General features: G+C 63.4%; 56 protein-coding genes, 1 tRNA gene and 1 riboswitch (2 of these 58 only partly in view). Of the genes, 40 read left to right on the top strand and 17 right to left on the bottom strand.

The window, feature by feature from the left end; genetic code table 11:
* The 5 genes in view from AC1RRT_RS19060 to AC1RRT_RS19040 are tightly spaced (at most 41 nt apart) and all read left to right on the top strand, a layout consistent with a single transcriptional unit that may run on beyond the window.
* Positions 1-745 carry the 3' portion of an NAD-dependent epimerase/dehydratase family protein gene (locus AC1RRT_RS19060; protein WP_493015469.1) on the top strand. It extends 317 nt beyond the left edge of the window, so 745 of the gene's 1,062 nt are visible here — the last part of the coding sequence; the start codon falls outside the window, past its left edge; it ends in the stop codon at positions 743-745.
* Complete coding sequence (locus AC1RRT_RS19055) at positions 732-1,550, top strand: GNAT family N-acetyltransferase (protein ID WP_493015468.1); 819 nt, start codon at positions 732-734, stop codon at positions 1,548-1,550. The genes AC1RRT_RS19060 and AC1RRT_RS19055 overlap by 14 nt, the downstream gene beginning before the upstream one ends.
* Before the next feature lie 27 nt (positions 1,551-1,577).
* Positions 1,578-2,639 (top strand): dihydrodipicolinate synthase family protein, encoded by a 1,062-nt coding sequence (locus AC1RRT_RS19050; protein ID WP_493015467.1) that lies wholly within the window; start codon positions 1,578-1,580, stop codon positions 2,637-2,639.
* Positions 2,636-3,406, top strand: a complete 771-nt coding sequence (locus tag AC1RRT_RS19045) for an ABC transporter ATP-binding protein (protein WP_493015466.1) — start codon at positions 2,636-2,638, stop codon at positions 3,404-3,406. The genes AC1RRT_RS19050 and AC1RRT_RS19045 overlap by 4 nt, the downstream gene beginning before the upstream one ends.
* 41 nt (positions 3,407-3,447) lie before the next feature.
* Positions 3,448-3,723, top strand: a complete 276-nt coding sequence (locus AC1RRT_RS19040) for a GNAT family N-acetyltransferase (RefSeq protein WP_493015465.1) — start codon at positions 3,448-3,450, stop codon at positions 3,721-3,723.
* 1 nt (position 3,724) lies between these two features.
* Here the strand turns inward: AC1RRT_RS19040 and ruvX are convergent, their stop codons facing one another.
* A complete protein-coding gene (ruvX, locus tag AC1RRT_RS19035) occupies positions 3,725-4,243 on the bottom strand; it encodes a Holliday junction resolvase RuvX (RefSeq protein WP_493015464.1) in 519 nt (172 codons plus the stop codon).
* Between the two features lie 67 nt (positions 4,244-4,310).
* On the opposite strand from ruvX, the gene gatC reads away from it, so the two are divergent.
* The 5 genes from gatC to AC1RRT_RS19010 all read left to right on the top strand — a co-directional run bounded on the left by gatC (position 4,311) and on the right by AC1RRT_RS19010 (position 9,834).
* Entirely contained in the window at positions 4,311-4,598 is a 288-nt protein-coding gene (gene gatC / locus AC1RRT_RS19030) for an Asp-tRNA(Asn)/Glu-tRNA(Gln) amidotransferase subunit GatC (protein WP_493015463.1), read from the top strand.
* A complete protein-coding gene (gene gatA, locus AC1RRT_RS19025; protein ID WP_493015462.1) occupies positions 4,598-6,076 on the top strand; it encodes an Asp-tRNA(Asn)/Glu-tRNA(Gln) amidotransferase subunit GatA in 1,479 nt (492 codons plus the stop codon). Before gatC ends, gatA begins: the two co-directional genes overlap by 1 nt.
* A gap of 1 nt (position 6,077) precedes the next feature.
* On the top strand, positions 6,078-7,538 hold the full coding sequence (gene gatB / locus AC1RRT_RS19020; protein ID WP_493015461.1) for an Asp-tRNA(Asn)/Glu-tRNA(Gln) amidotransferase subunit GatB: 1,461 nt from the start codon (positions 6,078-6,080) through the stop codon (positions 7,536-7,538).
* A gap of 133 nt (positions 7,539-7,671) precedes the next feature.
* Complete coding sequence (locus AC1RRT_RS19015; protein WP_493015460.1) at positions 7,672-8,271, top strand: DUF6655 family protein; 600 nt, start codon at positions 7,672-7,674, stop codon at positions 8,269-8,271.
* 96 nt (positions 8,272-8,367) lie between these two features.
* Positions 8,368-9,834 (top strand): hypothetical protein, encoded by a 1,467-nt coding sequence (locus tag AC1RRT_RS19010; protein WP_493015459.1) that lies wholly within the window; start codon positions 8,368-8,370, stop codon positions 9,832-9,834.
* A gap of 5 nt (positions 9,835-9,839) precedes the next feature.
* Here AC1RRT_RS19010 and AC1RRT_RS19005 read toward each other — a convergent pair whose 3' ends face one another.
* Together AC1RRT_RS19005 and AC1RRT_RS19000 are read right to left on the bottom strand one after the other, a co-directional pair.
* Positions 9,840-10,370 carry a chromate transporter gene (locus tag AC1RRT_RS19005; protein ID WP_493015458.1) on the bottom strand — a complete coding sequence of 177 codons (531 nt, stop codon included), beginning with the start codon at positions 10,368-10,370 and terminating at the stop codon, positions 9,840-9,842.
* Positions 10,371-10,372: 2 nt separating this feature from the next.
* The gene (locus AC1RRT_RS19000; RefSeq protein WP_493015457.1) at positions 10,373-10,942 is read right to left on the bottom strand and encodes a chromate transporter; all 570 of its coding nucleotides are present in this window, start codon (positions 10,940-10,942) and stop codon (positions 10,373-10,375) included.
* 216 nt (positions 10,943-11,158) lie between these two features.
* On the opposite strand from AC1RRT_RS19000, the gene AC1RRT_RS18995 reads away from it, so the two are divergent.
* Positions 11,159-12,628: a hypothetical protein gene (locus AC1RRT_RS18995; protein ID WP_493015456.1), complete on the top strand. Its 1,470-nt coding sequence runs from the start codon at positions 11,159-11,161 to the stop codon at positions 12,626-12,628.
* A gap of 69 nt (positions 12,629-12,697) precedes the next feature.
* Here the strand turns inward: AC1RRT_RS18995 and AC1RRT_RS18990 are convergent, their stop codons facing one another.
* Positions 12,698-13,144 carry a CBS domain-containing protein gene (locus tag AC1RRT_RS18990; RefSeq protein WP_493015455.1) on the bottom strand — a complete coding sequence of 149 codons (447 nt, stop codon included), beginning with the start codon at positions 13,142-13,144 and terminating at the stop codon, positions 12,698-12,700.
* 206 nt (positions 13,145-13,350) lie between these two features.
* Here AC1RRT_RS18990 and AC1RRT_RS18985 point away from each other — a divergent pair, with 206 nt between their 5' ends.
* A complete protein-coding gene (locus tag AC1RRT_RS18985) occupies positions 13,351-13,746 on the top strand; it encodes a hypothetical protein (protein WP_493015454.1) in 396 nt (131 codons plus the stop codon).
* Here AC1RRT_RS18985 and AC1RRT_RS18980 read toward each other — a convergent pair whose 3' ends face one another.
* Positions 13,747-15,060: a flagellar hook-basal body complex protein gene (locus tag AC1RRT_RS18980; RefSeq protein ID WP_493015453.1), complete on the bottom strand. Its 1,314-nt coding sequence runs from the start codon at positions 15,058-15,060 to the stop codon at positions 13,747-13,749.
* A 199-nt stretch (positions 15,061-15,259) separates the two neighbouring features.
* Here AC1RRT_RS18980 and AC1RRT_RS18975 point away from each other — a divergent pair, with 199 nt between their 5' ends.
* From AC1RRT_RS18975 to AC1RRT_RS18955, 5 genes are read left to right on the top strand one after another with little or no spacing between them, the layout of a single operon-like run.
* Positions 15,260-17,506 (top strand): PAS domain-containing sensor histidine kinase, encoded by a 2,247-nt coding sequence (locus AC1RRT_RS18975; protein ID WP_493015452.1) that lies wholly within the window; start codon positions 15,260-15,262, stop codon positions 17,504-17,506.
* Between the two features lie 30 nt (positions 17,507-17,536).
* Positions 17,537-18,433 carry a protein-methionine-sulfoxide reductase heme-binding subunit MsrQ gene (locus AC1RRT_RS18970; RefSeq protein ID WP_493015451.1) on the top strand — a complete coding sequence of 299 codons (897 nt, stop codon included), beginning with the start codon at positions 17,537-17,539 and terminating at the stop codon, positions 18,431-18,433.
* Between the two features lie 15 nt (positions 18,434-18,448).
* On the top strand, positions 18,449-19,369 hold the full coding sequence (locus AC1RRT_RS18965; protein WP_493015450.1) for an NAD(P)-dependent oxidoreductase: 921 nt from the start codon (positions 18,449-18,451) through the stop codon (positions 19,367-19,369).
* A 1-nt stretch (position 19,370) separates the two neighbouring features.
* Positions 19,371-20,822 carry an N-acyl-D-amino-acid deacylase family protein gene (locus AC1RRT_RS18960; RefSeq protein WP_493015449.1) on the top strand — a complete coding sequence of 484 codons (1,452 nt, stop codon included), beginning with the start codon at positions 19,371-19,373 and terminating at the stop codon, positions 20,820-20,822.
* 53 nt (positions 20,823-20,875) lie between these two features.
* Positions 20,876-21,910 carry a hypothetical protein gene (locus tag AC1RRT_RS18955; protein WP_493015448.1) on the top strand — a complete coding sequence of 345 codons (1,035 nt, stop codon included), beginning with the start codon at positions 20,876-20,878 and terminating at the stop codon, positions 21,908-21,910.
* On the opposite strand, the gene AC1RRT_RS18950 is transcribed toward AC1RRT_RS18955, so the two are convergent.
* The gene (locus tag AC1RRT_RS18950) at positions 21,907-22,896 is read right to left on the bottom strand and encodes a Bug family tripartite tricarboxylate transporter substrate binding protein (RefSeq protein WP_493015447.1); all 990 of its coding nucleotides are present in this window, start codon (positions 22,894-22,896) and stop codon (positions 21,907-21,909) included. The two genes, AC1RRT_RS18955 and AC1RRT_RS18950, sit on opposite strands and share 4 nt — an antisense overlap.
* Positions 22,897-23,133: 237 nt before the next feature.
* On the opposite strand from AC1RRT_RS18950, the gene AC1RRT_RS18945 reads away from it, so the two are divergent.
* From AC1RRT_RS18945 to AC1RRT_RS18900, 10 genes are all read left to right on the top strand, one after another.
* Positions 23,134-24,381 carry a GAF domain-containing sensor histidine kinase gene (locus tag AC1RRT_RS18945; protein ID WP_493015446.1) on the top strand — a complete coding sequence of 416 codons (1,248 nt, stop codon included), beginning with the start codon at positions 23,134-23,136 and terminating at the stop codon, positions 24,379-24,381.
* A gap of 205 nt (positions 24,382-24,586) precedes the next feature.
* The gene (locus tag AC1RRT_RS18940; RefSeq protein ID WP_493015445.1) at positions 24,587-26,653 is read left to right on the top strand and encodes an ATP-binding protein; all 2,067 of its coding nucleotides are present in this window, start codon (positions 24,587-24,589) and stop codon (positions 26,651-26,653) included.
* 107 nt (positions 26,654-26,760) lie between these two features.
* The gene (locus AC1RRT_RS18935) at positions 26,761-26,976 is read left to right on the top strand and encodes a hypothetical protein (protein ID WP_493015444.1); all 216 of its coding nucleotides are present in this window, start codon (positions 26,761-26,763) and stop codon (positions 26,974-26,976) included.
* Positions 26,977-27,097: 121 nt separating this feature from the next.
* On the top strand, positions 27,098-27,589 hold the full coding sequence (locus AC1RRT_RS18930; RefSeq protein ID WP_493015443.1) for a hypothetical protein: 492 nt from the start codon (positions 27,098-27,100) through the stop codon (positions 27,587-27,589).
* 271 nt (positions 27,590-27,860) lie between these two features.
* Positions 27,861-28,565, top strand: a complete 705-nt coding sequence (locus tag AC1RRT_RS18925; protein WP_493015441.1) for a glutathione binding-like protein — start codon at positions 27,861-27,863, stop codon at positions 28,563-28,565.
* 118 nt (positions 28,566-28,683) lie between these two features.
* On the top strand, positions 28,684-29,124 hold the full coding sequence (locus tag AC1RRT_RS18920) for a GNAT family N-acetyltransferase (RefSeq protein WP_493015440.1): 441 nt from the start codon (positions 28,684-28,686) through the stop codon (positions 29,122-29,124).
* On the top strand, positions 29,121-29,747 hold the full coding sequence (locus tag AC1RRT_RS18915) for a glutathione binding-like protein (protein ID WP_493015439.1): 627 nt from the start codon (positions 29,121-29,123) through the stop codon (positions 29,745-29,747). The genes AC1RRT_RS18920 and AC1RRT_RS18915 overlap by 4 nt, the downstream gene beginning before the upstream one ends.
* Before the next feature lie 2 nt (positions 29,748-29,749).
* Positions 29,750-30,271, top strand: coding sequence for a YbaK/EbsC family protein (locus AC1RRT_RS18910; RefSeq protein WP_493015438.1), 522 nt, complete (start codon positions 29,750-29,752; stop codon positions 30,269-30,271).
* 70 nt (positions 30,272-30,341) lie between these two features.
* Positions 30,342-30,434: transfer RNA gene (locus AC1RRT_RS18905), tRNA-Ser, on the top strand.
* Between the two features lie 241 nt (positions 30,435-30,675).
* Positions 30,676-32,724, top strand: coding sequence for a B12-binding domain-containing radical SAM protein (locus tag AC1RRT_RS18900; protein WP_493015437.1), 2,049 nt, complete (start codon positions 30,676-30,678; stop codon positions 32,722-32,724).
* A 71-nt stretch (positions 32,725-32,795) separates the two neighbouring features.
* Here AC1RRT_RS18900 and AC1RRT_RS18895 read toward each other — a convergent pair whose 3' ends face one another.
* On the bottom strand, positions 32,796-34,322 hold the full coding sequence (locus AC1RRT_RS18895) for a methyltransferase regulatory domain-containing protein (protein ID WP_493015436.1): 1,527 nt from the start codon (positions 34,320-34,322) through the stop codon (positions 32,796-32,798).
* Positions 34,323-34,513: 191 nt separating this feature from the next.
* Here AC1RRT_RS18895 and AC1RRT_RS18890 point away from each other — a divergent pair, with 191 nt between their 5' ends.
* From AC1RRT_RS18890 to AC1RRT_RS18860, 7 genes are all read left to right on the top strand, one after another.
* Entirely contained in the window at positions 34,514-35,905 is a 1,392-nt protein-coding gene (locus AC1RRT_RS18890) for a multicopper oxidase family protein (RefSeq protein ID WP_493015435.1), read from the top strand.
* A gap of 101 nt (positions 35,906-36,006) precedes the next feature.
* Positions 36,007-37,488 (top strand): DegQ family serine endoprotease, encoded by a 1,482-nt coding sequence (locus AC1RRT_RS18885; protein ID WP_493015434.1) that lies wholly within the window; start codon positions 36,007-36,009, stop codon positions 37,486-37,488.
* A 64-nt stretch (positions 37,489-37,552) separates the two neighbouring features.
* Complete coding sequence (locus tag AC1RRT_RS18880; protein WP_493015433.1) at positions 37,553-38,233, top strand: response regulator transcription factor; 681 nt, start codon at positions 37,553-37,555, stop codon at positions 38,231-38,233.
* Entirely contained in the window at positions 38,226-39,587 is a 1,362-nt protein-coding gene (locus tag AC1RRT_RS18875) for a sensor histidine kinase (RefSeq protein WP_493015432.1), read from the top strand. The genes AC1RRT_RS18880 and AC1RRT_RS18875 overlap by 8 nt, the downstream gene beginning before the upstream one ends.
* Positions 39,588-39,599: 12 nt before the next feature.
* Positions 39,600-40,244, top strand: coding sequence for a nitrile hydratase subunit alpha (nthA, locus tag AC1RRT_RS18870; RefSeq protein ID WP_493015431.1), 645 nt, complete (start codon positions 39,600-39,602; stop codon positions 40,242-40,244).
* Positions 40,241-40,903 carry a nitrile hydratase subunit beta gene (gene nthB, locus AC1RRT_RS18865; protein WP_493015430.1) on the top strand — a complete coding sequence of 221 codons (663 nt, stop codon included), beginning with the start codon at positions 40,241-40,243 and terminating at the stop codon, positions 40,901-40,903. Before nthA ends, nthB begins: the two co-directional genes overlap by 4 nt.
* Positions 40,900-41,256 (top strand): nitrile hydratase accessory protein, encoded by a 357-nt coding sequence (locus AC1RRT_RS18860; protein WP_493015429.1) that lies wholly within the window; start codon positions 40,900-40,902, stop codon positions 41,254-41,256. Before nthB ends, AC1RRT_RS18860 begins: the two co-directional genes overlap by 4 nt.
* On the opposite strand, the gene AC1RRT_RS18855 is transcribed toward AC1RRT_RS18860, so the two are convergent.
* Positions 41,243-41,893: a TetR/AcrR family transcriptional regulator gene (locus AC1RRT_RS18855; protein ID WP_493015428.1), complete on the bottom strand. Its 651-nt coding sequence runs from the start codon at positions 41,891-41,893 to the stop codon at positions 41,243-41,245. The two genes, AC1RRT_RS18860 and AC1RRT_RS18855, sit on opposite strands and share 14 nt — an antisense overlap.
* A 90-nt stretch (positions 41,894-41,983) precedes the next feature.
* Here AC1RRT_RS18855 and AC1RRT_RS18850 point away from each other — a divergent pair, with 90 nt between their 5' ends.
* Both AC1RRT_RS18850 and AC1RRT_RS18845 read left to right on the top strand, forming a co-directional pair.
* Complete coding sequence (locus AC1RRT_RS18850) at positions 41,984-42,772, top strand: NAD(P)-dependent oxidoreductase (RefSeq protein ID WP_493015427.1); 789 nt, start codon at positions 41,984-41,986, stop codon at positions 42,770-42,772.
* 25 nt (positions 42,773-42,797) lie between these two features.
* On the top strand, positions 42,798-43,682 hold the full coding sequence (locus tag AC1RRT_RS18845) for a c-type cytochrome (protein WP_493015426.1): 885 nt from the start codon (positions 42,798-42,800) through the stop codon (positions 43,680-43,682).
* Here AC1RRT_RS18845 and AC1RRT_RS18840 read toward each other — a convergent pair whose 3' ends face one another.
* From AC1RRT_RS18840 to AC1RRT_RS18820, 5 genes are all read right to left on the bottom strand, one after another.
* Positions 43,683-44,738 (bottom strand): Ldh family oxidoreductase, encoded by a 1,056-nt coding sequence (locus tag AC1RRT_RS18840; protein WP_493015425.1) that lies wholly within the window; start codon positions 44,736-44,738, stop codon positions 43,683-43,685. It abuts the gene before it with no gap.
* Between the two features lie 80 nt (positions 44,739-44,818).
* Positions 44,819-45,616 (bottom strand): FAD binding domain-containing protein, encoded by a 798-nt coding sequence (locus AC1RRT_RS18835; RefSeq protein ID WP_493015424.1) that lies wholly within the window; start codon positions 45,614-45,616, stop codon positions 44,819-44,821.
* Between the two features lie 22 nt (positions 45,617-45,638).
* Complete coding sequence (locus AC1RRT_RS18830) at positions 45,639-48,011, bottom strand: xanthine dehydrogenase family protein molybdopterin-binding subunit (protein ID WP_493015423.1); 2,373 nt, start codon at positions 48,009-48,011, stop codon at positions 45,639-45,641.
* Between the two features lie 5 nt (positions 48,012-48,016).
* Positions 48,017-48,487, bottom strand: a complete 471-nt coding sequence (locus AC1RRT_RS18825) for a (2Fe-2S)-binding protein (RefSeq protein WP_493015422.1) — start codon at positions 48,485-48,487, stop codon at positions 48,017-48,019.
* A 108-nt stretch (positions 48,488-48,595) separates the two neighbouring features.
* Complete coding sequence (locus AC1RRT_RS18820; protein WP_493015421.1) at positions 48,596-49,216, bottom strand: SRPBCC family protein; 621 nt, start codon at positions 49,214-49,216, stop codon at positions 48,596-48,598.
* Between the two features lie 194 nt (positions 49,217-49,410).
* On the opposite strand from AC1RRT_RS18820, the gene AC1RRT_RS18815 reads away from it, so the two are divergent.
* Positions 49,411-50,091: a hypothetical protein gene (locus AC1RRT_RS18815; RefSeq protein WP_493015420.1), complete on the top strand. Its 681-nt coding sequence runs from the start codon at positions 49,411-49,413 to the stop codon at positions 50,089-50,091.
* Positions 50,092-50,213: 122 nt separating this feature from the next.
* Positions 50,214-50,858: a cold-shock protein gene (locus AC1RRT_RS18810; protein WP_493015419.1), complete on the top strand. Its 645-nt coding sequence runs from the start codon at positions 50,214-50,216 to the stop codon at positions 50,856-50,858.
* Between the two features lie 59 nt (positions 50,859-50,917).
* On the opposite strand, the gene AC1RRT_RS18805 is transcribed toward AC1RRT_RS18810, so the two are convergent.
* The 4 genes from AC1RRT_RS18805 to AC1RRT_RS18790 form a co-directional block, all read right to left on the bottom strand.
* Complete coding sequence (locus AC1RRT_RS18805) at positions 50,918-51,403, bottom strand: PAS domain-containing protein (protein WP_493015418.1); 486 nt, start codon at positions 51,401-51,403, stop codon at positions 50,918-50,920.
* Positions 51,404-51,545: 142 nt separating this feature from the next.
* Positions 51,546-52,487, bottom strand: coding sequence for an ABC transporter substrate-binding protein (locus AC1RRT_RS18800; RefSeq protein WP_493015417.1), 942 nt, complete (start codon positions 52,485-52,487; stop codon positions 51,546-51,548).
* A complete protein-coding gene (locus tag AC1RRT_RS18795; RefSeq protein WP_493015416.1) occupies positions 52,484-53,272 on the bottom strand; it encodes an ABC transporter permease in 789 nt (262 codons plus the stop codon). The genes AC1RRT_RS18800 and AC1RRT_RS18795 overlap by 4 nt, the downstream gene beginning before the upstream one ends.
* Positions 53,269-54,000, bottom strand: a complete 732-nt coding sequence (locus AC1RRT_RS18790) for an ABC transporter ATP-binding protein (protein WP_493015415.1) — start codon at positions 53,998-54,000, stop codon at positions 53,269-53,271. The genes AC1RRT_RS18795 and AC1RRT_RS18790 overlap by 4 nt, the downstream gene beginning before the upstream one ends.
* A riboswitch (TPP riboswitch) is annotated at positions 53,993-54,100 on the bottom strand. (Overlaps the previous gene by 8 nt.)
* A gap of 61 nt (positions 54,101-54,161) precedes the next feature.
* Between AC1RRT_RS18790 and AC1RRT_RS18785 the strand changes: the two genes are divergently transcribed.
* The gene (locus AC1RRT_RS18785) at positions 54,162-55,280 is read left to right on the top strand and encodes an acetoin utilization protein AcuC (protein ID WP_493015414.1); all 1,119 of its coding nucleotides are present in this window, start codon (positions 54,162-54,164) and stop codon (positions 55,278-55,280) included.
* On the top strand, positions 55,277-55,734 hold the 5' portion of the coding sequence (locus AC1RRT_RS18780; RefSeq protein WP_493015413.1) for a DUF192 domain-containing protein. The gene runs 22 nt beyond the window's last position; 458 of the gene's 480 nt are visible here — the first part of the coding sequence; it begins with the start codon at positions 55,277-55,279; its stop codon lies off the right edge, out of view. The genes AC1RRT_RS18785 and AC1RRT_RS18780 overlap by 4 nt, the downstream gene beginning before the upstream one ends.

The following is a 55,734-nucleotide window of genomic DNA, read 5'->3' as shown; positions in this document are numbered from 1 at the left end:
CATCGCCAAACTGCCGGTGGCGGCCAATGTCATCTTCATGGCCGGGCGCAAGTTCGGCGCCAGTGGCAACCAGGCGCTGACCTGGGCGATGAATGCCCATGTGCCGGCGCTGGTCGCCGAGCATTTCCGGGCCGCGCGCATCGTCGCGTTCTCGACTGGCTGCGTTTATCCCTTCGTGCCCGTCGACAGCCAGGGCGCCACCGAAGACATGCCGCCCAATCCACCCGGTGAATACGCGATGTCCTGCATCGGCCGCGAACGCATGTTCGAGCATTTCTCGCAGGTCCACAAAACGCCCGGCCGGCTGTTCCGCCTGAACTACGCCATCGATGCGCGCTACGGCGTGCTGCATGACATCGCGCGCCTTGTGCTGAATGGCGAGCCGGTCGATGTCACCATGGGCCATGTCAACGTGATCTGGCAAGGCGACGCCAACGCGCAGGCTTTGCGCTGCCTGAAGGCAGCCACCGTGCCGACCTCGCCGTTGAATGTGACTGGTCCTGAGACCATCGCCGTGCGCTGGCTGGCCGAGAGCTTTGCCCAGCGTTTTGGCAAGAAGGCCGTGATCACCGGCCAGGAAGCGCCGACGGCCTGGCTGAACAACGCCGCCGAAGCCGCGCGGCTGTTTGGTTATCCGCGCATTCCGCTGGCCAGCATGATGGACTGGATCGCCGACTGGGTGTCGCGCAGCGGCCGCAGCCTGGGCAAGCCGACGCATTTCGAGGTGCGCGATGGCGCCTATTAAGACGCTCGATATTGATCGTCTTGAGGCATCCGCCATTCCGGCGGCGCTTGGCTTGTCGGCCGAGGCCGGCTGGAACCAGACCGAGGCCGACTGGCGCATCTTCTTGGACCAGGGCCGCGTCTTCGCCATTCGCAATACAGACGGCAATCCCGTCGCCACCGCCGCGATCCTGCCCTATGGCGGCTTCGCCTGGATCAGCATGGTGCTGGTGACGGCCAGCCATCGCCAGCAGGGGCTGGGCAGCCGGCTGCTGAAGCATTGCATCGCAGAGCTGCAGCGCGCCGGCCGCACGCCGTATCTCGACGCCACGCCGGCCGGTGAGCGGGTCTATCTGCCGCTCGGTTTCCGCCCGGTCTTCGGCATCACGCGCTGGCAAGGGCAGGGCAGCCTGAAGGACGGTCTGGTGACGGCCGTCGATCTCGATGCCTGCCTGCGCCTCGACACAGACTCTTTCGGCGCCGAACGCGATGTGCTGCTGCGCTCGTTCACGGATCGCATGCCGGTGCTGGCGCTGCGCAAGGGCGAAGGCTTCGTGGTCGGGCGCAACGGCCGGCTCGCCACTCAGATCGGGCCGCTGAGCGCAGCCAATGAACCGGATGCGCTGCAACTGATGACGGCCGCGCTCGATCGCACCGTCGGTCCGGTTTTCCTGGATGTACCGGACCGCTGGACGCTGCTCAGTGCCGAGCTTCAGCGCCGCGGCTTCTCGGTGCAACGCAATTTCCGCCGCATGGCGCTGGGCAGCACCGCGCCCAATGGCGATCCGTCGCGCAGCTTTGTCATTGCCGGCCCGGAATTCGGCTAGACGCAATTCGGAATAAGAGGACAGATCATGGGTTTGCATCATTCCAAGCTTCCGGCCGATGTTCTCGCCAGCCTGCGCAAGGGCACGGTGATCCCGGCGCATCCGCTGGCGCTGGACGCCAACCGCGATTTCGACCGCAAGCGCCAGCGCGTGCTGACGCGCTATTACGTTGATGCCGGTGTCGGCGGCCTGGCTGTCGGCGTGCACACCACGCAGTTCGCCATCCGCGATGTCGGACTCTACGAGCCTGTGCTGTCGGCCGCCATGGAAGACGCGAAAGCCTGGACGGATCGCCCGCTGGTCATGGTCGGCGGCCTGGCCGGCAAGACGGCGCAAGCCGTGAAGGAAGCGCAGACCGCCGTGAAGCTTGGCTACCATGCCGGTCTTCTCAGCCTCGCCGCCATGAAGGATGCCGGCGTCGACGCGATCATCGCCCATTGCGAGGCGGTGGCTGCCGAAATCCCGCTGGTCGGGTTCTATTTACAGCCGGCGGTTGGCGGCGTGGCGCTGGATGCCGAGTTCTGGCGGCGCTTCGCCTCCATCGATAACGTCATCGCCATCAAGGTCGCGCCCTTCCACCGCTATCGCACGCTGGATGTGATGCGCGGCGTGGCGGCGGCGCGGGCCGAAAAACGCATCTCGCTCTATACTGGCAATGATGACCATATCGTCCTCGACCTCACCATTCCCTTCACGGTGAAGCGTGGCGACGAGACCGTAAACCTGCGCTTTGTCGGCGGCCTGCTCGGCCACTGGTCGGTCTGGACCCAGCAGGCGGTCAAGCTGCTGGAAAAGGCCCATGCCGCCGTGGCGAGCGGCAGCGTCTCGCCTGAGCTGCTCGGCCTCGATGCCCGCGTCACCGACTGCAACGCGGCCTTCTTCGACGTGGCCAACGACTTCCACGGCTGCATCGCCGGCTGCCATGAAATCCTGCGCCGTCAGGGACTGCTCGAGGGCATCTGGTGCCTCGATCCGAAGGAAGGCCTCAGCCCCGGTCAGGCCGCATTGCTGGATCGCGTCAGCACGGAACATGCCGATCTGTCCGACGATGCCTTCGTGAGGGCCAATCTGGCGCGGTGGCTGGCATGACGGCCGTAGCTCCTCTTATTCACCTCCAGAACGTCCGCAAGACCTATCGCGGCCGTGGCAAGGATTTCATCGCGGTCTCCGATGTCACCTTCGATGTGGAGGAGGGCGATCTGGTCTCGCTGGTCGGGCCGTCGGGCTGCGGCAAGACGACCGTGCTGAAGATTCTGGCCGACCTGCATCACGCTGATGACGGCGGCACGGTCGAGATCGGTGGCGGCACGCCCTTCACGCCCGGCCGCGATGTCGGCATGGTGTTCCAGCAGGCGCTGCTGCTGAAATGGCGCACCATCCTCGACAACGTGCTGCTGCCGGCCGATATCCTCGGCCTGCCGCGCAAGGCCGCGAAGGAGCGGGCGCGCGGCCTGCTGGCCATGGTCGGCCTGGCCGGCTTTGAAAGCAAATACCCCTACGAGCTGTCGGGCGGCATGCAGCAGCGCGCCGCCATCGCCCGCGCCCTGGTGCATGACCCCAAGCTGATCCTGATGGACGAGCCCTTCGGTGCACTGGACGCGTTGACGCGCGAGAAGATGAACCTGGAGATGCTGCGCATCTGGCAGGAAAGCCGCAAGACCATCATCTTCGTGACGCACAGCATCCAGGAAGCGGTCTTCCTCGGCTCGCGTTGCGCGGTGCTGACGGCCGGTCCGGCCCGCATGGCGGACTGCTTCACCATCGACCTGCCATTCCCGCGCACCCTCGACATGAAGACCTCGGAAGCCTTCGGCACCTATACCAAGCGGATCTACCGCCTGCTGGGCATGGAATAGACCCGGCTTGAAATTTCCGCTGGCCGTATCACATTGGTGGTATGGAAAACGCCGTCCATGATAATCCCGCCCACAGCCGCTTCGAACTCGATGTCGATGGCCAGACCGTCTTCGCGAACTACCGCTGGCAGGGTGACGTTCTCGCCATCACGCATGTCGAAGCGCCGGTCGCCTTGCGCGGCACCGGCGCGGCCGGCCGCTTCATGCAGGGTCTGATGGAGCAGATGCGACAACAGCAACAAAAAGTGCTGCCGCTCTGTGGCTATGCCAGCGCCTGGCTGCGCCGTCATCGCGAATTCAGCGATCTGGTCGTCTGACTCAGACCGGCTGCTGCCGGACCCAGTCCAGATAGGATTGCAGGATGTAGCTGGCGGCCAGCTTGTCGACCAGTTCGGCGCGGCGCGCCCGGCTCAGGTCGGCTTCCTCGGTCATCATCCGCTGCACGGCAACCGTGCTCAGGCGCTCATCCCACAGCGCGACGGGCACCGGGATCTGCAGCGAGATGTTGCGGGCGAAGGCGCGGGTGGCCTGGCAGCGTGGCCCTTCGGTGCCGTCCATGTTGACCGGCAGGCCCAGTACCAGGGCGCCGACATTCTCCTTGGCGGCGATTTTGACCAGCTCGGCGGCGTCCTGGGTGAATTTTTTCCGGGCCAGCGTCAGGTAGGGGCTGGCGATATGATGGCCGGTATCCGACAGCGCCAGGCCGATGGTCTTGGTGCCCAGATCGAGCCCGAGGTAGCGGCGGCCGGATTCCAGGCGGATGGGGCCGTCGGCGGGCCGGAACGGGGCCGGTTTCTGGCTGGTTTCAACTGGGGGTGCAGGGTTGCCGGTGGACATGCCGGATGATACTTTCCGCCGCCATTTCAAGGGGATTCTCCCCGGTACTATAGCGAACGGACCGCGCATGTCATTGGATAGAGCAGCCGTGGCGAAGATCGCCAAGCTGGCCCGCCTCAAGATGGACCCTGACCGTGCCGAGGCCATGGCCTCGGAGCTGAACCAGATTCTGTCCTTCGTGGAAGAGTTGCAGGCGGTCCCGACCGACAACGTCACCCCGATGACCTCGGTGACGCCGATGAAGCTGCGCCATCGTGAGGATGTCGTCACCGATGGCGGCCAGCCGGAAGCTGTGCTGAAGAACGCGCCGCAGCGCCAGGGCGATTTCTACACCGTGCCGAAGGTGGTGGAATAATGACCATCGACCCGAGCGCGCTCACCATTGCCGATGCCCTGGACGGGCTGGCCAAGAAGCAGTTCACCTCCGCCGAACTGACGGAAGCCTGTATCGCTGGCATGCAGGCGGCCAAGTCGCTGAACGCCATGATCACCGAAACGCCCGACAAGGCGCGCGAGATGGCCAAGGCGGCCGATGCACGCCGTGCCAAGGGCGAGGCCGGCCTGCTGGAGGGCATTCCGCTCGCCATCAAGGACCTGTTCGCCACCAAGGGCGTGTTGACCACCGCGGCCAGTCATATCCTCGACGGCTTCCACCCGGAATATGAATCCACCGCCACCGCCAACCTGTGGAACGCGGGCGCGGTGATGCTGGGCAAGCTCAACCTCGACGAATTCGCCATGGGTTCGTCGAACGAGACCAGCTATTACGGCCCGGTCGTGAATCCCTGGCGTGGCCCGGACGGCACCAAGCTCGTGCCCGGCGGTTCGTCGGGCGGGTCGGCCGCCGCCGTCTCCGCCGGCTTTGCTTTGGGCGCCACCGGCACCGATACCGGCGGTTCGATCCGTCAGCCGGCCGCGCTCTGCGGCATCACCGGCATCAAGCCGACCTATGGCCGTGTCTCGCGCTGGGGCATAGTCGCTTTCGCCTCCTCGCTGGACCAGGCCGGGCCGATGACGCGCACGGTGCGTGATAGCGCGCTGATGCTGCAGGCCATGGCCGGCTTCGACCCGAAGGACAGCACCTCGGTCGATCGCCCGGTGCCGGACTATGCCGCCAATCTGGAAGGCGGCGTGAAGGGCATGCGCATCGGTATCCCGCGCGAATACCGCATGGACGGCATGAACCCGGAAATCATTGCGCTCTGGGAGCAAGGCAAGCAGTGGCTGAAAGATGCCGGCGCCGAGATCATGGATATCAGCCTGCCGCACACCCATTACGCGCTGGCGACTTATTACATCGTTGCTCCGGCGGAAGCCTCGTCGAACCTCGCCCGCTATGACGGTGTGCGCTTCGGCCTGCGCGTGCCGGGCAAGGACCTGACCGAGATGTACGAGAATACCCGCGGCGAAGGCTTCGGCCGCGAGGTACAGCGCCGCATCATGATTGGCACCTATGTCCTGTCGGCTGGCTATTATGACGCTTATTACACCAAGGCGCAGAAGGTGCGGACGCTGATCCAGAAGGACTTCGACCAGGCCTTCCAGCGCGTCGATGCGATCCTGACGCCGACCGCGCCGAATGCGGCTTTCGCGATCGGCTCCAAGTCGAACGATCCGGTGACCATGTACCTGAACGACGTGTTCACCGTGCCGACCAGCCTTGCCGGTCTGCCGGGCATGTCGCTGCCCGCCGGCCTGAACAGCGAAGGCCTGCCGCTCGGCCTGCAGCTCATCGGCAAGCCCTTCGAGGAGGCGCAGTTGCTGCGCGTCGGCCGCACGCTCGAGAAGGCCGCCAATTTCACCGCCAAGCCCACTGCATGGTGGAGGTCCTAACATGGCTGAGAAAGATTATATCCAGGGCGCCACGGGTGCGTGGGAGATCGTGATCGGCATGGAAGTCCATGCCCAGGTCTCGTCCAAGTCCAAGCTGTTCTCCGGCGCCGACACCACCTTTGGCGCCGAGCCGAACCATCAGGTCAGCCTCGTCGATGCGGCGATGCCTGGCATGCTGCCGGTGATCAACAAGTATTGCGTTGAGCAGGCGGTGCGCACCGGGCTGGGCCTGAGGGCGCAGATCAACCTGCATTCGGTGTTCGACCGCAAGAACTACTTCTACGCCGATCTGCCGCAGGGCTATCAGATCAGCCAGTACCTGCAGCCGATCGTCGGCAAGGGCGTGCTGTTGCTCGACATGCCCGACGGCTCGACCCGCGAGATCGGCATCACGCGCCTGCATCTGGAACAGGATGCGGGCAAGAGCCTGCATGACCAGAGCCCGCGCGAGAGCTTCATCGACCTGAACCGCTCCGGCGTCGCGCTGATGGAAATCGTCTCCGAGCCCGACATGCGGAATTCGGAAGAGGCCGGCCTCTATCTGAAGAAGCTGCGCACCATTGTGCGCTATCTCGGCACCTGCGACGGCAACATGGACGAAGGCTCGATGCGCGCCGACGTCAATGTCTCCGTGCGCAAACCGGGCGGCCCGCTGGGCACGCGCTGCGAGATCAAGAACGTCAATTCCGTGCGCTTCGTGCAGCAGGCCATCGAATACGAAGCCCGCCGCCAGATCGAAATTCTGGAAGACGGCGGCAAGATCGATCAGGAAACCCGCCTGTTCGATACCGGCAAGGGTGTGACGCGGTCGATGCGCTCCAAGGAAGAAGCGCATGACTATCGCTACTTCCCCGACCCCGACCTGCTGCCGCTGGAATTCGAGCAGAGCTGGGTCGATGGCATCAAGGCCACGCTGCCCGAACTGCCCGACGAGAAGAAGGCGCGTTTCATCGAGAAGCTGGGTCTCAGCCCCTATGACGCCTCCGTGCTGGTGGCCGAGAAGGAGTCGGCCGACTTCTACGAGAAGGTGGCCAAGGGCCGCGACGGCAAGCTCTGCGCCAACTGGGTGATCGGCGATTACTTCGGCATGCTCAACAAGTCGGGCCAGTCGATGCAAGATTTCACCATCACGGCTGAGAAACTGGGCGGGCTGATCGACCTGATCGCCGACAACACCATCTCGACCCGCCTGGCCAAGGATGTCTTCGCCCTCATGGTGGAAAGCGGCAAGGATGCCGCCACCATCGTGGAAGAGAAGGGCATGAAGCAGGTCACCGATACCGGCGCGATCGAGAAGGTGATCGACGAGGTGATGGCGGCCAATGCCGACAAGGTGGCGGAGTATCGCTCGGGCAAGGACAAGCTGTTCGGCTTCTTCGTCGGTCAGACCATGAAGCTCTCGGGCGGCAAGGCTAACCCGGCAGCGGTGAACGAACTGCTGAAGAAGAAGCTGGCGGGGTAAAGCCCGTGATCAAGCTGTGAGCACAAAGCTGGGCGGGGCCGGGGTCGATTGACCCCGGCCTTTTTTCTGACAGTTTTGCGGGATTATTCGCGATCTGCGTCGTTGAGGCTATGCCCCCAGACGAGGAGTCCCGATGATCCGGCCCGCCATTCTCTCCGCCGCCGCCCTGCTGCTGGTCCTGACCGGCTGTACCTCGCGCCGTGAAACCGATCCGCAGCGCTCGGCCAGCGAACAGCTGCTGTTCTCGACGGCATCGGACCGCGCCGCCGACAAGCTGACCTTCAACATGCAGCCCGGCACCAAGGTCTTCATCGACACAGCCTATGTCGAGGGCACCGACAGCAAATACCTGATCAGCGCGCTGCGCGACCGGGTGGCGCGCAAGGGCGGCGACCTGATGGACGACAAGGGCAAGGCCGATCTCATCATCGAGCCGCGCCTGGGCGCACTGTCGGTCGATCGCGACCGCACGCTGTTCGGCCTGCCAGCGATCCCGGTGCCGCTGGTCGGTGTCGAGGTCCCCGAGATCGCGATCTTCAAGCGCAGCTACCAGCAGGGCGTGGTCAAGCTGGCGGCGACCACCTACGACCCCAAGACCGGCCTGATGGTGCAGTCGCTCGATCCGGTCTACGCCTTCTCCAACCGCAAGGACTGGGTCTTCCTGATCTTCTTCTCCTGGAGCAGCACCGACCTGATGCCGGAGGAGGAGAAGAAGGACTGGATCGGCGACTAAAGGTAGAGCCGGGGCTGACGGGCCGGTAACGTAACCGGTTTTCAACGTTACCCGCACAAATTCCGCATGGCATGGCTGGCGCAGGAGACTGCCTCCATGCGCGATCAGGATACATTCTGCCTCGTCGAAACCGACCTGTTCCGCGGGCCAGCGCGCGACCTCGTGTTCCGGTTGATGCGGCCGTATCTGGAGCAGGAAACCGCCACCGCCACCGAACTGATGTTCAACCGTGGCCGCCAGCGCAGCCTGGCCAATGACGGCAACCGCCTGGCCGATGCGGTGCAGCGCGTCGCCATGCTGCAGGCGCAGCAGACACGCCAGCCGGTGCTCGACCGCCGTCGCGAACTCACTGCGATGACCAATCAGGCGATCCGCCTGATCGACAGCCTGACGCGTCAGACGCCGTCCGATTTCGTTCTGACCGGCAGCGATCTGAGTCGACTGTGCCACGAGACGCAGGATCGCGGCTTCATCCGCACCGCCATCATCGTCGCTGCCAGTCTGGCCGAGCGCGGTGACTGGATCGGCAAGATCGAGCTTTGCCTTGACCTGCTGGAAAGTGGCGCCGAGGACGAGATGGCTGGACTGCTGGCGCAGACGCTGGCCGAGCTGCTGCGGTTGGAACCGGCCGGCAGCGCCTTCGGTTTCACCAGCACACCGCGCAGCGTGATCGATGCCTGCCTTACCATGGCCGACCCGGATGCGCCGGAGGTCCAGCCGCTGCAGACCCGCCTGCGCGGCTGTGTTCAGGCCAATGCGGCGGGTGACCTCACCGACGCGCTCTGCGACCGGATCTCCGAGGCGCTGGACCAACCCGGTGCGCTGGCGACGGAGAGCGATTTTTCAGAATGGTCCTATCTGCTCGAGGCCAAGCGGCGCATCGCCAGCTTGGCCGGCCTGGCTGAAGACCCAGTGCTGGCGCAGGCGCTGGCGCGACGCTTTCTGCGCCTGGCCCAGGCCGAGCAGCTCAACCGCACTCTGGCGGAGATTCCGGCCTTCGGCAAAAAAGTGCTGTATCTGGCGCAGCTCTATCCCGAGGTGCAGGACGGTCCGGCCCGCCGCGACCTTCTGGCGGCGCTGACCTTCTATCTTGAACACCGCGATTTCAGCACCCAGTTCGCTGAACCGGGCACCAGCGTCGAGCAGATGTTTGCCCAAGCTCAGGTGATCGAGGAGGTTCTGCAGAATCCCGAGTTGCCCGAGCATCGCCGCGACCGGTTTCGCGGCAGCATCCTGAAGCAGTATATGGAGATCAAGAAGCTGGCCGAGCGCCGCCGCGATCCGCGCGTCATGGGTGGGCCCAACGATGCCGTTTGCCTTGGCGGTCAGCGCGTAACGTTGCGCAATTGGAGCACTCTCGGCATCCTGTTCGGACCAGCAGCTGGTGAGTTCAAGCCGGGCGATACCGTTGATCTTGCGGTCGAAGTGCATAACGAGGGCATCGACATTCGCTTTGAGGCCTCCGCTGATATCATCCGCGCCACCGACGGCATCATCGCCGCGCGCTATTACTGCAGTGACAACGAGGCCGAACAGCGCATTCGTAGCTATTTCTCGCGCTGAGCCAACTACAGACTGCTCAGCACGCCGAGCAGCCCGGCGGCGCCCAGGCACCACAGCGGATTGAATCGCGTGAAGACCGTCACCAGTGTGGTCGCGGCAGTCAGGGCCAGCATCGGCCAGTTGCCGCCCTGGTCCTGCGCCAGCACGGTACCTGAAGCCAGCACCAGCCCGGCGCTGACCGGCGTCAGTGCCACGGCGGCACGGCTGCGCCAGGGCGAGAAGCGAAAGCGTTGCCACAGTCGCCCGGCCACGAAGGTTAGCACCGAAGAAGGCAGGCAAAGCGCCAGCGGCGCCAGCAGTGCACCGGCATAGCCGGCCACGCGCCAGCCGAAGATTGCCACCACCATGATGTTCGGTCCTGGCGCGGTTTGCGCCAGCGCAAACATCTGGACGAATTCCGCATCGGTGAACCAGCGGGCGATGTCGACGAACTGGCGGTGCATTTCCGGCCATACGGAATTGCCGCCGCCTATGGAGACCAACGACAACCCGGCCAGCGTGGTGAGAAGGAAGAGCAGAGGATTGTCATCCTGCATAGCTATAGCTTCTTCATCCAGGCCAGCAGCAGCGCCAGCGGCACCAGCAGCAGCACCAACGGCGGCAGCGGCCAGCGCAGCAGTCCGATGCCGATGAAGGCGATGGCTGCCAGGGCATAACAGGCCGGCCTGCGCGGCAGCCGCCAGAGCAGCCGCAGGCCCAGTCCAAGGACAAGCCCTGCCGCCGCGGCGCTCATATGTCCCAGCGTCCCGACCACGACGGCGACATGGCTGTAGGCGAGATAAAGGATTTCCAGTGTCACCACGATGCCGATCGGCACCAGCGTCAGGCCTGCGACCGCGACGATTGCGCCGCGTAGACCAAAGAAGCGATCACCGAGGAAGACCGCGAGATTGACGATGTTGGGGCCGGGCAGCACATGGCACAGACTGAGCGCCTGGGCGAAGTCGTCCTCGTCGAGCCATTGCCGGCGCAGAACCAGGATTCGGTGCGCCCAAACGAAAGCGCCGCCGAAGCTGCAGAGCGCGATCTCGAGGAAGCCGAGGAACAGCGCGGTCAGGCTGCCCGGCGGCGTCGGGACCTGTGCGGGGGTGGCGGCAGCGACTGGCATGCCTGTGCATTAGACCCGTCGGGCGCACGCGCCAATGGAAAAGGCTTCCGGGCGGCTGCAGAAAATCTCAAGCCGGTCAATCAGCGTGCGCTTGTGTTTTGAGGAATTCAAAGCAGGCTTGGGTAGCATTTACAATTGCAACAGGGGTGATGGTTGCGCGGGGGGCGGGTGCGGGCTAATCCAGCATCACCACTTCGTGAAATTTGCCGAAAACCAATGTTTTGTGAAACCGAAGCCGAGACTTATGCCGACCCGGCGCGCGAGCTGATCTTTCAGGTCGCGCGGGCGTATCTCGAGCGCGGCGGTCTCACGGCGACCGAGCTGGTGTTCAGCCCGGCGCAGCATCAGGTGCTGCTCAACGACGGCGCGCGCTTTCAGGAGCTGGCCCAGCGCATCGCCCTGCTGCAGGGCCAACATACCAAACGTCCGGTTGCCGAGCGCATGAAGGAACTGACCGCCATGGCCGAGGCGGCCATGAAGCGGGTCGAGAAGCAGGCGGCCGCCTTGCCGCCGGGCATCACCTTCCCGCAGGCGCTGCAAGCCGGGCTGTTCAACGGCAAGACTCTGAACGAATGGGTGCTGGGTGGCGTGGTGCTGGCCAGCCTGCTGGCCGCCAATGCCGACTGGCAGGTGCGCGCCGGTCTCTGCCTCGATCTGATCGAGAGCGATATCGGCAGTGAAGCCCATACGATGGCGGACCAGACGCTGTCGGAAATCCTGCGCCTCAAGCCTGCCGCGACGGCGCTGTTCGGCGATGCCAACCGACGCCGCATGATCGAACTCTGCCTGTGGCTGGGCGGCGCCGAGGGGCAGCCGCGCGATGTGCCTGCGGCGCTGATCCGCCTGCGCACCGGTCTGGCCAGCGGCAGCCTCGAACGTTGCCAGGCCGCCGTGCGCGAGCGCCTGGCCGAGATGCTGGGCGGCACGCTGCCGCTGTATAATCACGACGTTTATGACGAGTGGACGGCGCTGCTTCGTCTGAAAGAGCGCATCACCGCGCTGCCGATGCTGGCGGTGGACGAGAATGTCGCTGCCGCGCTGACGCGCCGCTTCACGCGCTTCGCCAATCCCGAGTTGCTGAATCCACTGATCGGCCGCGATGCCGAACTGTCGCGCAAGCTGCTGACCTTGCTGCGGCTTTATCGGGAGATCGAGGAGGGCAATGCCCGCTTCGAGCTGCAGGGCATCATCAGCCATTACATGGAGCATCGAGAGTTCAAGACGCAGTTCATTGGTGCATTGTCCAGCAAGGACGATTTCGCCATGCTCTCGGCCGAGATTTCCAAAGCGCTGATGCAGGCCGATATCCCGGAGCCGCGCAAGTCGCGGCTGCTCGAACAATATCGCAGTCAGCTCGCCACCGTGGTCAAGCCCAGCGGCCAGCGCATTGCCCAGCGCGGCGTGGGAACGGCCAAGGATGCGGTGATCGTGCGTGCCCTGCGCATGCCGCTGAAAAACTGGAGTCCGGTCGGCATTCTGTTCGGACCCTGTCCGGCCACGCTGCTGGACAAGATCGCCGTGGGTGAAAAGCTGCGTATCAGCGTCGAGATCCGCGGCGCTCTACTGAGTATGGATTTCACCGCCGATGCAGAAGTGATGCGCGTGGCTGACGGCATCATCGCGGCGCGCTATGTCTGCAGCGATGCCACCGTCAACCAGCGCATCCAGAATTACTTCACGCCCTGACTTAACTCTATCTGATCCGATCCATCCGGACTGCCCCGACCCGGTGAAGGGTTAGAGCAGGATCAGGTTTCAGCGTATGCCGGATATGCTCTGGCCATGCGCGCCGCCGGGTTCGGAAACCTTGCGCAGCGTCTCCACAGAGTGGCGCGGCTGCGCCTCGGTGGCGACATCGGCCAGCGACACGATGCCGACCAGGCGCTTTTGCCGGTTTACCACCGGCAGGCGGCGAACCTGGATATCGCCCATGTTCTTGGCGACATGGGCCAGGTCTTCATCCTCGAAACAGTATTTCACATCCTTGGTCATCACGCTGCTCACCTTGGTGTCGGGATCGCACCCGCGGCCGACGCCGCGGATGGCGATATCGCGATCGGTGATCATGCCTACCAGCCGGTCGTCTTCGCCCACCGGCAGGCTGCCGATATCCATCTCGGCCATGATCTGGGCCGCGTCGGCAATGGTCTGGTTGGGGGAGGCGATCCGCACTTCCCGGCTCATGGCTTCATTCACGCGCATTGTGTCCTCCATGTACGCCTATCAGGTGCGACAGTTTTGGCGCCGCCGGTGACATGTGGGAGCGGAGCATATATGCGCAACCGTGGCCGTGGGGAATGCCATGGCATGGTCACAGGAGCGCTGCAGATGGATATTCACGGGGTGTCTTTTTGCGCGGAATCAGCGCGAAAACCTGTGCTAGGCTTCGTCCGGATTCGGAGCACTGCATGAACCTGATGGAAGCCACCATATTCGCGATCCTGATCAGCACGCCGGCTGTCGACCAGCCGCCGCCCAATCAGCCACCGGGCTTTTCCTGCCGCCTGACGGATGATCCGAAGCAGGCGCTGTGCAGCAATGATCTGGTGATCAAGGAGTTCGACGACGGGACGCTGGAATTCGGCTCGAAATACACGGTGAAGAAGGGGCGCCGCCGCGAGCTGATCTTCTCCAACGGTGTCACATCCTATTTCGACAGCTTTGGCTGGCTGCAGTTTTCCAACGGCTATGCGGTGCGCCGCATGGAGGGCGACATCTTCAAGATGGCGCAACCCAACAAGGGCCGCGACCTGACCTGCCGCTATACGATCCCGAACAAGCAGACCCGCTGCGTTTTGGGCTGATCAACGCTTCATGTCGATGGCTTTGGACCACATCTGGTCGGCCGTCGTGATCACCTGGCTGTTCATGCCATAGGCCTGCTGCGCCACGATCAGCTTGGTCATCTGCTCGGCGATATCCACGGTCGACTGTTCCAGGGCGCCGGCGGTGATCTTGCCCACGCCGGTGAGCCCGGTCGGATCGCCGGGAATGCCAAAGACGACGTTGCCGGAAGTGGTGCGGCCGCTGGCCAGGTAGGCGGTGCCGTCGACGCGGTCGAGGCGGTCGACTTCAGGGAAATTTCCGAGCAGCAACTGGCCGCCCAGACGGCTGCGTCCGTTGGTGTAGTTATAGACGATGCCGCCATCCTCATCGAAGGTGACGTAGTCGAATTCACCGCCTGGCCGGCCGTTCTGAGTGAGGACCTGGTTCGAGGCCTCGGTGCTTTCGCTGGTGAACTGGGTCAGGCTGCTGGTGGCGCTGACATCGAAGCCGCCGCCGAACTCGCCCAGGTTCAGGGCGATGGTCTGGGCGCCGCTGCCGTAATCCACGGACAGCGTCGCGCTGGCGGCGCCGGCGGTGGTCAGCGCCAAGTTGGTGTCGGCCGTGGTCATGGTGGCCAACGTGCTGTTCGTGAAGGTTATGGCGATCGGGCCAAAGGACGCGGGCGTGCCGCCTTCGGTATTGATGGTCAGGTTCCAGGCATTGGTGCCGGTCTTGTTCCAGACCATCTGGAAATTGCGCTCTTCGCTGGCTGAATCGATGACGCCGATACCGTCGGTGATCTGTTTGCCGGGCAGGGCCTTGCCGGGCAGATTGATGATGTAGTCGACGCTGCTGGTCGGGATCGCCGGAATGTCGCTCTGGTCGACGACGAAATCGGCCGGTGTGGTGCCGCCCACGGCGGCCGCGCGCAGATAATAGCCGGCCGAGTTGACCAGGCGATTGGAACTGTCGAGGTGAAAATCGCCCAGGCGCGTGAAGTAATTGGCGGTTTCAAAGCCGCTTGGCGTGCCGTCATCGTTGAGGCCGGTCGGCTTGGCGACCGGGATGAAGCCATTGCCGGTCACCGCAATGGACGACAGGCTGGTGTCGCTGATCAGCGTGCCCTGTTTGCGGTTGCCGAAATCGGCCCGCGCCAGCACGCCCATGTTGCGGTTGGAATCGATGACCGGGCTGTCGCCGGCCACCTTGTTGAACACCAGATCTGAAAAGTAGGTGTTGACGGTCTTGTAGCCGATGGTCGTCGAGTTCGCGACGTTATCCGAAATATGGCCGATCGCTGTCGCCTGGGCACTGATGCCCATGACTCCGGTGTTGAAGGCGTTGAACGACATGGCGGGACCCTCCTGGTCCAGATGGATTCTCTCACCGCCTTAGAAGCAAAGCCCGTGCCGAACTGCTAAATCCCGCTATCTATCTGAAAACACTGGGGGTAAGCTGAGGGGGAAGCCGCCGGGACTAGGCAAGAATTGCCGGCTGGCTTTCCGGTGCCGACCATGGTGGTCATAATGTGCCGGGGGTCGATCTGCGCTGATGCTGCACACGCCATTCTCATCACTGCTGCAAACACCGGACGAGCGGCGGATTTTCCACTGGACCGGTGAATTTCGGGACCGGCGGGCCGAACGCCTGTTCCGTGAACAGCAGCGCGAGTCCGTCCGGCACATGCTGCAAGCCTGCGGCATCGCTGGCACCACCGTCTTCGTTCTGGTGGCCGCCCGCGATTATCTGGTGGCAGGGCCGACCCAGATATTCCTGCAGCTTCTGGCCGTGCGCGTGGCGGCCCTGGTGACTGGCATAGGATATCAGATCATGGTCCGGCGGGCCGCGAGCTGCGCCCAGCTGGATGTCATCGGCGGGGTCGGCATGGCCTGGCTCACCACGCTGACCTTCATGACCTGGTTCATCAGCCCGCCGACCACGCTCAATTCCGGCCCGCTGTCCTTCGCCTATTTGCTGGTCTTCTTCCTGCTGATGCCGATCGCGTCCGGCGCGGTGATCCTGAATGCCGCGTACCTGTCCATTGGTACGATGCTGATGGGGATTACATGGCTGAATATGCGGCTAGAAGGAATCATCATCCTCACGCTGTTCCTGCTCGCCGGTAATGGCCTCGGCTTCGTCGGCATGCGCCAGTTCAAACTGGAGCGCCGACGCAACTACATGGCGTCGGAAGAGGCGCGACGGGTTACCGAGGCGCTGACACTGGCGCGGCTGGAGGGGCGGCGGCGCAACGAATATCAGGCCTGGGCGCTGGACGCGCTGCAGGTCGGTGTCATCCTGTTCCATCCGGGTGGCGTGATTCACACCATCAACCGCCGTGCGGCCGAACTGCTGGCCCTGCCGCCCGGCATGATCAATCCGGGCGACAGCCATGAGCTGCTGATCCGCTTCATGATCGACCGTCGCGATTTTGGCGACCTGGAAATCAGCGATGTGAAATATCATATCGATCGCCTGCTGCGCGGCGCCGGCCAGTGGGCCGCGATCCGCCATGCCAGCACGGGCAATGTGCTGGAATTCACCCTGAACCGGCTGCCCGACCGTTCTGTGGCGGTCACCATCAGCGACGCGTCCGAGCGTTATGCGCTGCATCGCCGCCTGCGCCATGCCGTGGAGGTGGCCGGTGACGGTTTCGCCATCTATGACGCCAGCGACCGCATCTCGATCTGCTCCAGCCGGTTTGCCGCGCTCTATGGCCTGTCGGCCGAACAGGCGGTCGGAAAATCCTTCCAGGAGCTGGTCGAGCGTAGCGTTCAGCAGAAGATCTTCGTGCATGACGAACGTGAATCCGGCAATACCGACAGCGTCAGCCCGGCACGCCGACATATCCCTGAGCGGATGATCGAAATCCGCACGGTGGCAGGCGAATGGTTCCTGGTGCATGAACGCCTGACGCCATCGGGCGATCTGGTGGTGGTGCGTACCAACATCACGGCGCGCCGTCGCATGGAAGACGAGTTGCGCCGTGCCAAGGAAGAGGCCGAACGCGCACTGGCCGAATTGCGCGGCGCCCAGGCCAGCCTGATCCTGGCCGAGAAGATGGCATCGCTGGGTTCGCTGGTGGCGGGCATGAGTCACGAGATTTCCACGCCGCTGGGCATCGGCGTCTCGGCCGCCTCGCATCTGTCCGAGGAAGTCGACCAGCTCACCGCGCGCTTCAAGGATGACCAGCTCAAGCGCAGTGACATGGAGGATTTTCTCGAGACCGCCACGGAAGCGACGCGCATCATGCAGGGCAACCTGACCCGCGCCGCCCGGCTGATCCAGGCCTTCAAGCAGGTGTCGGCAGACCAGACCACCGACGAGCTGCGCGATTTCGACATCGGCGAATATCTGCAGGAGATCATGCTCAGTCTGGCGCCCGCGCTGCGCCATACGCCGCACAAGGTTGTGATCCAGGGTGGCGAGAACCTGATGATCCGCAACCGGCCGGGCGCGCTGGGTCAGATCGTCACCAACCTGGTGATGAACGCGCTGCAGCACGGCTTCGAGGGACGCGAGCAGCCTGGCCTGCTGGAAATCCAGATCAGTAAGCCGCGCGAAGGGCGCATCGTCGTGGATTTCCGCGACAACGGAAATGGTATCGCGGCCGAGGACCTGCCGCGGGTCTTCGATCCCTTCTTCACCACCCGGCGCGGCACCGGCGGCACCGGCCTTGGGTTGCATATCGTTTACAATCTCGTCAGCCAGGTGCTGGGCGGAACCATTGCGGTGTCCAGCCGACTGGGCGAGGGCAGCCGCTTCACGATAAGTTTCCCGCAGGATGCTGCACCCTGAGCTATATCACCGACCATGACTGATCGCAGTTTGGACCGTCCCGCTCCCGTCTTCGCCACCGCCCGTGCGTCCGTTTCGTCCTGGAAGCGGGGCTGGCCCTGGCAGGACAAGGGCGGGCGCTTCGTTCCCTTCAAGGCCGTGGTTCTCGCTGCGCTGTTTCTGCCGGCGCTCTGGCTGTTGTGGCGAACCGGCAGCAGCGATCTCGGGCCGCGCCCGATCACCGAACTCACCCTGCAGACCGGCACCTGGGGCATCCGCATCCTGCTGGTCGGGCTCAGCATCACGCCGATGCGCCAGCTCACGCGCTGGAACCGCATGGCCATGCTCCGCCGCATGACCGGTGTCGCTGCCGCGCTATATCTGCTCACGCATTTCATCCTGTTCATGGCCAACCTGGCCTTCGACCTCAACCGCATCGTGCTTGAGATCGCCAAGGCCAATTACCTGATCATCGGACTGGTCGGCCTGATCATGCTGATGCTCCTGCTGGCCACCTCGACCGACGGCATGCTGCGCCGGCTCGGCGGCCGCCGCTGGCAGTTGCTGCATTATCTGGTCTTCCCGGCCGCGTCGCTCGGGCTGTGGCATTATTTCCTGCAGGTGAAGGCCGATATCTTCCAGCCGCTGCTGCTGATCGGCTTCCTGACCTGGCTGCTGGGCTATCGGCTTTGGCGCAAATTTAGGCCGCAGGGCGCCGCGCTGGCGCTCTGGGCCGTGGCTGTCCTCGGTCTGGTTGCGAGCCTGCTGACCGTGGCGGGGGAGGCAGCCTACTTCGGGTGGAAAGCCGGTGTGGCCTTCGTGCCTCGCGTGCTTGAAGCCAATCTGTCGATCGAGATGGGGCTGCGGCCCGGGATATGGGTTTTCGTCTGCGCCGCGGGGGTGACACTGGCCGCCGCCGCCGCCACAATACGGGCTCGTCGAACCTGAAAAAGCGAGTGTCCCGTGCGTGCTGTCTTCGTCGATGCCAACGCCACCCTTGGTGATCTGGCCGAAAGCCTGCGTCTTCCCACCGACCCCGCCGTCACCGTCAATCGCCAGCCCGATGTGAAGCCGGCCGAACTGCCCGCCGTGATCGGCGATGCCGCGGTGATCTGGGTCGACCACACCGCTCTCCCCACCGAGATCGCCAAGCAGTGCAAGGCGCTGAAGCACGTGGTGTTCCTGGGCACCGGGGCGCGCAGCTACATGAATATCGAGGAGCTGGCCGATCTCGGCATCCAGGTCCATCTGATCAAGGGTTACGGCGACACCGCCGTGGCCGAATGCGCGTTTGCGCTGATGTGGGCCTCGGCCAAGGGCTTCGCCCGCATGGACGGCCAGATGCGCGCCGGCAACTGGCTGCGGCTGGATGGCAAGCAGCTCACCGGCAAGACCGTTGGCCTGATCGGCTATGGCGGCATCGCGGCCGAGATGGCGCGGCTCTGCCTGGGCGCCGGCATGACCGTGCTGGCCTGGAACCGCAGCAAGAAGGATGCGCCGGCCGGCGTCACCTTCACCGAAATCGACGACCTGCTGGCCAAGAGCGACGTCGTTTCGATGCATCTGCTGCTCAATGACGAGACGCGCGGTTTCCTGTCGGCGGCCCGCATCGCGAAGATGAAGAAGGGTGCGATCCTGATCAACACGGCGCGCGGCGCCACGGTGGACGAGGCGGCGATGATCGCGGCGCTCAAATCCGGTCAGATCGGGCATGCCGGCCTCGATGTCTTCGATGTCGAACCGATGCCGGCGGGCCATGCGCTGACCACGCTGGACAATGTCACGCTCTCGGCCCATTCGGCCTTCCGCACGCCCGAGGCCAGTGACAACCTGATCAACGCGGCGCTAAGCCATACCCGCCGCATTGCGAAGGAAGGCAAATAGCATGACCCGCCGCTATGACCTCGCCATCCGCAACGCCCGCATCTACGACGGCAGTGGGGCGCCGCCCGTAACGGGCGATGTCGGGGTCAGCGGCGACCGTATCCTCGGTGTCGGCGATCTGGGCGGCAGTTCGGCCGACCGCGAGGTCGACGCGAAAGGCCTAGCGCTGGCGCCGGGCTTCATCGATGCCCATACCCATGACGACGGCGCGGTCCTGCACGGGCCGGAATGCATGCATTGTAAGCTCAGCCAGGGCGTCACAAGCGTCGTGGTCGGCAACTGCGGCATCAGCCTGGCGCCGGCCACCATGACGAAGCGCCCGCCACCGCCGCTCGATCTGGTCGGCACCGAAAGCGCCTGGGCGTTTCCCAGTTTTGGTGACTATGCCGAGGCTTTGCGCAAGACGCCGCCAGCCACCAATGTCTATGCGCTGGTCGGGCATATGTCGCTGCGCGTGGTGGCGATGGATCATGACGTGCAGCGCGCCGCCACCGACAAGGAAGCCGCGCAGATGCAGCAGCGGCTGATGGAATCGCTCGACCAGGGCGCCTCCGGCTTGTCGTCCGGTTTGTGGTATCCGCCGAGCCGCGCCGCGCCGACCTCTGAAGTGATCGCGGTGGCCGAGGCGCTGCGCGCGCGCGGCGGGCTGTATGTGACCCATATGCGGGACGAGGCCGATGGCGTGGTCGACAGCATCCAGGAGACGCTGAAGATCGGCCGCGACAGCGGCTCCGCCGTGGTGATCAGCCATCACAAATGCACCAATCCGGAAAACCATGGTCGTTCGGTCGAGACGCTGGCGCTGATCGACAAGGCAGCAAAAGAGCAGACCGTCGATTTCGACGTCTATCCTTACGCGGCCAGCTCGACGGCGCTGCTGCCGGACCGTCTCAGAGATGACATGGCGGTGCAGATCGCCTCGTCGGAGGCTTATCCCGAGATGCGCGGCCGCATGCTGGCGGATATTGCAAAAGAATGGGGCACCGACATCGTCACGGCGGCCAAGCGGCTGCTGCCGGCCGCCGCCATCTATTTCATGATGCATGAGGATGACGTGCAGCGGATCATCGCGCATCCGCGCAGCATGATCGGTTCGGACGGATTGCCGTCAAATGACATGCCGCATCCGCGCCTGTGGGGCACCTTCCCGCGCGTGCTCGGGCATTACAGCCGTGACCTGAAGCTGCTGAAGCTGGAAGCCGCCGTGCACAAGATGACCGGGCTGACCGCGCGCGTCTTCGGCATGCAGGACCGCGGCGCGATCCGCGCGGGCGCTTTCGCCGACCTGGTTCTGTTCGATCCGGAAACCGTGATCGACACGGCGACTTTCACCAAGCCGATCCAGCCGGCGCGCGGGATCACGGAAGTCTGGGTGAACGGCGTGTCGTCTTACATTGGCGGCAAGGGCGTCACCGGCGCCGCCCATGGCCGGCTGGTGACGCGGCAGCATTGAGGTTCACGGAAACGTTTGTGGCCGTCGGCACAGCATGATTTAGCTTGTTGGCCATGACACGCTTCCTGATCCTGCCGTTTCTGTTCTTTAGCGCCCCGCTGATGGCTGCCGACCTGCCGCGCAGCCAGATCGTCGTACCCTCCGTCTTCAGCGTCGATCCAGTGGCCAACACCGTTGTCATGCCGCTCTATCGCGGTGAAGCTGGCGGCAAGACCGTCTGGTACATCGTGACAGACTCATCCGATAAGGCCGATGCCGTCCGGCGCGGCGTGGTGCATGCGCCGCTGCTGGCCCGTGTCGGGCATGTGCAGGAGGTCCGCCGGCAGGGTGAGCGACTGATTTTCCCGGTCGCACCCGATTTCGGTCCGCTGCGCCGGCTCACCGTCGGGCCGCAGGGTTTCCCGCCGGTCGGCGCCAGTCCGGGCGCTACCGCGCCGGCAGGCTATTCGCCCTTCATCCGCATTGCCGGCGAGACCACGGTCCTCAATGCACCGATCGTCGCCGTCGGTGACGGACCTTTCGATGTGGCCTTGCATAGCAATGTGATGGACCGTGTGCTCGCCATCGAGCCGCAGCGCGGCCGGGTCACGCTGCTGCTCAGCCACGGCTTCGCCGAGGGGCGTGCCGTGGTCTATATCAGCACCGAGGCCTCCGATGAGGCTGCCGCCGTGCTGGAGCGCGCCACCTATGTGCCGCGGCTGGGCGAAGGCGAGGGCGATATCGGCCTGATCGCTATTGTCAACGGCCAGCGCGGTGCAGGTAATGCGCAGGCCCAGGGGCTCAGCTACGTCCTGCTGGATGGACGCACCGATGTCGAGGCGACGCTTGGCGCTGCCGCGCAGATCGGAAGCGCGCGCAATATCTTGACGGCATTCCCCACCGGTAAGACCGCCAGCGGTTATTCGCCGCTGTGGAGCGTGACGCCGGTGGTGTGGAATGGTGGGGCCGGCCCGGCGTTGACGGCCCAGGCCGATATCTACAAGCTCGCAGCCGCCAAGACACTCACAGGTCCGCATGGTGAGCCGATGCAGCCTGCCGGTTTCGTCATCAACTGCCCGGTGATCGCCTGGCTGGATGCTGCGCCTTAATCCTGCCGGGCGCCGGAGCTTTCAACCACGCTTTTCCACATCGGGCGTTCCTTCACGCCGCGCGCGGTGACCACCTCGGGTGTGCTGCCCAGGCTTTTCGCGCCGGTGGTCAGGAACTTCTCCTGGATCTCGGGCTTCTTGGCGATGTCCTGCAGCGCCTGCGACAGCGCCGCGACGATCTCCTTCGGCGTGCCGGCAGGCACCACGAAGGCGGCCCAGGAAGTGACGACGAAATCGTCCATGCCGGCCTGCGCCATGGTCGGGATATCGGGCATGGTGGGCCAGCGGTCGGCCGACGTCACCGCCAGCGCGCGCAGCTTGCCCGACTGGATGAAGGGGATGTAGGAGGCCAGGTTGTCGACGGCGATATGCACGTCGCCCGACAGCATCGCCGGAATGGTCTGCGCCGCGCCGCGGAAGGGCACATGCTCGCCCTTCAGGCCGGCGCGCTGGCAGAACAGCACGCCCGAGAGATGCGGCGTGGTGCCGATGCCGGGGCTGCCGTAGGAAATGCCGGCCGGGCGCGCCTTGGCCCAGGTGATGAATTCCTTCAGCGTCTTGGCCGGCACATGCTCGGCCGGCACCACGGCGACATTGGGCAGCTCCCAGGTCATCGAGACCGGCAGGATATCCTTGTCGGCATCCCAGCTCATCTTGGAATAGAGATACTGGTTGATCGAGAAATGCCCGATGGTCGCCGAGCCCAGCGTGTAGCCGTCCGGCGCGCTCTTGGCCACGGCGTCGATGCCGATATTGCCGCCGGCGCCGGCGCGGTTGTCGATCAGGAAGGGTTGGCCGAATTTGACCTTCAGCTCTTCGGCGAGGATGCGGGTCAGCACGTCGGTCGACCCACCGGCCGGGTAGGGCACGACGATCTTCACCGGCTTGTCGGGCCAGCCGGCGGCAAGGGCGCGGCTGGCGGGCAGGAGGCTGAGGGCGGACAGGGCGGCAGCGGCCTGCAGCAGATCACGACGCGTGGTATTCAAGACATCCTCCGTTATGCGGTTTTTATGCCTCCAGCCTTGCTCAGTATGCGGACGCGGACAAGCGGAAAGTAGAACGTGCAGCAGGGGGTCTGATGCACGCCTTGCGTGCCGGGCCATGGCCTGGCCGGGGGCCTTTAGGCAATCGTGATCACTCTCGCCCCTGCGTTACCGGATATTTAGCCGACCGAATCTGATCCAGGTGCTACAGCGGCGGTCGAACAACGCCGGATACCGCTCGTGACCGTGCTGCCCCTTCAGTCCCAGCTTCCCGCTGCCCCGCCGCTGCTTCCCACCGAAGCCGAGCGTCTGGCCGATCTTGTGGCGCATGGCATTCTCGACACGCCGGCCGACCCGCGGTTTGACCGGCTGACCGCCTTCGCGCGTCGGCAGTTCGATATTCCGGTTGCCGCGATCTCGCTCGTCGATGCCGAACGCCAGTGGTTCAAGTCCAAGGCTGGTCTGGATGTCGTGCAGACGCCGCGTGGCATGACCTCCTTCTGCTCACATGCCATCCTCGACAACGCACCTTTCGTGGTCTGCGATACGGCCAGCCATCCGCAGTTCAGCCGCAACGGTCTAGTCACCGGCCACGGCATCCGCTTCTACGCCGGCGTGCCGCTGATTTCGAAAAGCGGCCATCCGCTCGGCACCTTCTGCATCATGGATTACGAGCCGCGCAGCTTCCTGCCGGACGATCAGGAAGATCTGATCGCGCTGGCAGGCATGGCTTCCGATCTGCTGGAATTGCATCGCACCGAACGCCATCTGCAGGGCGCCATGGAGCGCCAGCAGGCCGCCAATCGCAGCAAGACCACCTTCCTGCAGTCGATGAGCCATGAATTCCGCACACCGCTGAACGCCATTCTCGGCTTTGCCCAGGTCCTGCGCCTGCACACCGGCGTGCCGCTGAATGGCGAGCAGCATGAATATGTCAATGCCATCGAGACCGCCGGTCAGACTCTGCTGAACCTGACCAAGGGCATGCTGACGCTGGCCCAGTTGGACGAAGAAGCCATTCGCGCCAGCATGGTGACCCAGAGCAGCAACGATCTGCTCGACGACCTCGATTGCGAGTACACCGGCACGGCGATGGCGCGCAAGATCACCTTCCGCCTGCGCGACGAGCAGGATTACAAGGTCATCTGCCAGCGCGACGCTGTCATCACGGTGCTACGCAACCTGCTGGACAATGCCTTCAAGTTCACCCCCTGCGGTGGCCGCGTCGAATTCGGCTCCGATGCCGAGCACGGCATGGTCCGCTTCTATGTCCGCGATACCGGCCCTGGCATTCCCGCCAGCCGTCAGGCCGAGGCCTTCCAGAGTTTCAACCGTCTGGGGCGCGAGGGCACCAATGTCGCCGGTGTCGGCCTTGGCCTGTCGATCGCCCGCCGGCTGACCGAAGCCATGGATGGCCAGATCGGTTTCGAAAGCCGGGAAGGCGAGGGCAGCACCTTCTGGATTCGCCTGCGCCAGCAGCAGGGCTGACCTGCCGCGATATGCCCGTCGCATCGCAAATTGTGGATATCGACGCAGTCGCATCTCTGAGTAGACCTGACTCGGAATGCCGCTCCTTGTCACAGGGAAACTCTGCTCCCAGGCTCCCTGAAAGGGCAAACAGCGCTGGCTTCGAACCAGTGGCCGTTTAGACTTCCAGACAATGGGACAGCAGGGCATCAGAACGACCGGGGGCATGACCTCGTCCCAATGGGCATCGCCGGGCGCACTGCTGGCCCTGTTCGTGGTGATTGCCTGTCTGATGCCTCCCGCCTTCGTCGCCTGGAATGGCTGGCAAGCGCGCAGCCTGGCCCTGGAGCAGGGCTATGCCCAGGCCGACGATCTGGTGCTGTCGCTGAGCCAGCATGCCGCGCGCACTTTCGCCAGCCCCCAGTTGGTCCTCGCCGACGCCATTGAGCATGTAGAGTCGGATGGCACGGGCGCCGCCTCGCTGGCGCGCCTGAAGCGCATTCTGACGAGTCATGTGCGGGATTCTCGCGTGGTGCGTGAATTGGGATTGTTCGACGCCCAGGGAAACTGGATCGCATCGTCGCTGAAGGATCTGCCGACCTATAGCAATGGCGACCGCAACTATTTCATTTACCACCGCGACAACCCCGACCGCAGCATGCGTATCAACGCGCCTGTGCGCAGCCGCCTGTCCGGCACCTGGACGATCGCCCTCACGCGTCGCTACAACAATCCCGATGGCAGTTTTGGCGGTGTGGTGCTTGCCTCCATCGATTCGGATTATTTCCAGAGCTTCTACGAGACCCTGAATGTGGGGCGCACCGGCCAGATTTCCCTCTATCTCGAGGGCGGTCAGCTTCTGATCCGCAGGCCGTTCGATGACAGCAACTACGCGCGCGATGTCTCCACCATTTTCCGGCAGGTACCGGCGAACGAGGTTACCGGTCGCCTCTATGGCCCCTCGGTCTATGACGGCGTCATGCGGGTTCTGGTCTGGCGCAAGATCGAGGATTTCCCGCTACTGATCACCGTTGGTCGGGCTGAGAGAGATGTGCTGGCCGGATGGGAAAACACGCTGCGCATCAATATCGCCCTGGCGCTGGCGGCCAGTGTCTTCATCGCCGCGCTGGGTCTGTTGTCACTGATCCTGCTGCGCCGGCGCGACCGAGCCGAGCAGGCTGTCGCGGATGCGGCGCGGCAGTATGAACAGATCGCCGAGGCCGCGACCGACATCATCGTTCGCACCACCCTCGATGGCCGCCGCCTCTATGTCTCGCCAGCCAGCCGCGACATGTTGGGATACGAACCCAACGATCTCCTGGGCAGCAGTTTTCTCGATCTGGTACATCCCGACGATCAGGTCCTGGTCGAACAGGCGATGCGGGACCTTAATGCTCCCGATGCGCGCGCCACCCTGATCTATAGGGGCCGGCATAGCAACGGGCATTATGTCTGGCTGGAAGTCGCCTTCCGCGTCCTCAGCGACGTCACCGGTGAGCCCGTCGAGATCATGGCCAGCACACGCGACATCAGCAGCCGCAAGATCATCGAGATGCAACTGGCACGCGCCAAGGAGGCGGCCGAACTGGCCAGCCGTGCCAAGTCGAACTTCCTGTCGGGCATGAGCCATGAATTGCGCACGCCACTGAATGCGGTGATCGGCTTCTCCGATCTGCTGGCGCGTCAGCTGTTCGGCCCCCTCGGCAACCAACGCTATGTTGGTTACGCGACCGACATCAAGGTCAGCGGCGAGCATCTGCTGCAACTGATCAATGACATTCTCGACCATGCCAAGATCGAGGCTGGCCATCTGGAACTGCATGAAGAGGTCGCCAACCTGGCCGAGATGGTGCAGTTCACCATCCAGATGCTGGCCCTGCAGGCCGAAAGCGCCGGGCTCACGATCAGTACGGATGTCAGCCCCGGCATTCATCTGCTCTGCGACGAGCGGCGCATCCGCCAGATCCTGATCAACCTGCTGGGTAACGCGATCAAGTACACGCCGTCCGGCGGGCGCATCGATGTGACGGCGAGCTTCGATACCGACGGCAACCTGATTCTGGCGGTGCGCGATACCGGCATCGGCATCGCGCCCGATAATCTCGACCTGATCTTGCAGCCGTTCACCCAGATCGATCATGACCGTAATCGCAGCCTGCAGGGCACTGGCCTCGGCCTCGCCCTGACCCGGCAATTGGCCGAGTTGCATGGCGGCACGCTCTGGATCGAGAGCCAGCTGGGCGTGGGGACTGTGGTCTCGGTCCGCCTGCCGGCGGCGCGTATGGTGTCCTGATCCCCGAGCGAGCGAGCCAGTAGCTTCCCTGCAACTAAGTCTGGTTGTCTTTTGCACTGCAATATCGTCTACTCAGTAGACGGATTCTCGACCGGGGGGTGGGGACAATGCAGCTTCCAGAAACCAAAGTCGTGGGTAACGCCCGCTATTTTCCGCGCGACAGCGATCTGCTGGTCATGCGCTGGTGCACGGCGTCTGGCACCAATCTGGAAGGCCTGGCGACGCGGGTGGGCGTGCCGCGGGTCAATCTCAGCCTGATGTTGAAGGGGGTCGATCCGGTGCCGGCGCAGCTTGAGAAAAAGCTACGCGAACTGATCGGATAATCATTCAATTACAATTTAGTGTCAGTCGTATCTTATTCATCGAATGAGCTTATTTTCTTCGATCTTGAAAGGAACAATAAAAGAACATATACTGTGACTATTTACCCATATGGAGATAGTCATGGCCACTGAAACCGATCCCTTCAAAGACGAGAACTGGCGCGACTGGCCAGAGGCCGCGCAGCCTGCCATGCCGCAACGGGGCGCCATCCCACCCGATAGTCCTGGCGTCCGTCATATCCGCCCGCCGGCGCCCGGCCAGTTTCTGGATTGGGGCTATGCTGCTGCCCAGTTGGCCGCTGGCCGGAGTGTGGAGGAGGTGGCGCGGCTGCTGGGCTGCCCGCCGGCCCGCATCTGGCGCAATCTGAAGCGCAGCCGGAAGTTCCAGGCCCGCATCCAGATGGCGCATGACCGGCTGACCCTGCAGACGACCCTGCGCTTCCGCCAGCTGGGCGAGCGCACGGTAGGCCAGATCGAACGCTATAGCGAAAAGCTCGATGCGCGGGCGCTGCTCTGGCTCGCTGAGAAGCTCAATCTCGGCACGGTGCCCAGCCTGGTGAGCGGTATCGGTGGCTGGTATGGCGATGTGGCGACGCCCAAGCAGCGCAAATAGCCGGACAAGACTGGCTGTTACCGGTGGGGAACCGGCTGCAACTGGCCATCAACTGGACGCAACTGGCTCGAACTGGCTTCAACTGGTCGCCAACCGGCATGGCAACTGGCTCTACATGGGCTAGTCGTGGCGTCACATTGGTTTGATAAGTCCCTGTTCCCGTTCTACTTCGCCCAGAATTCGGGTGGCTGTGCGTCTTGCCCGGCGCAATCCGATGCACCATCCTTCCGTCACCTCTTCCCACGTGACGCCTTCAGCGCGGAGCCCGCTCATGATCGATCTGTATTACTGGCCGACCCCCAACGGCCACAAGATCACCCTGTTCCTGGAAGAAGCCGGCGTCGAGTACACGATCAAGCCGGTCGCCATCGGCAAGGGCGAGCAGTTCAAGCCCGACTTCCTGAAGATCTCGCCCAACAACCGCATGCCGGCGATCGTCGACCAGAAGCCGCTCGATGGCGGCGCGCCGATCAGCGTGTTCGAGAGCGGCGCGATCCTGCTCTATCTTGCCGACAAGTATAAAAAGTTCATCCCGCAGGACCTGCGCGGCCGCGTCGCCTGCACCGAATGGGTGATGTGGCAGATGGGCGGCCTCGGGCCCATGTGCGGGCAGAACCACCATTTCACGCAATACGCGCCGGAGAAGATCGAGTATGCGATCAACCGCTATGTCAACGAGACGAACCGGCTCTATGGCGTGCTGAACAAGCGCCTGGAAAGCCGTGCCTTCATCTGCGGCGACGACTACACGATTGCTGACATGATGAGCTATCCCTGGATCGTGCCGCATGAACGCCAGAGCCAGAAGCTGGAAGATTTTCCAAACCTGAAGCGCTGGTTCGACAGCATCTGGGCGCGCCCGGCCACCAAGATCGCCTACGAGAAGGGCAAGGCGATCAACCAGGGTATCCCGGTGATGACGGAAGAGGCCAAGAAGGTGCTGTTCGGCCAGACCGCCAGTGTGGTGAAGGGGTAACGCCAACCTTTGTGTCATGGCCGGACGTGTTCCGGCCATCCACGTCTTCACGACCGTCGAAAACAACACGTGGATGCCCGGGCCAAGCCCGGGCATGACATGGGAGTTAGCATTAGAGATGACCAAACCAAATATTCATATCGCCGAGAGCGATGATCAGATCGCCGCCTGTTTCCCGGTGATGCACGACCTGCGGCCGCATCTGAAGGACGCCGCCGAGCTGGTGTCGCGCGTGCGGCAGCAGCAGTCGGAAGGCTATGTGCTGGTCTATTCCGCCGATGCTGACGGCAAGCCGGCCGGCTGCATGGGATTCCGCCGCCAGACCCGTCTGGTGCATGGCAAGGTGATCTATGTCGACGATCTGGTGACGCTGGCCGACCGGCGCTCGGGCGGTCACGGCAAGGCGCTGCTAGACTGGTTGGACGCTCTGGCGAAAGCGGAAGGCTTTGCAGCCGTCGATCTCGACAGTGGCACCCAGCGGGTGGATGCGCATCGCTTCTATCTGCGCGAACGCTTTGTCATCAGCTCATTCCATTTCCTGAAGAGGATCAAGCCGTGATCGATTTCTATACCTGGGGCACGCCGAACGGCCGCAAGATTTCCGTGATGCTGGAAGAGACCGGCCTGAAGTATCAGGCTTTCCCGATCAACATCTCCAAGGACGAGCAGTTCGCTCCAGACTTTCTGAAGGTCAATCCCAACAACAAGATTCCGGCCATTGTCGATCATGAGCCGCCGGCGGCCTATGGCAAGGATCCGGTCAGCGTGTTCGAGTCCGGCGCGATCCTGATCTATCTGGCCGAGAAGAGCGGCAAGTTCCTGCCCAGCGATGCCAAGGCGCGCATGCAGGCGCTGCAGTGGCTGATGTGGCAGATGGGCGGCTTCGGTCCGATGCCGGGGCAGCTTCATCACTTCGGCCGCTTTGCGAAAGAGAAGATTCCCTACGCCATCGAGCGCTTCACCACCGAGACCGCGCGTCTCTACAAGGTGCTCGACGGCCAGTTGGCGAAGAACGAGTTTGTCTCGGGCAAGGATTACACCATCGCCGACATGGCCATCCTGCCCTGGGCGGCGCGCTGGGAATGGCACAGCATCGACTGGGCGACCTATCCCAATGTGAAGCGCTGGTTCGACAGCCTGATGGCGCGTCCGGCCGTGCAGCGGGGCTTCGAGGTTCCCTGACCGTGGCTCCGACTGAATCAGGCGCTATTCTGGAGAACGCTTCGGTGAAGCGGGTGCGCGAGGCGCTGGTCGCGCGCGGGGCGGGGGAGCGAGTGATCGCGCTGGATGGCGCGGCGCGCACGGCGGCCGAGGCCGCGGCCGCGCTGGGCTGCGATGTTGGCGCCATCGTGAAGTCGCTCGTCTTCGCCCATGAGGGCCAGAACGGAGAAAAGCGCCCGGTCATGGCGCTGGTGGCAGGCGACCGCCAGTGCGATGTCGCGGCGCTGGGGCGGGCATTGGGGCTGGGCGCGACGCCGGGCCGGGCCGATGCCGATCTGGTACGCCGGGCGACCGGTTTCGCCATCGGTGGCGTGTCGCCGTTGGCCCATGCGGAAAAGCTGCCCGTCGCCATCGATGCCAGCCTCAAGCGCTTCCCGCTGCTGCATGCGGCAGCCGGTCATCCCTATGCCGTATTTCCCTTGTCTTACGGGGAATTGCTGGACTGGACCGGCGGAGTGGAGGCCGCCGATCTGGCAAAGGCTTGAGCGTTGACAGGCCACACCCGGCCCCTTAGAACAGCCCCCGCATACACTGTGTTAATACCCACTCACGTGCGGAGGGGTGGCCGAGTGGCTGAAGGCAGTGGTTTGCTAAATCACCGTACGATGTCAAGTCGTACCGCGGGTTCGAATCCCGCCTCCTCCGCCATTTCCTTTTTTACTTTTTATCCCTCTTATGCGGCATTACGGCAGTCTAAAGCTCGCATAAGTTGAAAGCTGGAAGGCGCCGTTAAAAACCGCTTTTTCCCGCCATTTCTAAAGCGAAAAATGCTTAGAAAAGTATTTAAAAACAAACACTTTAGCTGCGTGACAGACAAAATATCTCTTGTTGTATCAGCCAGTCTTCCTTTATACATTCCTGCCATTCCGCTTACTAAAGGTTGCGAATCATGGGTCGTCCCCTGCAGATATTTCTTGGCGATCTCGTTCACGATTATCGCCCTGAATATTATTGCGCCCCCTTGGGTATAGGGTTCATCGGCGCGTATCTGAAGGAACGCTTTGGAGCCAACGTCGAGATTAAGCTTTTCAAATCCCCGGGTGAGTTGATCGAAGCGATTAGGAAGCAGGGCGGGCCGGATATTCTGGGCCTGTCGAATTATTCCTGGAACTGCGAGATCAACAAGGCTGTGGTCAGGCGGGTCAAGGCGGAGTTTCCTCATACAGTCGTTCTGCAGGGCGGCCCCCATATCCGTGTCGATCGGGCTGGTATCAAGACCTATTTGGAATCCATGCCGGGCGTTGACTATTACGCCATGCTGGAAGGGGAGTTTCCCACTGCGGCGCTGGTCGGGCATATGCTTGCCACTGGGGACATGAGCCGTGAAAACTGCCCGGAACTTCCCGGCGTTGCCTTCCTGCGCGATGGCGAGCTGGTGTATGCCGAGCGGAAGATGGAGAAGGACGAGTTGGCTGGCATGCCATCACCCTATCTGTCGGGAATGCTCGATGATTTTCTCGCCTCGCCGTCGTACCTGCCTTTGCTTGAGACGAACCGGGGCTGCCCCTTTGCCTGCACATTCTGCGTCTGGGGCATTGCGGCGCTGGATAAAGTCCGGCGCTTCGATCTGGATCGCATTCTGGCGGAGTTCGATTACATCTCGGCCCGCTCCAAGGCCTCGCTTTGGTATTTCACGGATGCCAACTTCGGGATGTTCGAGCGTGACGTGGAGATCGCTAAGGCGATCCGAGTTCATGCCGATAAAAGCCCTTACCTGCAGCGTGTGATTATTCAATGGGCCAAGAACTCGTCCAAGCACTGCGTTGAAATTCAGAAAATTCTAGTCGGTCTTTCCGACACGTTGGTTGCCGTGCAGACGACCGACCCGCATGTGCTGAAGGAAATCAAGCGCGACAATATCAAGATGACCACCATGACGGATCTTCTTGATCAGGCCAAAAAGGACGGCCTTGCAATGACGACCGACGTGTTGGCGGGCCTTCCGGGCGAGAGCCTGGAGAGTCATTTCAATACGTTGCGGACGGTCTTCGCGTTGGGGTTCGAGAATTTCAACGTTGGCCAGATCAGGCTGCTGCCCGGATCTGAGATGGAGTCGGATGCGGACCGCGAGAAGTACAAGCTCAAGACGAAGTTTCGGGTTATCTCCGGATTCGCCGGTATTTATGACGGCGAGCCCATAGCTGAAATCGAAGAATGCGTGGTGGAAACGTCAACTATGTCTCAGGAAGACATGTTTACGCTCCGCTTTGTCCACTTCTTGAGTTGGTCGATGTGGAATTCAGGTATGGCTCAGCCATTGTTGCGCCATTTGTTCCACGCGCAGGGCATTAACCCCCTCGATGCGTTGCTGCAATTCATGTCGCCGGATTTGCCGCAGGAAGTACGCGAGCTCATCGAAGAGTATAAAGCTGAGGCGCGTGCCGAGTGGTTCGATACGGAAGATGAAGCAAAAGCTCATTTCCAGGCCAATTTCCAGAAATACCTTGGAAACGAAAATCTGAAGCTGAACCTGAGGTATCTCTCACGCCTCTATATGAATCGCGATCTTGCTGCGGCCGTCATAGGCGTATTGGCGCGAGGCTGTAATCCCGACATTCGGGACGAGTTCGTGAAATTCTGCCTGGAGCGGGCTATTTTCGTAAATGAACGGAAACTCAAGAAGCAGGTTCTCTTCTCCGACAAGCTGATTGACGCGCTGACGGGTATTTACCCCGCTATCAAGTATACTGGCGACAATGTAGGCACATTTACGCTGCAAGAGAAATTTCTGCGCGCAATCGAATATGAATTGGAGCGCTTCAATTACGAAGGAAACCCCCTGCAGGGCCTGACGCTCACCCTGTCTAGTTATGGCGCGAAATTTTTCTATGATTTCTCGTTCGGTGGTGTGAAAGAAGTGGTGAGCACGACCAAGACCTTCGACTCGTTCGATTACGAAACGCAGTGGACGCCTGACGCGCAGCCAGCCGTGACTTAAGGCCAGATCAGGGCTGCCGCCGGCTGAGTGCTGCCGGCGGATATTACTCTCAGGTAGGGGCGTTCTGCCGATTAGGCGGCAATGCCGAGCTGCTGCAGCAGGGGCAGCCGCCGCAGGAAGTCGGCGTGGCGCTCGCGCAGGTAAGCCAGGTTTTCCTCGGCCGTGCGCAGCAGCTTACCCTCACGCTTCAGGCCTTCGTTGCGTGCCACCAGCAGTTCCATCACCAGCGCCGGCGGATCGGCCTGCTTGCGCTCGCGCGCCAGCAGGAACAGCTGCTCGAAGCGGTTGATGTGGAAACCGCCGCCGGTGACCGGCGAGGCGAGAAAGCTCAGTTCGCTGCTGGTATGGGCACGCAGCATGACCGCCGTATTGAAAGCCGCCGTGTGTTTTCTGCGTGCCGCGACGCCGGCGGCATCCAGGCAGGGCTGCAGGTGATTGCCGGCGATCAGGATGACGATGGTCTCGAGCAGCACCGGGAAGCCGCCGAGGTCGCGGGTGGCGGGGTCCTGTTCCAGTTCGCGGATGCTGCGTGGTCCACGTGCAAAGGCGTTGACCAGCGGATCGAAGACGGTGGGGTTGACGTTATGTGATCCGCGTACGGTGGTCAGCGTGCGGGGGATGTCGGCCGGCATGGTAGTCAGCACGAAGCGCGTATTGGCGATGCGTTCGTTGCGCTCCGCAATGTCGATCGGCAGGCCACCCTTAGTGTAGAGGTCGCGGCGGAACTGTCGGTTCACGATGAAGTCGTGCATGACCTCGCGCTGGTCGGCATTCGGGGTGTCGTTCAGCAGCGCCTGCTGCTCCGGGGTCAGGTTGAAGGAATCAAGGTGATCGATCATCTGCACCGTGGTGGCGAAGTCGAGCTTCGCGGTCCGCAGCTCGCCCGCGACATCGGTATGATGGAATACGGTCCAGTCGCGGTTGAAATACTCATGGGCGACGTAGGCGCGTGACTGCTGCAGAATACTTTCGAAGCGCTTCTTCAGCGACGGGTTGTTCTGGGTGTAGGCGCTGTTGGTGTCGAACAGCGCCTGTATCTTGGCCAGCGCCCGGTCGACGCGCGGCAGGATCGGGTCCGTCGGGTTGCCCGAGAAGATTGTCATCAGGTCGCGCAGTGGGCTGATGGCCGCCCAGCCCGGATGGCAGTTGTAGCTGATGTAGACAATGCCGCCGACCTTCAGATGGCGCGCGATGAAGGCGATGATGTGACGACGGTTCTCTTCCGAGATCCAGCTATAGACGCCATGCAGGGCGATCACGTCGAAGGCAGGCAGGCTGCGTTTGCCAAAATCCTCGAAGGAGTCGTCGTAGAAGGTGGCGTTGCCGGTGCCGGCGTCGCGGGCCAGCTTGCGGACATAGGCGATATGGCCGGGCAGGATGTCGTTGGCGTGGAATTCGCTCTCCGGATGGGCGGCTGCCAGCAGCAGGCTGCTGAAACCATGGCCGCAGCCCAGCTCGCAATAGGCGAACCGGCTGGCATCTCCGCCGGCCTCGATGCCGCGAGAGAGCAGGGCGAATCGATGCAGGGCCGGCGTCAGTTCCCGGTAGAAATCATGAGTGTATCCGACATCGGCAACATAACCTTCGGCCCAGTTCACTGCAGCGTCCCCCGGTTTTTATGATTATTGTGCGGAACATCGGAGCATCCGGACTGCTTTTTATCGCTGCGCCATTTTGCCTAGGTCCGATCGGATTGACCGGATCACGGCAAGGACTGACTATGAGCGATATATAACCAGCATAGTCGCGTGGTTGGTTCAGTGAAGCAAGCGGGATCGGAGTAACGAGTATGTTGACGAGGCGGGAGATCATGCTGGCGGGTGGCGCTGCGTTTCTGCTGCCGCGCGTCGCTCTCGCGGCCGGCGATCCGGTGCGGATCACCGCCTCGGTGAAGGCGCAGACCTTGCCGACGGCCGTGGGCCCATCCGATCTCTGGCTCTACAACGAAAAGTTTCCACTGGTTCTGCGTGCCAAGCGCGGCGAGCTGTTCAGGGCTGAGTTTCATAATCAGTTGGCGGAGCACAGCACGATCCACTGGCATGGCGTGCGTGTGCCCTACAAGATGGATGGCGTACCGTATTTCACGCAGGATCCGGTGAAGTCGGGCGAACGCTTCACTTACGAATTCTCGCCGCCCGATCCCGGCACTTTCTTCTTCCACCCCCATTGCAACACGGCCGAGGCGCTGGGCCGTGGCCTGGCTGGCGTGTTGATCGTCGACGATCCGCGCGATCGGGGCCTGTTCGATGTCGAGCATGTGCTGGTGCTCAAGGACTGGCGGGTCAAGCATGACGGCGGCTTTGACGCCTTCACGACCGATGCCGGCGCCGGGCGCGCCGGCAGCTTCGGCGATCTGCGGACCGTGAACGGCGAGGTAACCCCGACCGTCACAGTCAGGCCCGGTGCCCGGGTGCGGTTGCGCATCCTCAATGTGGATCCCACGCGCATCCCACAGCTGTCTCTGCGTGGTGTGGCGTCCGCGCAGGTGATCGCCACCGACGGCAATGCCTGCGAGCAGCCCTTCGCGCTGAATGGCTGGCGGCTCGGCCCGGCGATGCGCGCCGATATTGGCTTCATCGCGCCGGAGAAGCCTGGCGCCGAAATCGTGCTTGAGGATGTGTTCAGCACCCGGCCGCGCCCATTGGCGAAGATCGTCACCGCGGGCGATGCCCTGCGCAGCACCAAGGCCGCCCTGCGGCTGCCGCCGGCTGAATTGCCGCAGCCAGACCTGAAGGCGGCGACCAAGCTGGATGTGCAGCTTCTGGCTGGCCATGCCGATCCCGCCATCGAAGCCTGGGCCAAGCAAACGGGCATGAGCGTCGATGATCTCTGCCTGACCCAGAAGGTCTTCTGGTCGATCAATCGCCAGTCCTGGCCAGGGAGCACGCATGACAAAAAATCGCCGCCGCTGTTCGAGCTGAAAAGCGGCAAGAGCTATGTCGCCGAACTTTTCAATGGCACGCCGCATCAGCATCCCATGCATCTGCATGGTCATACTTTTCGGGTACTCAGTTCATCGGAGCGCGATCTGCCGGCCCATTGGGCCGACACGGTTCTGGTTCGCCCTCAGGAACGCGTCCGCATTGCTTTCGTGGCCGGCGAACCCGGTGACTGGATGTTCCACTGCCATATCATCGAGCACCAGGAGACCGGCATGATGGGTTACTTCCGGGTCACCTGAGCCCGAACATTAAGCCGAATTAATCCAGCGTTCAGGTGCGGTAGAGCCGCGGCTTCCTATGTTGCAGGGGAGAGTTTTCCCCGCTCATAAGGAGCCACCCCATGAAGATCACCCGTATCAAGCGTACAATCGCCGCCGTCCTGCTGGCCAGCACCGTGTTGTCCGGTGGCGGCGGTTATCTCGTCGCCCGCGCCTTTGCTGCCAGCGATGCGCCCATCACCGTAGCCCCGGCCGAGCAGCCGATGGTGAGCGCCGCCCGTCCGGGCTTTGCCGATCTGGTCGAGAAGGTGAAGCCGGCCGTGGTGAATATCGCCACCACGGAAAAGGTCGATACGAAAGCGGCCGGTCGGCAGCAGATGCAGCCCGGCTCGATGGAGGAGTTCTTCCGTCAGTTCATGGAGCAGCAGGGCGGCCAGCGTCGCAAGGGGCCTGCCCATGCGCTGGGCTCGGGTTTCATCATCGATTCGACTGGCTATATCGTCACAAACAACCATGTCATCGAGGACGCCGCCAAGATCGTGGTGACCCTGGAGGACGGCAGCGAGCATCCTGCCGTGGTGAAGGGCCGCGACCCGAAAACCGATGTGGCGCTGCTGAAGATCGAGAGCAAGACGCCGCTGCCCTATGTGGCCTTTGGCGACAGCGACAAGGCGCGCATCGGCGACTGGGTCGTAGCTGTGGGCAATCCCTTTGGCCTGGGCGGCAGCGTCACCGCCGGCATCGTTTCGGCGCGCGGCCGCAACCTGAACAACGGGCCGTACGACAACTTCATCCAGATCGATGCTCCGATCAATCCGGGCAATTCCGGCGGCCCGATCTTCGACGCCACCGGCCGGGTGATCGGCATCTCGACCGCGATCTATTCGCCCAACGGCGGCAGTATCGGGATCGGCTTCGGCGTGCCGGCCAACCTGGCCAGCACCGTGGTCGCCCAGCTGCAGACGAGTGGCAGGGTGGAGCGTGGTTGGCTCGGCGTCAGCATGCAGCCGCTGACCGAAAACCTGGCCAAGGCGGTAGGCCGTAAAGGCACCGAAGGCGTGCTGGTCAGCGAGGTGCAGCCCGATGCCCCGGCGGCCAAGGCCGGCCTGAAGCAGGGCGACGTGGTCACCGCGCTGAACGGCCGGGCCATTCGCGACGCCCGTGACCTCGCCACCCAGGTGGCCGCGATCAAGGCCGGCGACACCGCGAAGCTGACGGTCTGGCGCGACGGCAAGGATAAAACTTTGTCCGTGACGGTCGGCGCCCAGCCGGCCGACCAGACCGCCGCCCTGAATGAGGGCGGCAACGAAGAAGGCAAGGTGGGCCTGAGCCTAGCCCCGCTGACGCCGGAACTGCGCAACCGTCTCGGCATCGAGGCCGGCGCCAAGGGCGTGGTGGTGGCCGAGGTGGCCTCCGATAGCAAGGCCGAGGAGAGTGGCGTGCAGCCGGGTGACATCATTGTCGATGTGGCCGGCCGTAAAGTGGCGACCCCGGCCCAGGCCGTCGAGGCAATCAAGACCGCCCAGCATGACAAGAAGGAGGCGGTGACCCTGCTGGTCATGCGCAACGGCACAACCTATTATCTGGCTCTGCAGCTCGCATAAGGCCCAAGAGCATTTCCTGGGGCCGGAGCGGGATGACCGCTCCGGCTTACACTTTTTGATAGCCATGAAATTCCTGCTCGTCGAAGACAATCCGCAGGTTTCCCAATTCATCCGCAAGGGACTGGCGGAATCGGGCCATACCGTCGACCATGCCGATAATGGTCGCGATGGCCTGTTTCTCGCCAGCAGTGAATCCTACGATGCGATCATCCTCGATCGCATGCTGCCCGGCGGCATTGATGGTTTAGGGATCATCGAGAGTTTGCGGCGCACCGGCAGCACGGTGCCGATCCTGATCCTGAGCGCGCTGGCCGATGTGGATGAGCGTATCCGGGGCCTGAAAGCTGGCGGCGACGATTACCTGACCAAGCCGTTCTCGTTTGGCGAACTGGAGGCGCGGCTGTTTGCCCTGACGCGCCGCTCTCAGGGCGGCAATTCGACCGAGACCGTGCTGACCGCAGGCGATCTCAGCCTTGACCTGCTCAGCCGCAAGGTGACGCGGAGCGGCAAGCCGATCACGCTCAAGCCGCGTGAGTTCAAGCTGCTGGAGTATCTGATTCGTCATGCCGGGCAGGTGGTCACCCGCACCATGCTGCTGGAGAATGTCTGGGATTATCACTTCGATCCCCAAACCAATGTGATCGACGTGCATATCAGCAATCTGCGCCAGAAGATTGATGCCGGTTTCGAGCGGCCACTATTGCACACAGTACGCGGCGCCGGCTACAGGCTGGGTGATGCTTAAGGTCTTCCGCTCGACCTCGCTCCGGCTGGCACTCGTCTTTGCCGCGCTGTTCGTTGTCGCCTCGCTGCTGCTGACCGGGCTGCTTTGGTGGAACACCACCGGATATCTGGACCGTGAATCCGATGCGGTGATCGTGGCCGATACGCGCGCCATCGGTGATCGCCTGCAGGTCTTCGGGCTGCCGGGTGCAGTGCAGCTGATGAACGAGCGTATCGCCGCCGATGCCGATCGCAAGGCGATCTATCTGCTGACCGACCCGCAGTTGCGGCCGCTGGGCGGCAATGTCGGGGCCTGGCCGCTGAAAGTCGGCGCGGCGGCGGGGTGGTACGAGATTGAGCTGGTGCATCGCGACCGCCTGCATGCCACTCGGCTGCTGCATGTGGTGCTGCCGGGGAACTACCAGCTACTGGTCGGCCGCGACGTGCAGGACCGCGTCGATATCCGCAACCTGTTCCTCGGCAGTCTGATCTGGGCCGGTCTGGCGGTCTTCGCTCTGGCTCTGCTGGGCGGCTGGCTGATCCGCCGCACCGTCTTGCGCCGGATCGAAGGTATCAACCGCACGGCCACCGCGATTGTTCAAGGCGATCTCGCGCATCGCATTCCCCAGCGCGACACCGATGACGAGTTCGACCAGCTTACGCTGACTCTGAATCGCATGCTGGACCAGATCCAGCAACTGATCGAGGGCGTGCGCAATGTCTCTAATGCCATTGCCCATGACCTGCGCACGCCGTTGGCCGAGGCGCGCGCCCGGCTGGAAGACTTGCTGCGGCGGCCTGAACGGTCGGAGGCGGTACTGGATGGCATTGCCGCCTCGATTGCCGATATCGATCGGCTGATCGGCGTGTTCAATGCGCTGCTGCGGCTGGCGGAGCTGGACAGCGGCCTGCGGCGCGCCGGCTTCGCGCCGGTCGATGTGCCAACGCTGCTGGAAGATGCTGGCGAGCTGTATGCACCGGCAGCGGAAGCGCGGGGGTTGGCATTTGCTTTCGAGGCTGCGCCCGGCCTGACCGTGACGGGCGACCGGCTGCTGCTGGCCCAGGCGGTGGGCAACCTGCTGGACAATGCCGTCAAATATACGCCGTCCGGCGGCCGTATTCGTCTTGCAGCGCAGCAAGATGCTGATGGCGGTGTTCGCATCGTGGTGTCCGATACCGGACCGGGCATCCCGGCGGCCGATCTCGAGCGGGTGAAACAGCGGTTTTATCGCGGCGATGCCAGCCGGCATGCCGAGGGCGTGGGGCTGGGACTCAGCCTGGTCGACGCCGTGGCCCGCCTGCATGGTGGAGATCTGAGATTGGAAGGAGGCAATCCGGGGCTGCATGCGGTCTTGGCACTGCCGGCCCCGGCTTGATAGACTTCGGCCATGGGACACGATCATCACGGGCACGACCACCATCATCATGACCATGATCACGAGCACGGCACCGTGCTCAGCGATGTCGAGCTGCGGGTGCGCGCGCTGGAAAGCGTGCTGGTCGAGAAGGGCTATGTCGATCCGGCCGCGCTCGACCTGCTGATCGAGACTTACGAGACCAAGGTCGGGCCGCATAACGGTGCGCATGTGGTGGCCAAGGCCTGGAGCGATCCGGCCTATCATGACTGGCTCATGAAAGACGCGAGTGCGGCGATCCAGTCGCTCGGCTATGTCGGCCGACAGGGCGAACATATGATAGCGGTCGAGAACACGCCGAAGACCCATAACATGGTCGTCTGCACGCTCTGCTCCTGCTATCCATGGCCGGTGCTGGGCCTGCCGCCGGTCTGGTATAAGTCAGCACCGTATCGCTCGCGCGCCGTGATAGATCCGCGCGGCGTATTGAAGGATTTCGGCGTCACGCTGCCAGCCGACAAGCAGATCAAGGTCTGGGACTCCACGGCTGAAGTGCGATATCTCGTGCTGCCCGAGCGGCCGAAAGGCACCGAAGGCTGGAGCGAGGAAAAGCTCGCCACGCTGGTCACCCGCGACAGCATGATCGGCACCGGCCTGGCGAAAGAGCCGACAGCATGAACGGCGCGGCTGATATGGGCGGCGTGATGGGTTTTGGCCCGGTGCGCCACGAAGGCGAGCATGAGCCGAAATTCCATGCCGAGTGGGAAAAGCGCGTTCTGGCCCTGACGCTGGCAGTCGGTGCGACCGGGCAGTGGAATATCGACATGTCGCGCTCGGCGCGGGAGAGCCTGCCGCCGCCGGAATACCTGTCCAAGACCTATTACCAGATCTGGCTCGCCGGCATCGAGAAGCTGATGATCGAGCGGGGCATGATCACGGCCGAGGAGATCGAGGCCGGCCGCGTTCTGGCGCCGCCGAAAAAGCTGTCGCGCGTCCTGACTGCGGATATCGTGCCGGCGGTTCTGGCCAAGGGAGGCCCGACCGAACGGCCGAATGACCTGCCGGCCCGTTTCAAGGTCGGTGATCGCGTGCGGGCGAAGAACATGCATCCGGCGGGGCATACGCGGCTGCCGCGGTATGTGCGCGGCCATGTCGGGACTGTTGAATTGCTGCATGGCGTGCATGTCTTCCCCGACAGCAATGCGACCGGCAAAGGCGAGGCGCCGCAGTGGCTCTATACCGTGCGCTTCGCAGCGACCGAACTCTGGGGGCCGCAGGGCGATCCGCATCACTCGGTGTCGGTCGATGCCTGGGACAGTTATCTGGAGCCGGCATGACCACTGCCGGCCTGAAAGAGCTGCTGCCTGATCTGCCCTGTGACGACACGGCCGCGCCTGTGTTCAGTGCGCCTTGGGAGGCGCAGGCTTTCGCCATGGCCGTAGCTCTGCATAAGCAGGGACTGTTCACCTGGCCGGAATGGGCGGCGACTCTGACGGCCGAAATCAAGGCGGCGCAGGCGGCTGGCGATCCCGATACCGGCAGCACCTACTATCGGCACTGGCTGAACGCGCTCGAGCGTCTGGCGGTGGAGAAGGGTGCGGCCACACCGGCAGCGCTGCAGGACAAGGCGGCGGCCTGGGATCGGGCCGCGCGCGCCACGCCGCACGGCCAGCCGATCAGTCTTCCTTAAGCGGCGGTAGCGGCGGCAACGGCCGCTTGGCTATTTCATCGGCATCCTTCGGTGCCATCCCTAAACCGCGCAGGATGGTGGCGGCCGTAAGATTGACATAAGGCTTGCCGGCCTGGCCGCGCAGGATGCTGTGGATGGCGGCGTAATTGGTGCCGGTGATCATATCCATGGCGGCTTCCTTGCTGGCGACATGGAAGCGCTTCTGTTTGATGCCTCGCTGCAGGTCAGCATAGATATAGGGGCGGATCTGCGCGTCCCAGGCCGGTGAGGCCACGGCAACGACCATCATGAAGCTGGCCAGTTCAGGTTGTTCAATGGCCAGCATCATGTAGTGCTTGCCGCCGATGGCCATGCGCTCGGCCGCATCGGCGATCTGGCGCGAGCTGGTGTCGATTCGCTCACAATACTCAATGCCGATCGCCACCGCGGCGGCTTCCATGATCTCTTCCTTGGTCTGGAAGTAGTTGTAGAAGGTGCCATTGGCGACCCCGGCGGCCTCGGCGATCTGCTGGATGCTGGCGGCCTCTATGCCTTTGGCGGCAAACACTTTTACCGCCGCCTGTGTGAGCAGGCGCCGGGTGCGTTCGCGCTTGGGCAGGGCGGCGGGTTTGCGCGCCGGAGGTTTTCGTGTTGACAAACTGAGATCATCCTCATAATTGAGGCAACTCTCATAAATGAGGTTTGCCTCATTAATGATACGGAATATTCCAGCGAGGGCAACCGCGTCATGACTGAAGATTCCCCGCGCCGCAAGGTCATCGTCATCGGGGCCACCGGCAACCTTGGCCGCCGGCTGGTCGCCCGCGGTCTGGCCTGTGGGCATGAGGTCACCGCCTTCGTGCGCAGCGCCGACCGTTTTGCCGCACACTGGGGCGGCGCGCCGCCTGCCGGGGTGCGGATCGCGGAGGGTGACGTGCGGGATTCCGCTGTGCTGGGTGCGGCGATGGCTGGCCAGGACGCGCTGGTCAACGCCGCTGGCCATGCCACGGAAGGACAGGATTTTGTCACGCTGTTTGACACGGTCGTCAGCGCGGCCGACCGATATCTGCCGCCATCGGCGCGACTGTGGATGGTGGCCGGCGCCGCCGTGCTGACGGTGCCGCATACCAGCCGTCTGGGCGTCGACCTGCCGGGCGTGCCGGCCATCTACAAGACCCATGAAACCAACTGGCGCCGCCTGCAGGCGGCGAAACATGACTGGGCGCTGATATGCCCCGGTCCGATGGTCGCTGCCGCTGATGGCCAGCCGCGCGGCGATCTGCGTACCACCACCGATATCTCGCCGCTTGATATCGGCGCCTGGGCGGGCTGGGTCCCGTCGATTGCGCTGTCTTTGGCGATGAAGCGCGGGCTGCCCGGACTGATCGTCAGCTACGAGGATGTCGCCGATATCATGATGACCCATCTTGCGCCCGGCGATCACTTCAGCCGCCACCGGGTCGGCGTGGCACTGCCGCGCAACGAACGCGGCCGCAAGTCGGGCTGGACGCCCGGCCAGCGCGGTCCCAACAGCTAGTCCTATAAGAACCGGCAGAGAGACCATGCGTAAAATCTTCAAGATTGCCGTCGGAACCATCGGTGGCCTGGCCGTGCTGGCCGGTGCGGCCGCGCTCTATGCTCAGCTCGGCAGCGAGCGGCGGATGAACCGGATCGTCGCAATCAAGCCGTCGCCTGTGGCCATCCCTACCGATGCGGCAGCGTTGGCCCGCGGCAAGTATCTCTATGACTCACGCGGCTGTACCGATTGCCATGGCACTGATGGCGCTGGCCGCACCTTCATCGACGATGGCGCGCTGGTGGTGCGCGGGCCCAACCTGACCGCTGGCAAGGCGGGCATCGCAGCCGGCTACAGTGATCTCGACTGGGTACGCAGCATCCGTCATGGCGTCGGGCCGCAGGGCAAGCCGCTGCTGATCATGCCGAGCGAAGACTATGCGCGGCTGAGCGACGAAGACCTCGGGTCGATGATCGCCTATATCCGCAGCCTGCCGGCGGTCGATGGCGTGGAGCGCGAGATTCGACTGCCGCTGCCGGTACGCTTTGCCTATGCCGTTGGCATCGTGCGGGATGCAGCCGAGAAGATCGATCACAGCCGGCCGCCGACAATTCCGGATGCTGGCATCATTGCGCAGGGCGCCTATGTGGCGGCGATGTGCATGGGCTGCCATGGCGAGAGCTTCACCGGCGGCAAGATTCCGGGAGGTCCGCCGGACTGGCCACCGGCGGCCAACCTGACGGCTGTTCGTGGCGGCGCAATGCAGAACTACAAGAGCACGGCCATGTTCGCCGCCATGCTGCGCAGCGGCCTGCGCCCCGACGGCACGGCGATCAAGGTGATGCCATTCGACTCCCTCAAGGAACTGAACGACGACGAGATCGCCGCGATGTATGCCTATTTCGCGAGTCTACCTGCAGCCGGCAAATAGTCAGAGGGTTGCGGGCAGCGGCACGCCCAGTTTCTCGGCCCAGGGCTTCAGGCCGGGCATGATCTCTGGATGCAGGGTCACGCCCTCAGCCTGCTGCTGACGGCGCAGCTTCAGCCCGCGTTCACCTGGCATGCGTACCGGCGGGTTGCCGGGCTTCACCGGCGCCGAGCGACAGGCTTCGGCCAGCCAGCCGGTTTCGGTGGTGAAGGCGTCCAGCCCGCCGAAGGCTGCGGGATCGATCACCTGCACGAAAACGCGCGCGCCCCACTGCTTGGAGCCGATGGCGCGACCGGAGCCGGCCAGCGAACTGGTCAGCATCTCGACCAGCAGGCCGAGCGCAAAGCCCTTGTGGCCGAGGTCGATGCCGCCCAGCGGCAGCACCGCGCCCGGCGGCGTGGTCGTGAAGCTCTTGGGGTCATCGGTGGCATTACCCTGGTTGTCGATCAGCCAGGGGCCGCCGAGCCTGCCGCCCGTACGGTTGAGCCGCGCCACCATGCCGTTCGTCGTGGTGGAGGCGCTGACATCGAAGATCACCGGATCGCTGTCCTTCACCGGCCAGCCGCCGGCGATCGGATTGGGTGTGTAGCGTCCGGCGATGGCGCCGAAGGGCGCAACCGAGCCGCTGGCGGGGTCTGAGCTTGCCAGCAGCAATGCCATGCCCTGCTCAATGGCGCGCAGCGGATAGGCGGCCAGGCAGGCGATGTGATGGGAATGGTTGATCACCACCGTGCCGGTGCCATAGGTCTTCGCGCGGGCGATTGCGGCATCGACCGCTTTCAGCACCAGCCAGGGGCCTGGCAGGTAGCGGCCATCCCAGGTGAGCGTCGCCGGTCGTTCGGCGATCACGCCGGGCTCGCCGGTTCTGGTCATGCGGCCAGCCTCGATCTCGCCCAGATACTGCCCCAGGAGCTGCAGGCCATGGGTGCTGTGGCCCATCAGGTCACCCTCGACCAGGATCTGCGCCGTGGTGGCGGCCTTGTCGGCGTCGAGGCCAGCCTTGCCGAGCAGGCTGGTGGCAAAGGCGATGAGGGCGGCAGCGGAATGACGGTCTGTCACAGGACGTTTCCTTGATATTTTTTTGCGTAAAAGAAAACGGCGCGCTGTTGAGGCGCGCCGTTTGTAAAGGAGAAAGGCGATCAGCCGAGTGCGTTCTGCACGGCGCGCTTGGCGACCACACCAACCAGATGGGCGCGGTATTCGCCGCTGCCATGAATGTCGCTGTTCATCGTCTTGGGATCGGTCTTGATGCCCTTCAGCGCATCGGGGGAGAAGGACTTGGAGAGCGCGGCCTCCATCTCCTTGTGGCGGAAGACGCAGGGGCCGGCGCCAGTGACGGCGACACGGATGCCATTCGCCGTCTCGGCCACGAAGACGCCGACCATGGCATAGCGCGAGGCAGGATTGCGGAACTTCTCGTAGCCAGCGCGTTTGGCCGTGGGGAATTCGATCTTGGTGATGATCTCGCCATCTTCCAGCGCGGTCTCGAACAGGCCGGTGAAGAAGTCATCGGCGGCGATCTTGCGCTTGGAGGTATGAACGGTCGCGCCCAGTGCCACCAACGCCGCCGGATAATCAGCCGCCGGGTCGTTGTTGGCGACCGAGCCGCCAATGGTGCCCATGTTGCGCACGGCGGGATCGCCGATCAGGCCCGCAAGATGGGCCAGGGCCGGAATGGCCTTCTTCACCTCGGCCGAACTGGCCACCGCGCCATGTTTGGTAACGGCGCCGATGGTGACCGTGTTGCCTGAAACAGACAGCCCCTTCAATTCGGCGATGCCGGTCAGGTCGACCAGATCGGACGGCTGTGCCAGACGGTTCTTCAGGGTCGGCAGCAGGGTCTGGCCGCCGGCCAGCAGTTTGCCGTCGTCGGCACCGCCAAGCAGCTTGGCGGCATCGGCCAGCGAGGTCGGACGGTGGTAGTTGAACGCATACATGGTGGCTTCTCCGTTTGAACTTTTATTCCGCCGCTGCGGCGAGGTTGTTGCTCTGAATCACCCGCCACACCTTCTGCGGGGTTGCCGGCATGTCAATCTTCTCGGTGCCGAGCGCGTCGGTGATGGCATTCATCAGTGCGGCAGGTGCAGCAATTGCGCCAGCCTCGCCACAGCCCTTCACACCCAGCGGATTATGCGGGCAGGGCGTCTGGATCATGCCGACTTTGTAGGAGGGCAGGTCATCGGCGCGCGGCATGCAGTAATCGTTGAACGAGGCGGTGAGCAACTGGCCGCTTTTGGGATCATAGACCACGCCCTCCAGCAAGGCCTGGCCCACACCCTGGGCGATGCCGCCATGCACCTGACCCTCGACGATCATCGGATTGATGACATTGCCGAAGTCATCGACAGCCGACCAGTTCACCAGCGTGGTGACGCCGGTGTCGCTGTCGATTTCCACTTCGGCGATATGCACGCCAGCAGGGAAGGTGAAGTTTGCCGGGTCGTAGAAGGCGCTGGCCTCCAGACCCGGCTCCAGATCGGCAGGGTAGTTATGCGGCACATAGGCAGTGAAAGCCACCTGCGCCATCGGCACCTGCTTGTCGGTGCCTTTGACGGTGAAGTTGCCGTTCTCGAAGACGACATCGTCGGCCGAGGCTTCCATCAGATGGGCGGCGATCTTCTTGCCCTTCTCGATGATCTTGTCGGTGGCACGCACGATGGCGGAGCCGCCGACGGCGAGCGAGCGCGAGCCATAGGTGCCCATGCCCATCGGCACCAGCGCGGTGTCGCCATGCACGACTTCGATGCTCTCCAGCGGCACGCCGAGCTTGTCCGACACCACTTGGGCAAAGGTGGTTTCATGGCCCTGGCCATGGCTGTGCGAGCCGGTATAGACGAAGACGGTGCCGGTGGCGTTGAATCGGATCTGGGCCGACTCCCAGAGGCCGACGCCGGCGCCAAGCGAGCCGACCACGGCCGACGGCGCGATGCCGCAGGCCTCGATATAAGCGCAGAGGCCGATGCCGCGCAGCTTGCCTTTACGGGCGCTCTCGGCCTTGCGTTTGGCGAAGCCGGCATAGTCGGCAAGCTTCATTGCCTCATCCAGCGCCTTGGCATACTGGCCGCTGTCATAGACGCAGGCGACGGGTGTCTGATAAGGGAAGGCATCGACCGGCACGAAGTTGCGCTTGCGGATTTCGGCCGGATCGAGCTTCAGCTCGCGTGCGGCAGCCTCGACCAGACGTTCGACCACATAGGTGGCTTCCGGGCGACCGGCGCCGCGATAGGCGTCGACCGGCGTGGTGTTGGTGAAGACGGCTTTCACCTCGGCATAGACCGCCGGCGTGGTGTACTGCCCGGCCAGCAGCAGGGCATAGAGATAGGTCGGCACGGCTGACGCGAAAGTGGACAGGTACGCGCCCATATTCGCCATGGTGGCGACACGCAATCCTAAGAACTTGCCGTCCTTGTCCATTGCCAGTTCGGCATGGGTGACATGGTCGCGGCCATGGGCATCGGTGAGGAAGGCCTCGGTGCGGTCCGAGGTCCATTTCACCGGTTTCTTCAGCTTGCGGGCCGCCCAGACACAGACGGTTTCTTCGGCATAGTTGAAAATCTTGGAACCGAAGCCTCCGCCGACATCAGGGGCGATCACGCGCACCTTGTTTTCTGGCAGGCCTAGCACGAAGGCGCAGAGGATCAGCCGGATGACATGCGGATTCTGTGAGGTCGTGTAGACCGTCGTGGTGTCGGTGCCAGGGTCGTACTCACCGATGGCGCTGCGTGGCTCCATCGGATTGGGCGAGAGGCGGTTGTTGATCAGTTCCAGTTTGGTGACATGCGCGGCTTTGGCGAATGCCTGCTCGGTGCTGGCCTTGTCGCCGAATTCCCAGTCGTAGCAGAGATTGCCTGGCGCATCGGCATGGACCTGCGGCGCGCCTGTCTTCAACGCGCTCACCACATCGACGACCGGCGTCAGCACGTCGTAATCCACCTCGATCATCTCGGCGGCGTCGCGGGCCTGGGCATAGGTTCTGGCGATAACCACCGCGACCTGGTCGCCGACATGGCGGACATGCTCTATGGCGATGATGTCGTGGCGCGGCGCCTTGTGCGGCTCGCCCTTTTTATCTTTGACGGTCCATCCGCAGATCAGGCCGCCGATCTTGTCGGCCGCCACATCCTTGCCGGTATAGACAGCGACGACACCGGGCATGGCCCGCGCGGTCGCCGTGTCGATCGATTTTATTTTCGCGAAAGCGTGCGGCGAGCGCAGGAAGGACGCATACAACTGACCAGGGCGATTGATGTCATCGGTATAGTGGCCCTGACCCGTAATGAAGCGGAAATCTTCCTTGCGACGGACTGATTGACCAATGCCCTGGTTCGTCATGATGCTTACCCTCGCATTGCTTGAGCCCCGGCCATCACGGCCTTGACGATGTTGTGGTAGCCGGTGCAGCGGCAGAGATTGCCTTCCAGCTCGTGGCGCACCGTTTCTTCGCTCGGAGTCGGATTGCGCTTCACCAGATCGATGGCACTCATGATCATGCCTGGCGTGCAGAATCCGCACTGCAGGGCGTGATGCTCGCGGAAGGCTTCCTGCATCGGATGCAGCTTGCCGTCCTGCGCCAGCCCTTCGATCGTGGTAACTTTGGCATTCTGCGCCTGCGCCGCCAGGATGGTGCAGGACTTCACGCTGTTGCCGTCGATATGGACGACGCAGGCGCCGCACTGGCTGGTATCGCAGCCGACATGCGTGCCGGTCAGTTCAAGATGTTCGCGCAGGAACTGCACTAGCAGGGTGCGGGGTTCAACGTCGCGTGTCACCGGCTGGCCGTTGACGGTGATCGTCACGGAGATGGTCATGGATTTCCTCCCATGGAGCGCGGAGAAGTGTTGGGGCATATCGCGCGCTACACCCTGTAACTTTGGGCGCAACGCGCAAGGGGCGTCAAGTTGCAAAAGCGGATTGAATCAGTTGCGCAGTGCCAATGCCGTTGCGGCACATACAACGACGATCAGGCCGCCGATCCACAGCCAGCTTGGTATCCCGCCGGTTACCGGCTTGCCAGTTTGCGATGCAGCAGGTGCAGCAATGGGCGCGGCCGCGGCAAGATCCTGGGCTGCCTGCGCAGTTGCGGCGGCACCTGGGGCGGCCACGATCTGATTGAACTTGGCGAAGAACTCATCAGCCATTTTGGCGGCCACGCCATCGATCAGGCGGGCACCGATCTGGGCGAGCTTGCCGCCGACCTGTGCGTTGACGTTGTATGTCAGCCGGGTGACACCGGGGTCGGCATCGGTGAGCTCAATCTTGGCGCTGCCCTTGCCGAAGCCGGCGGCCACGCCGCCCTGGGCCTCGCCGCTGAGCGTGCAGCTGTTGGGCGGATTGAGATCGTTCAGCGATACCTTGCCCTTGAAGCGGGCCTTCACCGGTCCCACCTTGACCTGGACGCTAGCCTCAAACTCGGTCTCCGAGGTCTTGGTGACGGTTTCGCAGCCGGTGATGCACTGGCGCAGGACTTCGGGGTCGTAAAGGGCGTCCCATACGGTCTGGCGGGGGGCGGGTATCAGCTGTTCGCCGGTCAGGTCCATGGCAAAAACTCCAAAGCACAACAGGAATTGAGTGGGGAAATCGATTCACGTCCTGTTAAGATTAGCCCCCTAGCTTGGGCATAACTAGGTTCAGGTCTGTTTGAGGTAAAGGGGTACACATGGTCCCCGCGACACGGTCCGGTATTGACGTCAGTTTCTGGCTCCTCGAAAGGGCGGCATCGGAACGGATCGCCATGTCTTTGCCCAAGCTTCGCTGGCTGCTCTACCTCGCACAGGCCCATTACGCGATTGCCCGCGAGGGTGCCAAGCTGATGCCCGCGACCTTCCTGGTCGGCGACGACGGCCCGGTGGAGCCTACGCTGGACCTGGTCTTCCAGGCCGGCATCGAGAACCCCTGGACCCCCAATCTGAGTGAAACTTCGGAAGCCTTCCTGGATGCCTTCTGGAAACGCTTCGGCATCCTGCCCGCGGTTGCGCTGCACAAACTTGTGATCGGCGATCCCGCCTGGCGCAAGGCGCAGGAGAACGGCCCCGGCAGCGAAATCGCGGTCGAGAATCACCGCAGTGCGGTGAAGACCTCCACGCCCCGCATCAACGCGCCCGGCCTGGCTCCGGCCGGCGGCGGACGTCGCGAACGTCCGGTCGAACTGCCCCCCTTCGAAGAGGCCGTCCAGGCCAAGATTGCCGAGCATGCTTTCGGTAGCTTGCCGCAACATCCGCTGTCCAAGGCGATGCGCGGTCAGCCGGTCAAGGGGCCGGCTCCCGGGCAGGGCGGCCGCACCGCCTCGGTCGCCGAAGCCGCCAATCACCTGCGCGCCGCACCGCCGGACAGCCAGGAAGTTCGCTTCACCGCCGACGGTCGTTCCGTCACCCGCTGGCGTCCGAAACGCCGCGTCGAAGGCCCCACGATCTGACCCTTCGTGAGACCTTCGTAGAGGGTGCTAACCCTCCGCAAGCCTTGTTAGAATCGTTTTGGCAGCGCCCGTAAAAGGTGTTACGCTTTGGGGCGTAGTGGGGCTAATGAAGGGTCAAAAGAGTGGATCAAGGGGGCTTCGGCGACGCCGAAATCGTCAAGATTTCCGGCAAGGTCAAGTGGTTCAACGCCGTCAAGGGATTTGGTTTCGTCAGTCCTGACGACAATTCCGGCGATGTGTTTCTGCATCTCTCCTGCCTGCGGCAGGCCGGTTACGAAAGCATTGAAGAAGGCTCCACCTTGCTGCTTGAGGTCGCAAAGCGACCCAAGGGTATGCAGGCAGTCCGCGTGCTTTCGGTCGATACCAGCACAGCCGCGCCTTCGGGCGGCGGCGGTGGCGCTTTTGGCGACCGCGGTCCGCGTCCGCCGCGCCCATCACGTTTTGGCGGCGATGACCGTGGCTTCGGAGGCGGTGATCGTTTCGGTGATCGAGGCGGCCCCCGTGGTGGTTTTGGTGCTGATCGGGGCGGTCCGCGTTTCCCCTCGGTGACGGCCCAGGGCGACTTCTTCGAGGCCAAGGTGAAGTGGTTCAATGCCGTGAAGGGCTATGGCTTTGTCTCGCGTGGCGAGGGCGACCAGGACATCTTCGTGCATATGGAAGTGCTGCGCCGCGAAGGTATCAATGAATTGCAGCCGGGCCAGTCGGTCCGTGTGCGCGTCGGCCAGGGCCCCAAGGGTCCGCAGGTCGCCGAAATCCGTATGGACTGAGACAGGCTGCAACCTGTCGTCTGAACGCCGGCGCAGTCATCTGCGCCGGCGTTTTTCGTTCAAGGCCGGGTATAGGGCGGCAACGGCCGCAGCCGTGCAGACTTTGAAGTTTCCTGCGGCGGCCGGTCGTTTTCATCGTCCGGATAGAAATTCAGGATCAGCAGTTTGTCGACGGCCCGGCCATCGCCGGCCAGCGGGAAATAAACACGTTCGCTGTCGATGAAATCGCGATCTTCATAGGGCATGGGAAAGCGGTCATAGACCGGCCTTCCCGTTTTCACCACGGCGGTCATGTTGGCGCGAATGCGCTCGGCAAAGGCTGGAGCGACCGCGTCTTCCAGATATTTTCCACTGATCTCGCGGCCGGCTGCCGTGGTCTGCAGGGTGCCTATCAGGCGGTAGCGAAACCGCAGCACGCCATCTTCGCCACGCTCGACATCGACAAGGTTGACGAAGGGCAGAATAGAGCGCAGCGCCACCGGATCGATATGCTGTCGTCCAGGCAGAAGGCCGGGCGGTGCGACCGTATTCAGATAATCGCGCATCCAAGAAAACCGTGGATGCAGATCGGCGTAATTCGGGTTCCGCATGCACTGCTCCTCCCACGCCTTTTGCGGAACAGTAGCATGTGGATGATGGGGGCGCGATCACATTGGCGAGCATCCGCCCATTAGGACAGGGTACGGATTAACGCAATTCCACTGCATAATCCGCGACGGGCAGCGCCTTTGGGATCAGGCCCTGCTTAACCATGTAATCGGCAAATCGGCTGTACCGGCGGCCATCCAGCGCGCGCGGCGCCTGCGCAAAACGGGGCAGGGTGGCGGCCCAGGCGCGACGGTTCAGTTCGTCGTCCAGCGTCTTGTTCTCCTTGATGAAAGCCTGCCAGCTTTTCTCCGGCTCGTTGTGCAGATAGGCGACCGATTCCTCGAGTGCATCGAGCAGGCGGTTCAGGCGATCATCTTTCAGCTTATCTTTATGCGCGACCAAGATGAGTTCGTCATAGAGCGGCACGCCGTAATCTTCGGGATAGAAAGCGCGGCCAGGTTTGCCGGCGATGTCCATCTGGTTCAGTTCGAAATTGCGGAAGGCACCGATGGTCGCATCGACTTTGCCGGCGAAGATAGATGGCGAGAGTGCGAAGTTCACATTCACCAGCGTCACATCGGTCAACTTGAGACCGTATTGTTCCAGCATGCTTTTCAGCAGCGCATCCTCGAAGCCACCGACCGAATAGCCGATCTTCTTGCCCTTGAGGTCGGCCACCGATTTGATCGGCCCGTCGCGCAGCACCACCAGGGAATTCAGTGGCGTCGCCACCACGGTGCCGATGCGGCGCAACGGCAGGCCCTGTGCCACCTGCACATGCAGCTGCGGCTGATATGAGATCGCGACATCGGCCTTGCCGGCGGCGACCAGCTTCGGCGGATCATTGGGATCGGCGGGTGCGATCAGATCAACCAGCAGTTCATGGCGATCAAAAATGCCGGTGTGCTTGGCGACCACCAGTGGCGCGTGATCGGGGTTGACGAACCAGTCTAGCAGGACGGTGAGCTTGTCATGGGCGGAGGCCATGCCAGGCAGCAGGGCTGCAGTAAAAGCAATGGCGGCTAGGTAACGACGGGTCATCGGGAGACTCCTTCAGCAACAGGCTGGGCATGGCTGTCGGCCTGCCAGGGCAGCAAGCGACGGGTGAGGTAGTCGATGGCGGCATAGAGCGCCACCGCGCAAAGCGCGAGCAGGATCAGGGCCGCAAACATCAGGTCGGTCTGGACACGGGCATTGGACTGCAGCATCAGGAACCCCAGCCCCGCGCTGGCCCCGACCCATTCGCCGATCACCGCGCCGATCGGCGCCACGGCTGCAGCGATCTTCAAGCCACTGGCAAAGGCCGGTAATGCGGCCATCAGGCGAATGTGCAGCAGGATGCGATGACGATGCTGCGGCGCGTCGCCGGTCATGACCCGCGCCAGGTCGAGCCAGCCGGCATCGGTGCGGCGCAGGCCGTCGTAGAGCGCCGCCGAGACCGGGAAGAAGATGATCAGCATGGCCATCACGATCTTGGACGCCATGCCGTAGCCGAACCAGAGTACCAGCAGGGGCGCCAGCGCGAAGACAGGCACGGCCTGACTGGCAACGATCAGCGGCAGCAGCCAGCGCCGCGCCGTTGCCGAAGCCAGAAGGCCAAGCGCCGCGCTCGCGCCGAGCAGGGCGCCGAACAGCAGTCCGAGCAGCATCTCGGCCAGCGTGACGAACGCTTCGCTGAACAACACATCGGCGCGTTGCACGAAGGCCTGCGCCACCTTGTGCGGCGGCGGCAGGATGTAGGGTGGCAGGTCGAACAGCCAGACCACGGTCTGCCAGAGCAGGACCAGACCGAGCAGCGTGAGTAACGGACGCAGCCAGGCCATCATGCGTTGGCCTCCAGCATGGCCTGCACGGCGCGAAGGGCCGGCAGCAGGGCCTGTGACAGCGGATCGCGCGGCTTCGGCTGCGGCAGCTCGATCACCGGCTGCAGGCGCGCAGGTTGGCCGCCCAGAAGGTAGATACGGTCGGCCATGCGGCAGGCCTCGGCCGGGTCATGGGTCACCAGCAGGACGGCGCGACCGGCCAGTTCCTTGCTCGCCAGGGTCTGCATCGCAGCGCGTGTGATGCTGTCGAGGCCGGAGAAAGGTTCGTCCATCAGTACCAACGGGCGGTCTTCCATCAGCGTGCGGGCAAGTGCCGCGCGCTGGCGCATGCCGCCGGATAGTTTTGCTGGCAGGGCATCGCCCCAGTCGGCCAAGCCCAACCGCTGCAGCAGGTCGTCGGCGCGGGCATGATCGGGGGCTTCGCCGCGCAGGCGCATGCCCAGCAGGGCATTCTCGCGGATACTGGCCCAGGGCAGCAGCAGGTCCTGCTGCGCCATCCAGGCGACCTGGCCGGCCAGTGATGCCGACATGCCAGGCAGCAGGCCGGCGATCATTTTCAGCAGGGTGCTTTTGCCGCAGCCGCTGCGGCCCAGGATGGCGACAGTCTCGCCCGCGGCAATATCGAGCGCAAACGGTGCCAGCACCGTGTGGGCGCCATAGGCAAAGCCGCTGCCGGCCAGATGCAGGGCAGGCAGAGCGGTGGCGGCATGAAGGGTGGTCTGCAGTGTCACGGCCGCTGATCCCTACGCCGGTATCAACCGGATCAGGTTCGAGGGGTCGTCCGGCTCACCCGGACCTCTCAGCCGCCCATCGGCTCCCCCTCAGAGGCAAGGCCGCATTATAGGCTCCGGGGGCGTCTTGTTAAGCCCTGCCGGGCCGCTAGATTCCATCCATGCCCAGGGTGCCGCTTTTCATCGGAAACGAGATCTATCGCTTGTCCACGCTGGGTGGGAAACACCCGCTGTCAATCCCGCGCGTGTCCACGGTCATGGACCTGGTGCAGGCCCTGGGCTGGCTGCAGCCCGGGCAGTATCGCGAAAGCCGGCCGGCCACGCCCGAGGAGCTCGTGCGGTTTCATCGCGCGGATTACATCGCCGCGGTGCAGAAAGCCGAGTGCACGCTGGAGATCAGCGCCGAAGAGTCCGAGCGCTACAATCTGGGGCGCGGCGGAAATCCGATCTACGGCACCATGTTCCGTCGCCCGGCTACCGGTGTCGGCGGCAGCCTGATCGCCGCGCGTCATCTGCTGGCGCATGAAGGCATCATCTACAGTCCCGGCGGCGGCACGCATCATGGTCGGCCGGCGCAGGCCTCAGGCTTCTGCTACTTCAACGATCCGGTGCTCGGCATCCTGACGCTGCTCGATGGCGGGCTGTCGCGCGTGGCCTATGTCGATCTCGATGTACATCACGGCGACGGCGTGGCCGATGCCTTCGCCGATGATCCGCGCGTGCTGGTGCTGTCGGTACACGAGGCGGGACGCTGGCCACGATCAGGTGGTCTGGACGAGGAGGGGGCGGGCAACCTGTTCAACCTGCCGGTTCCGCCCGGCATGCAGGATGACGAGATGGCGGCGCTGATGAATGAAGCGATCGGTCCGCTCGTGGAGAACTTCAGGCCGGAGGCGCTGGTGATCCAGTGCGGCGCGGATGCTCTGGCCGATGACCCGCTCGGTAAACAGGATTTGTCCAACGGTGCCTTGTGGCAGGCTGTCGCAGCCTTGAAAGGCGTGGCACCGCGCCTGTTGGCGCTGGGCGGTGGCGGGTATAATCCCTGGTCGGTGGCGCGTTGCTGGGCCGGAGTCTGGGCCCAGCTGAGCGCGGCGGAAATCCCGGACCGGCTGCCGCCGGCGGCGGAAAGCCTGCTGCGGGAGCTGAACTGGAACCGCTCGGCAGGCCGTAATCCGCCGGAGCACTGGTTTACCACGCTGGCCGATGTCCCGCGGCATGGTGCGGTGCGTGAAGATGTCCGGCTTTTGGTGCGTCGCGTGCAGGAAAGGATGAGGGCGTGAAACTTAAGTCGGTGCTCGGCGGTTTATTCGCCATGGTTCTGCTTGCAAGTCCCCTTCCGGCATCGGCGCAGCCGCAGCCGACCTTGCCCCAGAGCGACCTTGTGATCCGCACCGAAAAAGGGCCGCAGAAATTCAAGGTCGAGCTGGCCGATAACGACCTGAGCCGGTCACGCGGCATGATGTTCCGCACCACCATGGCGCCGGACGCCGGCATGCTGTTTGATTTCAAGCAGGAGCAGATGGCCTCCTTCTGGATGCGCAATACGCTCATCCCGCTCGACATGCTGTTCATCAAGGCCGACGGCACCATCCTGAATATCCATCAGCGCGCCATCCCCCGGGATGAGACCGGAATCAATTCCAATGGCCCGGTCCGGGCAGTACTGGAACTGAACGGCGGAACCGCGTCGCGGCTGGGGATCAAGGCCGGCGACAAGGTCGAACACGGGATTTT

This window comes from Ferrovibrio sp. GW821-FHT12B10 (assembly GCF_058807515.1).
This window is presented reverse-complemented; position numbering and strand designations above follow the sequence as displayed.

Bases quoted from the DNA above. Each gene is read 5' to 3' on its own strand.
- AC1RRT_RS19040 (WP_493015465.1), top strand. From the start codon at position 3,448: ATGGAAAACGCCGTCCATGATAATCCCGCCCACAGCCGCTTCGAACTC.
- AC1RRT_RS19055 (WP_493015468.1), top strand. From the start codon at position 732: ATGGCGCCTATTAAGACGCTCGATATTGATCGTCTTGAGGCATCCGCC.
- AC1RRT_RS18925 (WP_493015441.1), top strand. From the start codon at position 27,861: ATGATCGATCTGTATTACTGGCCGACCCCCAACGGCCACAAGATCACC.
- AC1RRT_RS18805 (WP_493015418.1), bottom strand. From the start codon at position 51,403: ATGCGCGATTATCTGAATACGGTCGCACCGCCCGGCCTTCTGCCTGGA.
- AC1RRT_RS19000 (WP_493015457.1), bottom strand. From the start codon at position 10,942: ATGCCAGTCGCTGCCGCCACCCCCGCACAGGTCCCGACGCCGCCGGGC.
- AC1RRT_RS18850 (WP_493015427.1), top strand. From the start codon at position 41,984: ATGACTGAAGATTCCCCGCGCCGCAAGGTCATCGTCATCGGGGCCACC.
- AC1RRT_RS19005 (WP_493015458.1), bottom strand. From the start codon at position 10,370: ATGCAGGATGACAATCCTCTGCTCTTCCTTCTCACCACGCTGGCCGGG.
- AC1RRT_RS18980 (WP_493015453.1), bottom strand. From the start codon at position 15,060: ATGTCGTTCAACGCCTTCAACACCGGAGTCATGGGCATCAGTGCCCAG.
- AC1RRT_RS18940 (WP_493015445.1), top strand. From the start codon at position 24,587: ATGACCTCGTCCCAATGGGCATCGCCGGGCGCACTGCTGGCCCTGTTC.
- AC1RRT_RS18920 (WP_493015440.1), top strand. From the start codon at position 28,684: ATGACCAAACCAAATATTCATATCGCCGAGAGCGATGATCAGATCGCC.
- AC1RRT_RS18995 (WP_493015456.1), top strand. From the start codon at position 11,159: ATGTTTTGTGAAACCGAAGCCGAGACTTATGCCGACCCGGCGCGCGAG.
- nthA (WP_493015431.1), top strand. From the start codon at position 39,600: ATGGGACACGATCATCACGGGCACGACCACCATCATCATGACCATGAT.
- AC1RRT_RS18930 (WP_493015443.1), top strand. From the start codon at position 27,098: ATGGCCACTGAAACCGATCCCTTCAAAGACGAGAACTGGCGCGACTGG.
- AC1RRT_RS18900 (WP_493015437.1), top strand. From the start codon at position 30,676: ATGGGTCGTCCCCTGCAGATATTTCTTGGCGATCTCGTTCACGATTAT.
- AC1RRT_RS18935 (WP_493015444.1), top strand. From the start codon at position 26,761: ATGCAGCTTCCAGAAACCAAAGTCGTGGGTAACGCCCGCTATTTTCCG.
- AC1RRT_RS18975 (WP_493015452.1), top strand. From the start codon at position 15,260: ATGCTGCACACGCCATTCTCATCACTGCTGCAAACACCGGACGAGCGG.
- AC1RRT_RS19015 (WP_493015460.1), top strand. From the start codon at position 7,672: ATGATCCGGCCCGCCATTCTCTCCGCCGCCGCCCTGCTGCTGGTCCTG.
- AC1RRT_RS19010 (WP_493015459.1), top strand. From the start codon at position 8,368: ATGCGCGATCAGGATACATTCTGCCTCGTCGAAACCGACCTGTTCCGC.
- ruvX (WP_493015464.1), bottom strand. From the start codon at position 4,243: ATGTCCACCGGCAACCCTGCACCCCCAGTTGAAACCAGCCAGAAACCG.
- AC1RRT_RS18785 (WP_493015414.1), top strand. From the start codon at position 54,162: ATGCCCAGGGTGCCGCTTTTCATCGGAAACGAGATCTATCGCTTGTCC.
- gatC (WP_493015463.1), top strand. From the start codon at position 4,311: ATGTCATTGGATAGAGCAGCCGTGGCGAAGATCGCCAAGCTGGCCCGC.
- AC1RRT_RS18990 (WP_493015455.1), bottom strand. From the start codon at position 13,144: ATGCGCGTGAATGAAGCCATGAGCCGGGAAGTGCGGATCGCCTCCCCC.
- AC1RRT_RS18835 (WP_493015424.1), bottom strand. From the start codon at position 45,616: ATGTATGCGTTCAACTACCACCGTCCGACCTCGCTGGCCGATGCCGCC.
- AC1RRT_RS18890 (WP_493015435.1), top strand. From the start codon at position 34,514: ATGTTGACGAGGCGGGAGATCATGCTGGCGGGTGGCGCTGCGTTTCTG.
- AC1RRT_RS18985 (WP_493015454.1), top strand. From the start codon at position 13,351: ATGAACCTGATGGAAGCCACCATATTCGCGATCCTGATCAGCACGCCG.
- AC1RRT_RS18885 (WP_493015434.1), top strand. From the start codon at position 36,007: ATGAAGATCACCCGTATCAAGCGTACAATCGCCGCCGTCCTGCTGGCC.
- AC1RRT_RS18800 (WP_493015417.1), bottom strand. From the start codon at position 52,487: ATGACCCGTCGTTACCTAGCCGCCATTGCTTTTACTGCAGCCCTGCTG.
- AC1RRT_RS18820 (WP_493015421.1), bottom strand. From the start codon at position 49,216: ATGGACCTGACCGGCGAACAGCTGATACCCGCCCCCCGCCAGACCGTA.
- AC1RRT_RS18815 (WP_493015420.1), top strand. From the start codon at position 49,411: ATGTCTTTGCCCAAGCTTCGCTGGCTGCTCTACCTCGCACAGGCCCAT.
- AC1RRT_RS18830 (WP_493015423.1), bottom strand. From the start codon at position 48,011: ATGACGAACCAGGGCATTGGTCAATCAGTCCGTCGCAAGGAAGATTTC.
- AC1RRT_RS19050 (WP_493015467.1), top strand. From the start codon at position 1,578: ATGGGTTTGCATCATTCCAAGCTTCCGGCCGATGTTCTCGCCAGCCTG.
- AC1RRT_RS18955 (WP_493015448.1), top strand. From the start codon at position 20,876: ATGACACGCTTCCTGATCCTGCCGTTTCTGTTCTTTAGCGCCCCGCTG.
- gatB (WP_493015461.1), top strand. From the start codon at position 6,078: ATGGCTGAGAAAGATTATATCCAGGGCGCCACGGGTGCGTGGGAGATC.
- gatA (WP_493015462.1), top strand. From the start codon at position 4,598: ATGACCATCGACCCGAGCGCGCTCACCATTGCCGATGCCCTGGACGGG.
- AC1RRT_RS19045 (WP_493015466.1), top strand. From the start codon at position 2,636: ATGACGGCCGTAGCTCCTCTTATTCACCTCCAGAACGTCCGCAAGACC.
- AC1RRT_RS18860 (WP_493015429.1), top strand. From the start codon at position 40,900: ATGACCACTGCCGGCCTGAAAGAGCTGCTGCCTGATCTGCCCTGTGAC.
- AC1RRT_RS18960 (WP_493015449.1), top strand. From the start codon at position 19,371: ATGACCCGCCGCTATGACCTCGCCATCCGCAACGCCCGCATCTACGAC.
- AC1RRT_RS18875 (WP_493015432.1), top strand. From the start codon at position 38,226: ATGCTTAAGGTCTTCCGCTCGACCTCGCTCCGGCTGGCACTCGTCTTT.
- AC1RRT_RS18825 (WP_493015422.1), bottom strand. From the start codon at position 48,487: ATGACCATCTCCGTGACGATCACCGTCAACGGCCAGCCGGTGACACGC.
- AC1RRT_RS18795 (WP_493015416.1), bottom strand. From the start codon at position 53,272: ATGATGGCCTGGCTGCGTCCGTTACTCACGCTGCTCGGTCTGGTCCTG.
- AC1RRT_RS18880 (WP_493015433.1), top strand. From the start codon at position 37,553: ATGAAATTCCTGCTCGTCGAAGACAATCCGCAGGTTTCCCAATTCATC.
- AC1RRT_RS18845 (WP_493015426.1), top strand. From the start codon at position 42,798: ATGCGTAAAATCTTCAAGATTGCCGTCGGAACCATCGGTGGCCTGGCC.
- nthB (WP_493015430.1), top strand. From the start codon at position 40,241: ATGAACGGCGCGGCTGATATGGGCGGCGTGATGGGTTTTGGCCCGGTG.